General features: G+C 67.0%; 42 protein-coding genes and 1 tRNA gene (1 of these 43 only partly in view). 24 read left to right on the top strand and 19 right to left on the bottom strand.

Translation table 11 applies throughout. The features are described from left to right. The coding region (locus FOZ70_RS18490; protein ID WP_258025657.1) for an FtsK/SpoIIIE domain-containing protein at window positions 1–1,214 on the top strand (1,214 nt) is incomplete at its 5' end. A 97-nt stretch (window positions 1,215–1,311) separates the two neighbouring features. On the opposite strand, the gene FOZ70_RS18485 is transcribed toward FOZ70_RS18490, so the two are convergent. Continuing rightward, the gene (locus FOZ70_RS18485) at window positions 1,312–2,556 is read right to left on the bottom strand and encodes a lactonase family protein (protein WP_219706403.1); all 1,245 of its coding nucleotides are present in this window, start codon (window positions 2,554–2,556) and stop codon (window positions 1,312–1,314) included. 166 nt (window positions 2,557–2,722) lie between these two features. Here FOZ70_RS18485 and FOZ70_RS18480 point away from each other — a divergent pair, with 166 nt between their 5' ends. Together FOZ70_RS18480 and phaZ are read left to right on the top strand one after the other, a co-directional pair. Next, window positions 2,723–4,552 (top strand): glycoside hydrolase family 15 protein, encoded by a 1,830-nt coding sequence (locus FOZ70_RS18480; protein WP_048026570.1) that lies wholly within the window; start codon window positions 2,723–2,725, stop codon window positions 4,550–4,552. A gap of 211 nt (window positions 4,553–4,763) precedes the next feature. Then, window positions 4,764–6,242: a polyhydroxyalkanoate depolymerase gene (gene phaZ, locus FOZ70_RS18475; protein ID WP_219706402.1), complete on the top strand. Its 1,479-nt coding sequence runs from the start codon at window positions 4,764–4,766 to the stop codon at window positions 6,240–6,242. Between the two features lie 88 nt (window positions 6,243–6,330). Here phaZ and FOZ70_RS18470 read toward each other — a convergent pair whose 3' ends face one another. Then, the gene (locus FOZ70_RS18470; protein WP_021161256.1) at window positions 6,331–6,963 is read right to left on the bottom strand and encodes a TetR family transcriptional regulator; all 633 of its coding nucleotides are present in this window, start codon (window positions 6,961–6,963) and stop codon (window positions 6,331–6,333) included. Window positions 6,964–7,119: 156 nt separating this feature from the next. On the opposite strand from FOZ70_RS18470, the gene rsxB reads away from it, so the two are divergent. Continuing rightward, entirely contained in the window at window positions 7,120–8,112 is a 993-nt protein-coding gene (rsxB, locus tag FOZ70_RS18465) for an electron transport complex subunit RsxB (RefSeq protein ID WP_059486358.1), read from the top strand. Next, entirely contained in the window at window positions 8,109–8,753 is a 645-nt protein-coding gene (nth, locus tag FOZ70_RS18460; protein WP_042976184.1) for an endonuclease III, read from the top strand. Before rsxB ends, nth begins: the two co-directional genes overlap by 4 nt. A gap of 153 nt (window positions 8,754–8,906) precedes the next feature. Here the strand turns inward: nth and FOZ70_RS18455 are convergent, their stop codons facing one another. Beyond that, window positions 8,907–9,842 (bottom strand): DMT family transporter, encoded by a 936-nt coding sequence (locus FOZ70_RS18455; RefSeq protein WP_219706401.1) that lies wholly within the window; start codon window positions 9,840–9,842, stop codon window positions 8,907–8,909. A gap of 281 nt (window positions 9,843–10,123) precedes the next feature. Here FOZ70_RS18455 and FOZ70_RS18450 point away from each other — a divergent pair, with 281 nt between their 5' ends. After that, window positions 10,124–10,558 carry a DUF1841 family protein gene (locus FOZ70_RS18450; protein ID WP_059497744.1) on the top strand — a complete coding sequence of 145 codons (435 nt, stop codon included), beginning with the start codon at window positions 10,124–10,126 and terminating at the stop codon, window positions 10,556–10,558. A 98-nt stretch (window positions 10,559–10,656) separates the two neighbouring features. On the opposite strand, the gene FOZ70_RS18445 is transcribed toward FOZ70_RS18450, so the two are convergent. Both FOZ70_RS18445 and FOZ70_RS18440 read right to left on the bottom strand, forming a co-directional pair. Beyond that, window positions 10,657–11,016: a cytochrome c gene (locus FOZ70_RS18445; protein ID WP_021158558.1), complete on the bottom strand. Its 360-nt coding sequence runs from the start codon at window positions 11,014–11,016 to the stop codon at window positions 10,657–10,659. Between the two features lie 39 nt (window positions 11,017–11,055). Next, window positions 11,056–11,415 (bottom strand): c-type cytochrome, encoded by a 360-nt coding sequence (locus tag FOZ70_RS18440; protein WP_021158557.1) that lies wholly within the window; start codon window positions 11,413–11,415, stop codon window positions 11,056–11,058. A 235-nt stretch (window positions 11,416–11,650) separates the two neighbouring features. Here FOZ70_RS18440 and FOZ70_RS18435 point away from each other — a divergent pair, with 235 nt between their 5' ends. The 5 genes from FOZ70_RS18435 to FOZ70_RS18415 all read left to right on the top strand — a co-directional run bounded on the left by FOZ70_RS18435 (window position 11,651) and on the right by FOZ70_RS18415 (window position 16,770). Continuing rightward, entirely contained in the window at window positions 11,651–12,493 is an 843-nt protein-coding gene (locus FOZ70_RS18435) for a MoxR family ATPase (RefSeq protein ID WP_021158556.1), read from the top strand. Window positions 12,494–12,520: 27 nt separating this feature from the next. Next, complete coding sequence (locus FOZ70_RS18430; RefSeq protein WP_059816098.1) at window positions 12,521–13,696, top strand: VWA domain-containing protein; 1,176 nt, start codon at window positions 12,521–12,523, stop codon at window positions 13,694–13,696. A gap of 55 nt (window positions 13,697–13,751) precedes the next feature. Continuing rightward, entirely contained in the window at window positions 13,752–14,963 is a 1,212-nt protein-coding gene (locus FOZ70_RS18425; protein ID WP_059710047.1) for a benzoate/H(+) symporter BenE family transporter, read from the top strand. A gap of 156 nt (window positions 14,964–15,119) precedes the next feature. Next, the gene (tal, locus tag FOZ70_RS18420; RefSeq protein WP_219706400.1) at window positions 15,120–16,073 is read left to right on the top strand and encodes a transaldolase; all 954 of its coding nucleotides are present in this window, start codon (window positions 15,120–15,122) and stop codon (window positions 16,071–16,073) included. Window positions 16,074–16,314: 241 nt separating this feature from the next. Beyond that, window positions 16,315–16,770 carry a VOC family protein gene (locus tag FOZ70_RS18415; protein ID WP_059486351.1) on the top strand — a complete coding sequence of 152 codons (456 nt, stop codon included), beginning with the start codon at window positions 16,315–16,317 and terminating at the stop codon, window positions 16,768–16,770. Window positions 16,771–16,830: 60 nt separating this feature from the next. Here the strand turns inward: FOZ70_RS18415 and FOZ70_RS18410 are convergent, their stop codons facing one another. From FOZ70_RS18410 to FOZ70_RS18400, 3 genes are all read right to left on the bottom strand, one after another. Then, a complete protein-coding gene (locus FOZ70_RS18410; RefSeq protein ID WP_059590638.1) occupies window positions 16,831–18,381 on the bottom strand; it encodes a sodium:solute symporter family protein in 1,551 nt (516 codons plus the stop codon). Further along, window positions 18,378–18,620, bottom strand: a complete 243-nt coding sequence (locus FOZ70_RS18405) for a DUF3311 domain-containing protein (RefSeq protein ID WP_021158552.1) — start codon at window positions 18,618–18,620, stop codon at window positions 18,378–18,380. Before FOZ70_RS18405 ends, FOZ70_RS18410 begins: the two co-directional genes overlap by 4 nt. Before the next feature lie 198 nt (window positions 18,621–18,818). Continuing rightward, window positions 18,819–19,736, bottom strand: a complete 918-nt coding sequence (locus FOZ70_RS18400) for a spermidine synthase-like protein (protein ID WP_021158551.1) — start codon at window positions 19,734–19,736, stop codon at window positions 18,819–18,821. A 376-nt stretch (window positions 19,737–20,112) separates the two neighbouring features. Here FOZ70_RS18400 and FOZ70_RS18395 point away from each other — a divergent pair, with 376 nt between their 5' ends. Together FOZ70_RS18395 and FOZ70_RS18390 are read left to right on the top strand one after the other, a co-directional pair. Then, entirely contained in the window at window positions 20,113–21,159 is a 1,047-nt protein-coding gene (locus FOZ70_RS18395) for a hypothetical protein (protein WP_219706399.1), read from the top strand. A gap of 163 nt (window positions 21,160–21,322) precedes the next feature. Then, a complete protein-coding gene (locus FOZ70_RS18390; RefSeq protein WP_219706398.1) occupies window positions 21,323–21,577 on the top strand; it encodes a hypothetical protein in 255 nt (84 codons plus the stop codon). A 19-nt stretch (window positions 21,578–21,596) separates the two neighbouring features. Here FOZ70_RS18390 and FOZ70_RS18385 read toward each other — a convergent pair whose 3' ends face one another. From FOZ70_RS18385 to FOZ70_RS18370, 4 genes are all read right to left on the bottom strand, one after another. Next, window positions 21,597–22,073: a DNA-deoxyinosine glycosylase gene (locus FOZ70_RS18385; RefSeq protein WP_059486344.1), complete on the bottom strand. Its 477-nt coding sequence runs from the start codon at window positions 22,071–22,073 to the stop codon at window positions 21,597–21,599. Then, window positions 22,073–22,672: a chorismate lyase gene (locus tag FOZ70_RS18380; RefSeq protein ID WP_042974122.1), complete on the bottom strand. Its 600-nt coding sequence runs from the start codon at window positions 22,670–22,672 to the stop codon at window positions 22,073–22,075. Before FOZ70_RS18380 ends, FOZ70_RS18385 begins: the two co-directional genes overlap by 1 nt. An 8-nt stretch (window positions 22,673–22,680) precedes the next feature. Beyond that, window positions 22,681–24,579: a molecular chaperone HtpG gene (gene htpG, locus FOZ70_RS18375; RefSeq protein ID WP_059590634.1), complete on the bottom strand. Its 1,899-nt coding sequence runs from the start codon at window positions 24,577–24,579 to the stop codon at window positions 22,681–22,683. A gap of 154 nt (window positions 24,580–24,733) precedes the next feature. Beyond that, a complete protein-coding gene (locus FOZ70_RS18370; protein WP_021158544.1) occupies window positions 24,734–26,194 on the bottom strand; it encodes a PLP-dependent aminotransferase family protein in 1,461 nt (486 codons plus the stop codon). Between the two features lie 230 nt (window positions 26,195–26,424). Here FOZ70_RS18370 and FOZ70_RS18365 point away from each other — a divergent pair, with 230 nt between their 5' ends. From FOZ70_RS18365 to FOZ70_RS18335, 7 genes are all read left to right on the top strand, one after another. After that, window positions 26,425–27,117, top strand: a complete 693-nt coding sequence (locus FOZ70_RS18365; protein ID WP_060221355.1) for a VOC family protein — start codon at window positions 26,425–26,427, stop codon at window positions 27,115–27,117. A 55-nt stretch (window positions 27,118–27,172) separates the two neighbouring features. Further along, window positions 27,173–28,081, top strand: coding sequence for a DMT family transporter (locus FOZ70_RS18360; RefSeq protein WP_021158543.1), 909 nt, complete (start codon window positions 27,173–27,175; stop codon window positions 28,079–28,081). A gap of 152 nt (window positions 28,082–28,233) precedes the next feature. Then, window positions 28,234–29,415, top strand: a complete 1,182-nt coding sequence (locus tag FOZ70_RS18355) for a PLP-dependent aminotransferase family protein (protein ID WP_021158541.1) — start codon at window positions 28,234–28,236, stop codon at window positions 29,413–29,415. Window positions 29,416–29,457: 42 nt separating this feature from the next. Continuing rightward, entirely contained in the window at window positions 29,458–29,916 is a 459-nt protein-coding gene (locus tag FOZ70_RS18350; protein WP_006478174.1) for a RidA family protein, read from the top strand. Window positions 29,917–29,929: 13 nt separating this feature from the next. Then, a complete protein-coding gene (locus FOZ70_RS18345) occupies window positions 29,930–30,811 on the top strand; it encodes a PhzF family phenazine biosynthesis protein (protein ID WP_021158540.1) in 882 nt (293 codons plus the stop codon). Between the two features lie 218 nt (window positions 30,812–31,029). Continuing rightward, on the top strand, window positions 31,030–33,369 hold the full coding sequence (locus FOZ70_RS18340; protein WP_021158538.1) for an EAL domain-containing protein: 2,340 nt from the start codon (window positions 31,030–31,032) through the stop codon (window positions 33,367–33,369). 196 nt (window positions 33,370–33,565) lie between these two features. After that, window positions 33,566–34,774: a chromate transporter gene (locus FOZ70_RS18335; protein ID WP_059497731.1), complete on the top strand. Its 1,209-nt coding sequence runs from the start codon at window positions 33,566–33,568 to the stop codon at window positions 34,772–34,774. 48 nt (window positions 34,775–34,822) lie between these two features. Here the strand turns inward: FOZ70_RS18335 and FOZ70_RS18330 are convergent, their stop codons facing one another. Continuing rightward, the gene (locus FOZ70_RS18330) at window positions 34,823–35,269 is read right to left on the bottom strand and encodes a multidrug/biocide efflux PACE transporter (RefSeq protein WP_042974119.1); all 447 of its coding nucleotides are present in this window, start codon (window positions 35,267–35,269) and stop codon (window positions 34,823–34,825) included. 113 nt (window positions 35,270–35,382) lie between these two features. Here FOZ70_RS18330 and FOZ70_RS18325 point away from each other — a divergent pair, with 113 nt between their 5' ends. Then, window positions 35,383–36,267: a LysR family transcriptional regulator gene (locus FOZ70_RS18325; protein ID WP_059486338.1), complete on the top strand. Its 885-nt coding sequence runs from the start codon at window positions 35,383–35,385 to the stop codon at window positions 36,265–36,267. Between the two features lie 49 nt (window positions 36,268–36,316). Here FOZ70_RS18325 and FOZ70_RS18320 read toward each other — a convergent pair whose 3' ends face one another. From FOZ70_RS18320 to FOZ70_RS18300, 5 genes are all read right to left on the bottom strand, one after another. Beyond that, window positions 36,317–36,775, bottom strand: coding sequence for a CopD family protein (locus tag FOZ70_RS18320; protein WP_021158534.1), 459 nt, complete (start codon window positions 36,773–36,775; stop codon window positions 36,317–36,319). A gap of 250 nt (window positions 36,776–37,025) precedes the next feature. Next, window positions 37,026–39,347: a DNA topoisomerase IV subunit A gene (parC, locus tag FOZ70_RS18315; protein WP_021158533.1), complete on the bottom strand. Its 2,322-nt coding sequence runs from the start codon at window positions 39,345–39,347 to the stop codon at window positions 37,026–37,028. Window positions 39,348–39,416: 69 nt separating this feature from the next. Next, window positions 39,417–41,399 carry a DNA topoisomerase IV subunit B gene (gene parE, locus FOZ70_RS18310; protein WP_021158532.1) on the bottom strand — a complete coding sequence of 661 codons (1,983 nt, stop codon included), beginning with the start codon at window positions 41,397–41,399 and terminating at the stop codon, window positions 39,417–39,419. 242 nt (window positions 41,400–41,641) lie between these two features. Continuing rightward, window positions 41,642–43,627, bottom strand: a complete 1,986-nt coding sequence (locus tag FOZ70_RS18305) for an ATP-binding cassette domain-containing protein (protein WP_174393158.1) — start codon at window positions 43,625–43,627, stop codon at window positions 41,642–41,644. Window positions 43,628–43,800: 173 nt separating this feature from the next. Then, window positions 43,801–44,205, bottom strand: a complete 405-nt coding sequence (locus FOZ70_RS18300) for a DUF4399 domain-containing protein (protein WP_021158530.1) — start codon at window positions 44,203–44,205, stop codon at window positions 43,801–43,803. A 200-nt stretch (window positions 44,206–44,405) separates the two neighbouring features. On the opposite strand from FOZ70_RS18300, the gene FOZ70_RS18295 reads away from it, so the two are divergent. The 3 genes from FOZ70_RS18295 (at window position 44,406) to FOZ70_RS18285 (ending at window position 46,192) form a co-directional block, all read left to right on the top strand. Next, a complete protein-coding gene (locus FOZ70_RS18295) occupies window positions 44,406–44,588 on the top strand; it encodes a rubredoxin (protein ID WP_006398668.1) in 183 nt (60 codons plus the stop codon). A 151-nt stretch (window positions 44,589–44,739) separates the two neighbouring features. Next, window positions 44,740–44,814: transfer RNA gene (locus tag FOZ70_RS18290), tRNA-Arg, on the top strand. A gap of 163 nt (window positions 44,815–44,977) precedes the next feature. Then, window positions 44,978–46,192, top strand: coding sequence for an integrase arm-type DNA-binding domain-containing protein (locus FOZ70_RS18285; RefSeq protein WP_219706397.1), 1,215 nt, complete (start codon window positions 44,978–44,980; stop codon window positions 46,190–46,192). A gap of 203 nt (window positions 46,193–46,395) precedes the next feature. Here FOZ70_RS18285 and FOZ70_RS18280 read toward each other — a convergent pair whose 3' ends face one another. Further along, window positions 46,396–46,446 carry the 3' portion of a hypothetical protein gene (locus tag FOZ70_RS18280; protein WP_219706396.1) on the bottom strand. Its footprint extends 717 nt past the window's final position, so only the last 51 of its 768 coding nucleotides appear in the window; the start codon falls outside the window, past its right edge; it ends in the stop codon at window positions 46,396–46,398.

Raw genomic sequence — 46,446 nt, 5'->3', positions numbered from 1 at the left:
TCGAGACGATTCCCGGCAAGACCTGCATGGGCCTCGAACTGCCGAACGCGAAGCGCCAGATGATCCGCCTGTCGGAAATCCTCGAGTCGCGCCAGTACCAGCACTCGGCCTCGCAACTGACGATCGCGATGGGCAAGGACATCACCGGCCATCCGGTCGTCACCGATCTCGCGAAGGCGCCGCACATGCTCGTCGCGGGCACGACGGGCTCGGGCAAGTCGGTCGCGATCAACGCGATGATCCTGTCGCTGCTGTACAAGGCGACACCCGAGGACGTGCGGCTCATCATGATCGACCCGAAGATGCTGGAGCTGTCGGTCTACGAAGGCATCCCGCACCTGCTCGCGCCGGTCGTCACCGACATGAAGCTCGCGGCCAACGCGCTGAACTGGTGCGTCGGCGAGATGGAGAAGCGCTACCGGCTGATGTCGGCCGTCGGCGTGCGCAACCTCGCGGGCTTCAACCAGAAGATCCGCGATGCCGAAGCGAAGGAAAAGAAGATCGGCAACCCGTTCTCGCTGACGCCCGAGGACCCCGAACCGCTGTCGACGCTGCCGCTGATCGTCGTCGTGATCGACGAGCTGGCCGACCTGATGATGGTGGCCGGCAAGAAGATCGAGGAACTGATCGCCCGCCTCGCGCAGAAGGCGCGCGCGGCCGGCATCCACCTGATCCTCGCGACGCAGCGCCCGTCCGTCGACGTGATCACGGGCCTGATCAAGGCGAACATCCCGACGCGCGTTGCGTTCCAGGTGTCGTCGAAGATCGACTCGCGCACGATTCTCGACCAGATGGGCGCCGAATCGCTGCTCGGGATGGGCGACATGCTGTTCCTGCCGCCGGGCACCGGTTATCCGCAGCGCGTGCACGGCGCATTCGTCGCCGACGAGGAAGTGCACCGGATCGTCGAGTACCTGAAACAGTTCGGCGAACCGCAGTACGAGGAAGGGATCCTCGACGGCCCGGCTGCCGACGGCGCGACGCAGGACCTGTTCGGCGATGCGCCGGACGCGGAAGCCGATCCGCTGTACGACGAAGCCGTCGCGTTCGTCGTGCGCACGCGGCGCGCGTCGATCTCGTCGGTGCAGCGGCAGTTGCGCATCGGCTACAACCGCGCCGCACGCCTCGTCGAGCAGATGGAGGCGGCCGGGCTGGTGTCGCCGATGGGCATCAACGGCAGCCGCGAGGTGCTCGTGCCGGCCGCGGCCGATTGAGCGCGGCGGCCGGCCGCCGTCCACCGATACGGGCGCACCGGCAAACCGGCCGCCCCGTAAAGCAAAAGGGCGCTGCATCGGCAGCGCCCTTTGTCATTTACTGCACCGGCACCAGCTTGAAGTCGACCGGCTTGCCGACTGCCACCTTCTGCGGATTCGGGCCCAGTTGCCCCGTTTCCACATTGCGGCTGAACACGTAGAACGTATCGCTGTCCTGGTTGCCGACGATCAGCCACTTGCCGGTCGGGTCGATCAGGAACTCGCGCGGTGTCTTGCCGAGGCTCGACTGGCGGCCGACGGGCTTCAACCGGCCGTCGGCCTGGTTCACCGCGTAGATCACCAGGTCGTTCGCATCACCGCGGTTGCTCACGTACAGGAAGCGGCCGTCAGGCGACAGGTGGATCGCGCCGCCGCCGACCTTGCCCTTGAAGCCCGGCGCGGTCATCGATACGGTCTCGACCGGCGTCAGCTTGCCGTCGTGGTAGCCGAACACCTCGACCGCCGCGTTGAGCTCGCTCGTCACGTACGCGTACCGGCCGTCGGCGCTGAACACCATGTGACGCGGGCCCGAACCCGCCTTGACTGGCGTGTAGCGCGTGTCGGTCGGGCTGATCAGCCCGCGGCTGCCGTCCACCGTGTAACGGTAGCCGTAGATCTTGTCCGCGCCGAGATCCTGCACGAACAGGTAATGGCCATCCGGCGAAAACACCGTCGAATGCACGTGCGCGCCGTCCTGGCGGCCCTTCACGGGCCCCGTGCCCTCGTGGTGCACCGTCAGCACGGCCTGGCCGACCGCGCCGTCGTCGCGCAGCGGAAACACCGCGAAGCTGCCGCCCGGATCCTTCGCGACCGAGTAATTGGCCGTCACGAGGTACTTGCCGTCCGGCGACAGCGCGAGATAGCAAGGATCGTTCCCTTCCGACGACACGCGGTCGATGAAGCTCAGCGCGCCCGTCTTCGCGTCGAAGCGGAAGGCGCTGACGCCGCCGCGCTGCGACGCCGGGCCGTCGTCGCCGGGCAGTTCGTTGACCGCGTAGACGGTACGACCGTCGCGGCTCGGCAACAGGTACGACGGATTCACCGTCTTCGCCGACGACACCGGCGCGACGCTGCCGGTTTTCGTATCGAAGTGGTAAACATAGATCCCGTCGCTGCCGCCGCCCGTGTAGGTGCCGACGAGCAGGTTGTACACGCCGTCGGCCGGGGCGGGCGATTGCTGCGCAAATGCGTGGGTCGCGGAAAGGGAGAGCACGATCGCGAAACCTTTCATCCAGTGAGCGAGCCTAAGCGGGAACCCTCGTGTCGAAGCGCGTGCGTCACGCTCGCGTAAACGGTTGGGCATTGAATCCTCCTTGCATCGAGTCGCTTCAAGTGTTGAGATAGGACGAAACGCCGGCCGTTCATGCGCTCCGCCGCCCGGCCGAGTATACGGGGCGCGGCGCCAGTGCGTGAAGCCTTGGCCGCCGCCGTCCGCATTGTGAACTCGAATACCCAAGGATCGCCTGCCCATGCCTGCCCTGATCGAAGACTACGCCCTCGTCGGCGACGGCCACACCGCCGCGCTGGTCGCCAAAGACGGCTCCGTCGACTGGCTGTGCTGGCCCCGCTTCGATTCGGGCGCCTGCTTCGCGGCGCTTCTCGGCACCCCCGAGCACGGCCGCTGGCTGCTCGCGCCGGCCGCCGACGCCGCGATCACGCACACGTCGCGCCGCTACCGCGGCGACACGCTGATTCTCGAAACCGACTACGAAAGCGCCGACGGTGCCGTCACCGTGGTCGACTTCATGCCGCCCGGCAACGGCTGGTCCGAGCTGGTGCGGATCGTCATCGGCCGCCACGGCAAGATGAAGATGCGCATGGAGCTCGTGCTGCGCTTCGACTACGGTTTCTCGATTCCGTGGGTCACGCAGCTGACCCGCGAGGACGGCATGAAGGCGATCGCGGGCCCTGACACCGTCGTGCTGCGCACGCCGGTGCCGCTCACCGGCAAGAACCTCCATACGCTCGCGGAATTCACCGTGAACGCCGATGAACGTGTGCCGTTCTCGCTCAGTTATGCGGCGTCGCACATGCGGCTGCCGCCCGCCCGCGATCCGCTGTCGATGCTCGCGCGCACCGAGAACTACTGGCTCGAATGGTCGGGCCGCTGCCAGGTACAGGGCCGCTACGCGGCCGCCGTGCGCCGTTCTCTGATCACGCTGAAGGCGCTGGCCTACGAGCCGACCGGCGGGATCGTCGCGGCGCCGACCACGTCGCTGCCCGAGAAGATCGGCGGCAACCGCAATTGGGACTACCGCTACTGCTGGCTGCGCGACGCGACGATCACGCTGCTCGCGCTAATGCGCGGCGGCTACTACGACGAGGCGCGCGCGTGGCGCACGTGGCTCGGCCGCGTGATGGCCGGCTCGCCCGAACAGATCCAGATCATGTACGGGATCGCCGGCGAACGCCGGCTGCCGGAAATGGAACTCGACTGGCTGCCCGGCTACCAGGACTCGAAGCCGGTGCGCGTGGGCAACGGCGCCGCGAACCAGCTCCAGCTCGACGTGTTCGGCGAGGTGATGGCCGCGCTGCACCTCGCGCGCGTGGGCGGCCTGCAGGCCGACGACACGGTGTGGTCGGTGCAGTGCGCGCTGCTCGACCATCTCGAGAAGATCTGGCAGGAGCCCGACGAAGGCATCTGGGAAACGCGCGGCGGCCGCCGCCATTTCACGTTCTCGAAGGTGATGGCGTGGGTCGCGTTCGACCGCGCGATCAAGTCGGCGGAGATGTTCCGGCTGCCCGGCTCGCTCGACCGCTGGCGTGCGCTGCGCGAGCAGATCCATGCCGACGTGTGCAACAACGCATGGCACGAAAGCAAACGGGCGTTTGCACAGAGCTACGGCAGCGACGAACTCGACGCGAGCGTGCTGCTGATGCCGCTGCTCGGCTTCCTGCCGCCGGAGGATCCGCGCATCGTCGGCACGGTCGAAGCGATCGAGCGGGAGTTGCTGCACGACGGGCTCGTGATGCGCTATCGCACGACCGAATACGACGACGGCCTGCCGCCCGGCGAAGGCACGTTTCTCGCGTGCAGTTTCTGGCTGGTCGACAACTATGCGCTGCTGGGCCGGATCGACGACGCGCACCGCCTGTTCAGCCGGCTGCTCGCGCTGTCGAACGACCTCGGGCTGCTCGCCGAGGAGTACGACCCGGTGGCCGGGCGGCTCGTCGGCAATTTCCCGCAGGCGTTCTCCCATGTGGCGCTCGTGCATACCGCGATGAACCTGATGCACCACGAGGACGCGATGGCGCGCGCGGCCGGCCAGCCGGCACCGGCCGTCGCCACGGGGCGCTGAACGGGGCGCGAGCGGCTTGTTCAGAGAACGTCAAATCGCAAAACTTTGATGAAAAATCGGGGAAATGTTGCATTGCACCACCCATCGTTGTCCGATATGATCGACGCGATTGTCCGGCTGCAGTGCAACATGGCCGGCCGCTGACCCACACGGCACGCCGCGACGCCCTACGCCGCCCTTGCGCACCGTCCCCCACGCGGGAGTAGTCTGCATGCTTTACCAACTGCACGAATTCCAGCGAGCCATGCTGAGCCCGCTGACGGCCTGGGCCCAGGCCGCGTCCAAATCGTTCGCCAATCCGTCCAGCCCGTTCTCGCTGATGCCGGGTGCGCCGCGGATGGCCGCCGCGTACGAGCTGATGTACCGGCTCGGCAAGGATTACGAGAAGCCCGAGTTCAACATTCACCAGATCGTCAAGGACGGCCACAACATCCCGATCGTCGAGCAGACGATCGTCGAGAAGCCGTTCTGCCGGCTGCTGCGCTTCAAGCGTTATTCGGACGACGCCGACGCCGTCACGCAGTTGAAGGACGAGCCGGTCGTGCTGGTCTGCGCGCCGCTGTCGGGCCACCACTCGACGCTGCTGCGCGACACCGTGCGCACGCTGCTGCAGGATCACAAGGTGTACATCACCGACTGGATCGACGCGCGGATGGTGCCGGTCGAGGTCGGCCCGTTCCACCTGCACGACTACATCGCGTACATCCAGGAATTCATCCGTCACATCGGCGCGCGCAACCTGCACGTGATCTCGGTGTGCCAGCCGACGGTGCCGGTGCTCGCGGCGATCTCGCTGATGGCGAGCCGCGGCGAGGACACGCCGCTCACGATGACGATGATGGGCGGCCCGATCGATGCGCGCCGCAGCCCGACGTCGGTGAATTCACTCGCCACGCAGCACTCGACCGCGTGGTTCGAGAACAACGTGATCCACACGGTGCCCGCGAATTACCCGGGCGAAGGCCGCCAGGTGTATCCGGGCTTCCTGCAGCACACGGGTTTTGTCGCGATGAACCCGGAGCGGCACGCACAGTCGCACTGGGATTTCTACCAGAGCCTGCTGCGCGGCGACGAGGAAGACGCCGAAGCGCACCGCCAGTTCTATGACGAATACAACGCGGTGCTCGACATGGCCGCCGAGTATTATCTCGAGACGATCCGCGTCGTGTTCCAGGAATTCCTGCTGGCCGAGGGCACGTGGGATGTCGAAGGCGAGCGCGTGCGTCCGCAGGACATCAAGCGTACCGCGCTGATGACGATCGAAGGCGAACTCGACGACATCTCCGGCAGCGGCCAGACGCACGTCGCGCACGAGCTGTGCACGGGCATTCCGCAGGACCAGCGCCGCAGCCTGACCGCCGAGAAGTGCGGTCACTACGGGATTTTCTCGGGCCGCCGCTGGCGCACGATCATCTATCCGCAACTGCGCGACTTCATCCGCGAGCATGCGCCGGAGCCGAAGCACGGTGCGACGAAGGATGCCGCGGATGCGCCGGCACCCCAGACGCTCTCCGCCGTGCCGGCCAGCAATGCGCCGCTCGAAACGACGCGCGCCACCGCGGCGAAGCGCACGCGCGCGAAGGCCCCCGCCAAGGCAGTCGCAGCAGCGCCGGCCAAGGCCGCACCGGCCGCGAAACGCACCGCCAGCGGCCCGCGCGTCAAGGCCGTGCGCACGCGCAAGGCCGCCTGACGCACAGCGTTCCGACGAAAAAACGCCGCCGTTGCCTGCGCACGGCGGCGTTTTTGCATCCTTCGACCGCTTCAGCCCGGCCGGTGCGTCAGCGACGCAGCAGATACGCGAGCAGCAACTCGGTGTTCATGCGGACCATCTCGGCGCGTTCGTCGGTGTCGGTGAAATCGCGGCCGAGCGTCGCGGCGAGCGTGAAGCGGTTCGACACGATGTAGTAGCCGAGCCCCGACAGCGTCACGTAGAAGCGCAGCGGATCGACGTCGGTGCGGAACAGCCCGGCCTTCTGGCCGCGCGTCAGCACGTTGCCGAGCTTCGCGACGATCGGCGACATCATCTCGCGGATCCGCGTCGACTTGTGCAGGTAGCGCGCTTCGTGCAGGTTCTCGTTGTTGATGAGCCTGAGCAGTTCAGGATGGTCGCGGTAGTAGTCCCAGACGAAATGCGCGAGCCGCGTGACGGCTTCCACCGGCGCGACGCCATCGAGGTCGAGCACGCGCTCGGCCTCGGTCAGCGCGGAGAACGCGTGTTCGAGCACGGCCGTGAACAGCTGCTCCTTGCTGCCGAAGTAGTAATAGAGCATGCGCTCGTTGGTTTCGGCCCGGCGCGCGATCTGGTCGACGCGCGCGCCGAACAGCCCTCCACTCGCGAACTCTTCGGCTGCCGCCATCAGGATGCGGCGGCGCGTACCTTCAGGATCTCTTTTGATTTTTGGCTGATTCATGGTGGCGTTTTGCTATGTGAGCCGCTTGATCCGGACCGGCACCCCCACCGCCTCGGCGCCGGCCGCCCTGGAACGGGCGCGCCGCGGGCGGCCGCCCTCCTGCTGAGCCCCTGCAAAAAAGCGGTTCGATTATGCGCACAGACGGCGTCCAGCGCAATGCGGGAAATCGGCGATAATCGAGCTTTGGCAAACCTTTCCGGCCGCGCCCGAAGCGGCCGAGAGCCATTCGGCGCCGCTGCGCCCGTTGTCACCGTGACCGACTCCAAAACACTCGCGGATCGCATCGAAGATCTGCTTCCCCAGACGCAATGCACGAAGTGCGGCTATAACGGCTGCCGGCCGTACGCCGAGGCGATCGCCGCCGGCGACGCGAACTACAACCAGTGCCCGCCCGGCGGCGCCGAAGGCATCGCGCGCCTCGCGGGCCTGCTCGGCAAGCCCGTGATTCCGCTGAACCCCGTGAACGGCAGCGAACATCCGCGCGCCGTCGCCTTCATCGACGAAAGCCTGTGCATCGGCTGCACGCTGTGCATGCAGGCGTGCCCGGTCGACGCGATCGTCGGGGCACCGAAGCAGATGCACACGATCGTCGAGTCGCTGTGCACGGGTTGCGACCTGTGCGTGCCGCCCTGCCCGGTCGACTGCATCGCGATGCTGCCGGTGACCGGTGAACGCACCGGCTGGGACGCGTGGTCGCAGGAACAGGCCGATGCCGCGCGCGAACGCCACGACCTGCGGCTCGCGCGCCAGCGCCGCGAACGCGAAGCCGCCGAAGCGCGTGCGGCCGCACGCCGCGCGGCCAGCGCCGCGAAGCCGGCCGCGGCCCCCGCGGGAACGCCATCCGCCGCACCGGCCCCGGACGACGCCGAAGCGAAGAAGCGCGCGATCATCGCCGCCGCGCTCGAGCGTGCGCGCAAGAAGAAGGAAGAACTGTCCGGGCAAGGTGCCGGGCCGAAGAACACCGAGGGTGTGAGCGCGGCCGTCCAGGCACAGATCGACGCCGCCGAGGCGCGCCGCAAGCGGCTCGCGGAACAGCAGGCCCAACGCGACGCCGAAGCGGCGGCCGCGAGCGGCAACGACGAAGAGAACGACGCAGGCAACGACGGCCCGGGCGGCCCGTCCGCACCGCCCGACCAGAACGCTCCATGAACGCCAGCAAACGACGCGCGATCTACGAAACGCTGCAGAGCCTCAATCCGCATCCGACCACCGAGCTCGAATACTCGACGCCGTTCGAGCTGCTGATCGCCGTGATGCTGTCCGCTCAGGCGACCGACGTATCGGTCAACAAGGCGATGCGGAAGATGTTTCCGGTCGCGAACACCCCGCGACAAATCGTCGCACTCGGCGAAGAAGGCGTCACCGAGTACATCAAGACGATCGGCCTGTACCGGACCAAGGCGAAGAACGTGGTCGCGACGTGCCGGATCCTGCTCGACCGCTACGACGGCGAGGTACCGGCCGATCGCGAAGCGCTGGAAGGCCTGCCGGGCGTCGGCCGCAAGACCGCGAACGTCGTGTTGAACACCGCGTTCGGCCAGCCGACGATCGCGGTGGACACACACATCTTCCGCGTCGCGAACCGCACGGGGCTCGCGCCGGGCAAGGACGTGCGCGCCGTCGAGGCCGCGCTCGAGAAGTTCACGCCGAAGGAGTTCCTGCAGGACGCGCATCACTGGCTGATCCTGCACGGTCGCTATGTGTGCAAGGCCCGCAAGCCCGAATGCTGGCATTGCGCGATCGAGCCGCTGTGCGAATTCAGGCCGAAGACCCCGCCGCCCAACGAGTGACGCGCAACCGCGGCCGGCCTGCCGCAAACCGCCGGACGCCATGCGGCCCGGCGCCCGACGCTTGACGCACACCCCACCAGCCGCCCTCCGCCGGCCACTCGCGGCCGCGACAGCGCGTAGCCATCCGCGCCGCCGCCGCTTCCCCCTTCCCGACTAGGCGTTGGAGGTCGCTGTCGCGTCGTCGGCCGCCGCGCCGCCCGCGCGCACCAGCGCCAGCACGGCGGCCAGGATCGCGACGCCGCCCGCCCACTGCAGCAGCGACAGCGCCTCGCCGAACAGCAGCGCCGCCAGCGCGACCGTCACGACCGGTTCGAGCGTCGACAGCATCGACGTGCGCGCGGCCCCAAGCCGTTCGAGCCCGGCAAAGAACGCGATCATCGCCGCGACCGTCGACACGAGCGCGATCGCGATCGCGAGCATCGACGCCCAGCCGCCGGCCGTCGCGGGCCAGCGCGGCGGCGCGCCGAACGCCGCGGTCCGCACGACGGCGATCGCCACGAGCATCGCGGTCGCCGACAGGCAGATGATCGCGGTGGTCGCGAGCGGATCGACGCCGCGCGTCGCCTTCGTGCCGCCGACGATGTACAGCGAATAGATCACCGCGGCAGCCAGCGCGAGCGCGATCCCGAGCGGCTCGCCATGCCCGCCGCCGACCATCAGCGCCGAACCCGCGACGCACAGCACCAGTGCGACGGCCTTCGCGCGCGTGAGGTGCTCGCCGAGCCACCACGCGGCCAGCAGCGTGACGAAGGCCGGATACAGGTACAGCAGCAGCGCGACAAGGCTCGCCTGCGCGTGTTGCAGCGCGCTGAAGTAGCAGAACGACTGCCCGACGTAGCCGAGCGCGCCCATCGCCACGAGCGGCGCGAGCGCGCGCCCGCGCGGCCACGTGACGCGGCGATGCCGTGCGATCGCGGCGAGCACCGCACCGCCGATCGCGAAACGCACGATCAGCAGCCCGAGCACGTCGACACCGGCCGCATACGCGTAGCGGCCGAAGATCGCCATCGCGCCGAACGCGGCGGCGGACAACGCGACGTAGAGCGTGCCCTGCAGGGCTGCGGACGATGGGCGGGCGGTGGCGGTCATGACGGAACGGATGAGAACGGTGCGGTGACGGGAAACGGTGGAGTGTAGCGGCGCGGCGGCCACGAGCCTAGCCCGCGCTTACCCCGCGCTTACCCCGCACTTACCCGTTACCCGGCACCGGCGGCGCACCTCACCGGCCCGTGCCGCGCATCCGCAAGGCCCGCGGGCCACCGCCGCTGCGGCCACGCGATTGCGCCAGCCCGCCGCCAGCGCCGCCCGCCGACCCGGCGTACAATGCGCGACGCGGCATCCAGCCGTCCGAATCACGACGTTTCCCCACCATGTTCAATCCAAGCCGCGACGAAGTGCGTCGTTTTTTCACCGAGACCTGGCGCAAGCAGCGCGCCGGCGAGATCCTGACGCCGCTGGAAGCGATGGCAGCCGACTGGATCGTCGAGCATCCCGAATACCACGACGAACTCGCCGACGCCGATGGCGCCTCCGCGCGCGAGTACACGCCCGAGGAAGGCCGCACGAACCCGTTCCTGCACCTGTCGATGCATCTCGCGATCAGCGAGCAGCTGTCGATCGACCAGCCGCCCGGCATCCGCGCCGCGCACGACAAGCTCGCGGCGAAGCTCGACTCGACCCACGACGCGCAGCACGTGATCATGGAATGCCTCGGCGAGACGATCTGGGAAGCCCAGCGCACGAACACGCCACCCGATACCGACGCGTACCTGCAGCGCATCCTGCGCCGCGCATCGCGCGACTGAGCGCCGCCGCGGCGGCCTGCAGGCGCCGGCGCACGGACAAAAAAATACCCCGCCGGGCGGGGTATCCTTGCTGCGCGGGCCCGCGGGGCCCATCGCGCTTACTTCTTGAACACGAGATCGGTCTCTTTCAGCGACTCGATGTAGGCCGCGATGTCCTTCATGTCGCTGACCGACAGGCTCTGCACCTGTGCCTGCATGATCGCGTTGTTGCGGCCGATCAGCGGGTTCGTCAGCCCCATCTGGTACTGGCGCATCGCCCACACGAGGTAGTCGGCATGCTGGCCGGCGAGGCGCGGGTATTCTGCGTTGATCGGCTTGTTCATCTGCGCGCCGTGGCAGGCCGCGCAGTTGTGCGATTCGACCAGTTCCTTGCCCTTCGTGATGTCCGCCGCGTGCGCGGTACCGATCGCGAGGCCGGCCGCCAGTGCAACCGCCGCCGTCTTGAATGCGTTGTTCATGAATGCTCCTGTCCCGCCGGAGAGATCGGCGGCGCGCGCTTACTTGTAGGGGTTGTCCTTCGAGTCGGCCTTCTGGGCGGCGTAGTACGCCGACAGATCCGCGATGTCCTGGTCCGTCAGCGAACCGGCGATCGCATTCATCGACGGGAAGTGACGATCCTTCTTGCGGTAGGCCTTCAGCGCGTTCTCGAGATATTGCTGGTTCTGGCCGCCGAGGACAGGCACCCGGTAGACCTCCGGGTACGCCGCGCGGTAGTCCTGGATGCCGTGGCAACCGATGCACATGGCGACCTTGCTCGCCCCGTCCTTCGGGTTGCCGACCACACCGGCCGCCTGCGCGCTGCCCGCGAGCGCCACGAGCGCTGCGACAACGACGTGTTTGCCGACGAATTTGTTCATAGCTCTTGTAACCTAGCTTGAGGGGAAACTGGCGCCGAAGCGGCAACGGCCCGCGCCGTTTTGCTTGTCGGTCGCCACGCAGGCCAAAAAAAACGGCCAGATTGTACCGCGTCGGCGGGGAACGCGTCCACAAGGCGCCCCGCCACAGTCCCGCAACGATACGCGGGCGCCGCCCAACCGGACAGCCCTTCTGACTTATACTGGGTTTTTTTCCCCGATTGAGAAGAGCGCCGCCATGCGTTTCGAAGGGTCCTCGCACTACGTCGCCACCGACGATCTGAAGCTCGCGGTCAATGCCGCGCTGACGCTGCAACGCCCGCTGCTGATCAAGGGCGAGCCCGGCACCGGCAAGACCATGCTCGCCGAGGAAGTGGCCGCCGCGCTCGACATGCCGCTGCTGCAGTGGCACATCAAGTCGACCACCAAGGCGCAGCAGGGCCTGTACGAATACGACGCCGTGTCGCGGCTGCGCGATTCGCAGCTCGGCGACGAGCGCGTGAAGGACATCTCGAACTACATCGTCAAGGGCGTGCTGTGGCAGGCGTTCGATGCCGAGCACCCGAGCGTGCTGCTGATCGACGAGATCGACAAGGCCGACATCGAATTCCCGAACGACCTGCTGCGCGAGCTCGACCGGATGGAATTCCACGTGTACGAGACGCGCGAGACGGTTCGCGCGAAGCACCGCCCGCTCGTCATCATCACGTCGAACAACGAGAAGGAGCTGCCCGACGCGTTCCTGCGCCGCTGCTTCTTCCACTACATCCAGTTCCCCGACCCGTCGACGATGCAGAAGATCGTCGCGGTCCATTTCCCGGACATCCGCGAGGAGCTGCTGCGCGCGGCGCTCGAGAGTTTCTTCGAATTGCGCGGCGTGTCGGGCCTGAAGAAGAAGCCGTCGACGTCCGAGCTGCTCGACTGGCTGAAACTGCTGCTCGCCGAGAACATCCCGGCCGACGCGCTGCGCGGCGCGGACGCGAAGCAGATCGTGCCGCCGCTCGCGGGCGCGCTGCTGAAGAACGAGCAGGACCTGAGCCTGCTCGAGCGGCTTGTCTACATGAACCGGCACAACCGGTAATCCCCCCTCACCCGCGAAGGCCCGGCCATGCTGCTCAATTTCTTCTACGCGCTGCGCGCAGCCAAGCTGCCCGTCTCGGTGAAGGAATACCTGACGCTGCTCGAAGCGCTGAAGGCCGGGCTGATCTCGCCGTCGATCGACGCGTTCTACTTCCTCGCACGGATGACGCTCGTCAAGGACGAGCAGTACTTCGACAAGTTCGACCAGGCGTTCGGCGCGTATTTCCACGGCGTGTCCACGCTGCCGTCGGATGCATTCGACATTCCGCTCGACTGGCTCGAAAAGCGCCTCGAGCGCGAGCTGTCGCCGGAGGAGAAGGCGCAGATCGAGGCGATGGGCGGGCTCGACAAGCTGATGGAGCGCCTGAAGGCGCTGCTCGACGAGCAGAAGGAGCGCCACGAAGGCGGCAACAAGTGGATCGGCACCGGCGGCACGTCGCCGTTCGGGCACGGCGGCTACAACCCGGAAGGCGTGCGCATCGGCGGCCCGTCGAACGGCAACCGCACCGCAGTGAAGGTGTGGGAGGCGCGCGCGTACCGCGACTACGACGATTCCGTCGAGATCGGCACGCGCAACATCAAGGTCGCGCTGCGGCGGCTGCGCCGCTTCGCGCGCGAAGGCGCGGCCGAGGAGCTCGACCTGCCCGGCACGATCCGCAGCACCGCCGCGAACGCGGGCTGGCTCGACCTGCGGATGGTGCCCGAGCGCCACAACAACGTGAAGGTGCTGATGCTGCTCGACGTCGGCGGCTCGATGGACGATCACATCAAGCGCACCGAAGAGCTGTTCTCGGCCGCGAAGGCCGAATTCAAGCACCTGGAGTTCTTCTACTTCCACAACTGCGTGTACGACCACCTGTGGAAGAACAACCGCCGCCGCCACTCGGAACGCACCGCGACGTGGGACGTGCTGCACAAGTTCACGCCCGACTACAAGCTGATCTTCGTCGGCGACGCGACGATGAGCCCGTACGAAGTGCTGCAGCCCGGCGGTTCGGTCGAATACAACAACCCGGAAGCCGGCGCCGTGTGGCTGCGCCGCCTCGCCGACCAGTTCCCCCATCATGCATGGCTGAACCCGGAGCCCGAGCGGCTATGGGAATACCGGCAATCGGTCGCGGTGATCCGCGACCTGCTCGGCCATCGCATGTATCCGCTCACGCTCGCGGGCCTCGAAACCGCGATGCGCGCACTCAGCAAGTAACGACACCCACCAAGACACGAAGGTCGCCTCCGGGCGGCCTCCCCCCGGAGAGAGCATGAACCCCTCGCCCACCGCGAGCGCCAGCCGCGCCGGCGGCCGCCGCTTTTTCGCCGATACATCCGTGTCCGCGCTCGTCGCCGGCTTCGTCGCGATGATGACCGGCTACACGAGCTCGCTCGTGCTGATGTTCCAGGCCGGCCGCGCCGCCCACCTCACCGATGCGCAGATCTCGTCGTGGATCTGGGCGCTGTCGATCGGCATGGCGCTGACGACGATCGGCCTGTCGCTGCGCTTTCGCGCGCCGGTGGTCGTCGCGTGGTCGACGCCCGGCGCCGCGCTGCTGATCGCGTCGCTGCCCGGCGTGCCCTACCCCGAGGCGATCGGCGCGTTCGTCGTGTGCGCGGTGCTGCTGACGGCCGTCGGCGTGAGCGGGCTGTTCGACACGCTGATGCGCAAGATTCCGGCCGGCATCGCCGCCGCCCTGCTCGCGGGCATCCTGTTCGAGATCGGCATCGAGATCTTCCGCGCCGCGCAGTTCCAGACCGCGCTCGTGCTCGCGATGTTCTTCACGTACCTGATCGTCAAGCGGCTCGCGCCGCGCTATGCGATCGTGACGACGCTGATCGTCGGCACGGCGGTGGCCGGCGGCCTCGGCCTGCTCGACTTCAGCGGCTTTCACATCGCGTTCGCGAAACCCGTGTTCACGATGCCGGCGTTCTCGATCGCGTCGATCGTCAGCATCGGCATTCCGCTGTTCGTCGTCGCGATGGCGTCGCAGAACGTGCCGGGCATCGCGGTGCTGCGCGCGGACGGTTATCGGACCCCGTCGTCGCCGCTGATCGCGACCACCGGCCTCGCATCGCTGCTGCTCGCGCCGTTCGGCTCGCACGGCGTGAACCTCGCGGCGATCACGGCCGCGATCTGCACGGGCCCGGAAGCGCACGAGGATCACGCGAAGCGTTACACGGCCGCCGTGTGGTGCGGCATGTTCTACCTGGTCGCCGGGGTCTTCGGCGCGACGATCGCCGCGCTGTTCGCGGCGCTGCCGAAGGCGCTCGTCGTGTCGGTCGCCGCGCTCGCGTTGTTCGGCTCGATCATGAGCGGCCTCGCGAACGCGATGCAGGACGTGAAGCAGCGCGAAGCCGCGCTCGTCACGTTCATGGTCACCGCGTCGGGCCTCACGCTGCTGTCGATCGGCTCGGCCTTCTGGGGGCTCGTCGCGGGCATCGTCACGCAGGTGATCCTGAACGCGCGCCGCCCCGCGTAATGCGGCACGGCGCTCGCCGGACATGCCAAAACGTGCTCGACGCGAATCGGGCCTAGAATGATGGCTTGGAAGCGGCGCCCGGCGCCGCTTCGCTTCGCCGCCGCGCTCGCGCGGCCCGTGAGAACCCGGCGCCCTGCGCCCTTCTTCCGAATCGCCATGACTACCGCACTCGACCAGCTGAAGCAGTACACGACCGTCGTCGCCGACACGGGCGATTTCCAGCAGCTTGCGCAATACCAGCCGCAGGACGCGACCACGAACCCTTCGCTGATCCTGAAGGCCGTCCAGAAGGACGCATACAAGCCGATCCTCGAGAAAACCGTCCGCGATCATCGCAACGAAAGCACCGACTTCATCATCGACCGCCTGCTGATCGCATTCGGCACCGAGATCCTGAAGCTGATCCCGGGCCGCGTGTCGACCGAGGTCGACGCGCGCCTGTCGTTCGACACCCAGCGCTCGATCGACAAGGGCCGCGAACTCATCAAGCGGTACGAAGCAGCCGGCATCGGCCGCGAGCGCATCCTGATCAAGCTCGCGTCGACGTGGGAAGGCATCCGCGCGGCCGAAGTGCTGCAGAAGGACGGGATCAAGTGCAACATGACCCTGCTTTTCTCGCTCGTGCAGGCCGCCGCCTGCGCGGAAGCCGGCGCGCAGCTGATCTCGCCGTTCGTCGGCCGCATCTACGACTGGTTCAAGAAGCAGGCCGGCGCGGAGTGGAATGAAGAGAAGGACGGTGGCGCGAACGATCCGGGCGTGCAGTCGGTGCGCCGCATCTACACGTACTACAAGACGTTCGGCTACAAGACCGAAGTGATGGGCGCGAGCTTCCGCACGACCAGCCAGATCACCGAACTCGCCGGCTGCGACCTGCTGACGATCAGTCCCGATTTGCTGCAGAAGCTGCAGGACAGCAACGAGACGGTCACGCGCAAGCTGTCGCCGGAAGCGCTGCACGACAAGCCCGCCGCGCGCGTCGCGATCGACGAGGCAGCGTTCCGCTTCCAGCTGAACGACGACGCGATGGCAACCGAAAAGCTCGCCGAAGGCATCCGCGTATTCGCCGCCGATGCGGTGAAGCTCGAGAAGCTGATCGACTCGCTGCGCTGAGCCGCGATACGCGTCAGCGGGGGTCAGTAACACTGACAACAGCCGTCAGCAGGCACGACGCACACGGCCGCGAACGTCATGTTCGCGGCCGTTTTTATTTTTCATTCCATCGTCAGGCACGCGCACTACAATCCACGTCACGGGTGCGGCGGCCGCCTCCCGATGCCCCCTTTTCCCGGTCAATCTTGTACGACGCCGAACCCGCGCAGATGCGCAGGCCGGCCCATCACAGGAGACAACGATGCAAGTTCAACCGTACCTGACGTTCTACGGTCGCGCCGACGAAGCCCTTCAGTTCTACGAAAAGGCGCTCGGTGCGAAGACGATGTTCAAGATGCACTTCAAGGACGCGCCGCCGAATCCCGACTACCCGATGGCGCCGGAGATGGCCGACAAGGTGATGCATGCGAGCTTCACGATCGGCGACTCGATGATCATGTGCTCGGACGGCGACTGCAGCCAGCCGGCAGGCGCCGCGCACGCCGGCTATTCGCTGTCGCTGAACCCGGAGACGGTCGAGGAAGGCCAGAAGCTGTTCAATGCGCTCGCCGACGGCGGCGAAGTGACGATGCCGTTCGGCAAGACGTTCTGGGCGCTCGGCTTCGGGATGGCCAAGGATCGCTTCGGCGTGCACTGGATGGTCAACGTCGAAGACCTGTCGCAGCGCGAGGATCTCGCGAAACGCGCGCAGGGCTGATGAAAAAAACGCCCGCCACCGAAAGGGGGCGGGCGTTTTCGTTACCGCGCGTCGTCCGTCTCAGCCTTCGACGACGTCGAGATAATCTTCCGGCCGCGTGCGATCCTCCGCATGCGCGATGCCCATCACGCGCACCAGCACGCTCACCGCCACCGCCACCACCAGGTTCACGATCAGCGACCACACGGCCGCGTAGCCGGGAATCGCGAGACCGAACAGGTGGATCGTGAAGATCGAACTCGCCAGCTTCAGCGAAACCGCCATCCACGTGCCGCAGATGATGCCGGCCGCCCAGCCGGCCAGCAGGCCGCGATGGTCGAGCACGCGCGTGTACAGGCCGAGCACGATCGCGGGCAGCGTCTGGATGATCCAGATCCCGCCGAGCAGCTGCAGCTGGATCGCGTAGGTCAGCGGCAGCCCGAGAATGAACGCCACCGCGCCGACCTTCACGATCAGCGACACGAGCTTCGCGACGTGCGTTTCCTGGTCGTGCGACATGTTGCGGTTCACGAACTCGCGGTGGATGTTGCGCGTATACAGGTTCGCGGCCGCGATCGACATGATGGCCGCCGGCACCAGCGCGCCGATGCCGATCGCCGCGAACGCGACGCCGACGAACCACGACGGGAAATACTCGAGGAACAGCGCGGGCACCGCGAAGTTCGGGCCGAACGCCTTGAAGTACGGCGCGTACTGCGGCATGTCCTTCACGCCCGCCGCAAGCGCCATGTAGCCGAGCAGCGCGAGCAGGCCGAGCACGAACGAGTACGCGGGCAGCATCGCCATGTTGCGGCGGATCGAGTTGCCGGACGACGACGACAGGATCGCCGTGACCGAGTGCGGATACAGGAACAACGCGAGCGCCGAGCCGATCGCGAGCGTCGCGTACGCGCTGTAGCCGTTCAGGCTCATCGCGTCGGGCGCCTTCAGCAGCAGCTTGGCCGGCGGCACGCTCGCGAAGATGTGTCCGAAGCCGCCGAGCTTGGCCGGGATCACGATGACCGCCGCGGCGATCGTGATGTAGATCAGGATGTCCTTGACGATCGCGATCATCGCGGGCGCGCGCAGGCCCGACGTGTACGTGTACGCGGCGAGGATCGCGAACGCGATGATCAGCGGCAGGTCGCCGACGAAGCCGGTCGTGTCGAAGCCGAGCGCGCCGATCACCACCTCGATGCCGACGAGCTGCAGCGCGATGTACGGCATCGTCGCGACGATGCCCGTCACCGCGATCGCGAGCGCGAGCATCCGGCTGCCGTAGCGCGCGTTGACGAAGTCGGCGGCCGTCACGTAGCCGTGCCGCTTCGCGATGCTCCACAGCTTCGGGAACACGACGAACGCGAAGGGATAGATCAGGATCGTATAGGGCAGTGCGAAGAAACCCATCGCGCCGGCGCCGAACACGAGCGCGGGCACCGCGACGAAGGTGTACGCCGTATAGAGGTCGCCGCCGAGCAGGAACCACGTGACGATCGTGCCGAAGCGGCGTCCGCCGAGGCCCCATTCGTCGAGATGGGCGAGATCGCCGCGCCGCCAGTTCGCGGCCAGGAAACCGATGATCGTGACGCCGATGAACAGCAGGACGAAGACGAAGGTTGCGCCGAGATTCATCGCGCACCTCCCTGCGGGCCGCTCGCCTTCCACGCGTTCTTGGTCTTGAAGTACACGAACGCGGTGATCACCGCGCTGATGAAGACCCAAAGCAGCTGGTACCAGTAGAAAAACGGAAAACCGAACATCTGCGGTTCGATCTTGCTGTACGACGGTACCCAGACCATCGCGATCAGCGGCAGTACCAGCAGCCAGAGCCAGCGCTTGGCGGCCCGGTTGGCGTCGGCATCGTGAGCCATGACGTCTCCTCTTCTTTCCCGGTTATCGATCTTGTTGAGCGGGTACGGCGCCGAGAGGAGCGCAAAACGGGTAGGCTGCGGCTCCCCTGGCTTCGCGCCAGTATAGGAGCCGCGAGCACGCGGTCAAGCGGGGGCGAACCCGATGTGATCCGCCCCTTGTCGCGTGGTTGCACCGGCCTGCCGCCGGTGCCTGAAGCATCAGATCGCGAACGAGGTATCGCGCGCGCCGGTCGTTTCTTTCAAAGCTTTCACCCACTTGCGTGCGGGCAGCTTCAGCGTGTCCTCGATCAGCTTCGCACGCGCGTCGAGCTGCGCGAACGACACGTCGAGCGCGGGGCCCGAGAACGCAATCGCGATCCGGTTGCCGTCATGCACTTCCGGCAGCGCGATGACGCGATGATCGAACGCCGCGTTCAGGTGCTTCATGTTGCGCACGAAGCTCGGATGGTCGCCGAACAGGTTGATCGTCGCGATGCCCGCGTCGGCAAGACAGCCGCGCACCGCACGGTAGAACGCGACGCTGTCGAGCACCGGGCCGCGCGCGGTCGCGTCGTACAGGTCGATCTGGATCGCGCCCGTCGTGCCGCGGTTGGCCGGGTCGTTGACGAAGTCCCATGCGTCGGCTTCATGCACCGCGAGACGTGCATCGTCGGGCGGCAGCGCGAACATCGTGCGCGCGGCGACGATCACGGCCGGGTTCAGCTCGACGGCCTCGACCTTCGCTTGCGGGAGGAAGCGGTGCGAGAACTTGGTCAGCGCGCCGGTGCCGAGCCCGAGCTGGACGATCCGCCCGGGCGTTTCGAGGAACAACAGCCACGCCATCATCTGCTGCGCGTATTCGAGCTCGATGTGCAACGGCTTCGAAATCCGCATCGCGCCCTGTACCCACTCGGTGCCGAAGTGCAGGAAGCGCACGCCGCCCTCTTCCGAGAACGTGACGGGCGCGAAGCGCGGCTTGCGCGGCGCTTCGAGCACGGGCACGTCGTCGTGTTCGTCGATGTCCGGGCGGCGCTTCACTCGCGGCGGCTGGAGTTTTTCGGAGCCGTTGTAGGCGGACGGCTTGCGATTCTTGAACGCGCGCGCCTCGGCGGACGCACGCTTGATCAGTCGGGTCATGATTGAATCTCGCTGGGTGACGCTGGTTTTAGCGGACGAGAGGATAGCATTGGCGGAGATTCTGCCGCCGGACGGACAGGTCTCCGGCGCTTTGGTGCCATTGCCTTCGTGTCACTTCATCGGCATCGCGCCGCTCGTTGGTGCGAAAGCAAGGCCTCGCCACCTGGCCGATTCCTTCGCATGCACCGTCCGTCACCCCAACGCACGAGCACGCTCGCACCGCTGCGGAAATTTTCCGTAATCCACGCATGCCGACGGCCGCATCAAACGGCCTGCCTGTCGCTCGTCACGGCGCCCGCGACACGCTATGCTTCGGCGTCGGCCACGCGCCGCGATGCCTTGAATCTTACGGATTACAAACAAAACGAGAGACCTCATGACACAAAAGGCACATCTGGCACACGCCAGCTACGCAGCCGCATTGACCGCTACCCTGCTGCTCGCAGCATGCGGTGGCGGCGGCGGTGGCGACAGCGGCACATCGAGTACGCCCGCCAGCAACCTCAGCACCGCCCAGCAGAACTACGAAAGCTTCGCGCTCGCCGGCAACGGCGGGCTGCACTACCTGCATGCGCAGCTGTCGATCTCCACATCGAGCAGCGGATCGGTAAGCGTCGGTCAGGGCAGCTATTTCTATACGGAAGATCAAAGCCTCGCGCAGAGTCCTTCCGGCGGACCGCAACTGTTGACGAAAGGCCTGTCGTCGGTCTCCGCATCGCTGCCCGTACCGACGGTTGCCGACCAGCGTTATGTCGTCAACGGTGCGATCGTGACGAGCACGCAGGAACAGGTGAGCTACAGTGGCGCGAACGTGCAACTGACGGATCTCGCCGCCGACGGCCACACGGCCGCGATGACGGTGCTCGGAACGAATTACACGGTCGTGCCGCTGTCCGGCGCGATCGCCAGCTCGCCAGCCGAACTGTTCAGCGACAGCGCGCTCGGCATCATCACGAATACGATCAACGGCACGTCGCTGTATAACAAGCAGGCGACATGGCAATCAGGCGCTGCTTACATGAAGGTCACGCGTCAGGTGGTCGGCGACACGGTGCTGACCGGTGACTGTGCCGCGCCGCAGACGACCGGCCCGACCCCGACGCCGTGCAGCGCGACGGCATCGACGCTGGAAGCGTTCTTTCCGTACACGAACGCGGCGGACAACAAGACCTACAACCTGAGTGACGGACAGATCGTCACGCTCGCGGGTGCCCGCGCGTGGGTCGCGAACGCGGCGCTCAATACGCCGATGGCCGAATATCGGGTCTTCTATCAGAACAACGGGCAGATCGACGTGGGCGCCGTGATCCGTGACGGCACGACGCTCGCGATCGCGCCGGCCGGCAGCACGACGCCGCAGAACTTCTACATCCTGCTGAACAGCGCGGCCATCCAGTCGGTGAAGACGGCGATCGCTTTCTGACGCGTCGTCATGTTCCGGGGGCGCGCCCGGCGATGCGAACGGTGCCGGACGATTCGTCGCCGTTCGCATGGAGGGACATGGATGTCGCCGTCGGCGCGCCGTGCGCAGATCGGAAATCGGCGCACAATACGACCAGGTGCCAGCCCGGCGTTGAGGAGGTCCCATGGCGTCGACCGACAAGAAGATCTGGTTTCCGGCGAAACGCTACGGCTGGGGATGGGGGTTGCCGGTCGCATGGCAAGGCTGGGTTGTCTTGCTGCTCTTCGTGATCGGGATCGTGGTGGTCGCGACGCACGTCTCGCCCGCCCAGTCACCGCTGGCATTCGCGGCTTGCATCGTGGTGTTGATCGCCGCGTTCACGGTCGTGTGCTGGCTGAAGGGCGAGAAGCCGAAATGGCGCTGGGGCAAGGGCGAGTAAGCGACGAGCCGTCGAATCGTCAGGCGCGAATCCCCCGCCACTGCGCGAGCTTCTGCTCGAACGACAACATCGCATTCGCCGGGCTCGACGAAGGTAGCACGAGCGTCTCGTACCCGGCCTGGCCGATCACGTCGGCGAACCGCCCTGCCGTCTTGCCGTTGAAGCACACGCGCTTCAGCAACGGCGCATGGTCCCGCAACGATTCGAAGTCGTTCGGCTTCGCATTCCGGATGGCCGAGTCGAGACTGCCTTTCCGATGGCACGCATCGAGGACGTCCCAGATGCCGATGCCATGCGAAAGCACGCACGCGAGCCGCGCATCGTACGGCAGTTCATGAAGCGTCGGCTCGCCGAGCACCGCCCCCAGCAACCGCCAGAACTGGTTGCGCGGATGCGCGTAATACTGCGCAGCATCGAGCGACGCCTCGCCCGGAAAGCTGCCGAGGATCATCGTGTGCGTATGCGGCCCGACGACCGGCGCAAACCCCTGCAGCATCACGCGTCTCCACGCGGCCCGACGGACCGGGGCCCGTCGCCGTGCGCATCGAGATGACGCCACAGCGCCGGCAGCATGCATTCGGTGACCATCAGCGGCTTGCCGTGACGCTGGAACACCGAACGCCGCGCGGCGAACGCATGCGGCGCGCGCGCGCCCGCGCCGAGCGCATGGCTCGCGAGCGCATACAGCGGATGGCCGGCGATCACGCGCCGGCTGACGAGCGCAGAACGTTCGACCTGCGGATCGCTGTACAGCAACTCGGCCAGCGGCCGCGTGCGCAGCCGCCGCATTGCCTGCCACACGCCCTTGCTGGCCGCGAGCGGCGCGATGCTGTGCGCGGCAACAAAAGGCGTGCCGTCGACCGACAGGATCACCTCGCGCACCCACATCGGCGCGCGCGGCGAACTGGCGAGCGCGTCCGGCTCGTCGAACCACGGGCAGTCGACGGCCTCGCGCGTCACGCGCACGCTCACGCGGCCGAGCCGCGCGAGGTGCGCGGTCAGCGAGCCGCCGCGCGTCAGCCAGTCGCGCTGGTCGAGCGTGCAGCCAGGCCGCGGCGTCTCGCGCCAGCCGGCCTGGCCGCCGTCGAATCGCAAGCGCGCGTTCACGCGGCGCGCGACAGCAGCAGCGCGTTGGTCCGCTTCACGAAGCTCGCCGGATCGTCCAGCATGCCGCCTTCGGCCAGCAGCGCCTGATCGAACAACAGATGGGCCCAGTCGCCGAAATCGGCGCTGTCGGCCTTCAGTTGCTTGACGAGCGCGTGCTCCGGGTTGATCTCGAGGATCGGCTGCATCGCCGGCGCATTCTGGCCGGCCGCCTTCAGCATCCGCTGCAGGTAGCCGCTCATGTCGTTGTCGTCGGCGACGAGGCACGACGGCGAATCGGTCAGGCGGAACGTGACGCGCACTTCCTTCACCTTGTCGCCGAGCGCTTCCTTCATCTTCTCGACGACGGGCTTGATCGCCTCGCCCGCTTCTTCCTGCGCCTTCTTCTCTTCGTCGTTCAGCTCGCCGAGATCGAGGTCGCCGCGCGCCACGCTCGCGAGCGGCTTGCCGTCGAATTCATGCAGGAACGACAGCATCCATTCGTCGACGCGGTCGGTCAGCAGCAGCACCTCGACACCCTTCTTGCGGAACACTTCGAGGTGCGGGCTGTTCTTCGCGGCCTGCCACGTATCGGCCGTCACGTAGTAGATCTTGCTCTGCTCGGGCTTCATGCGCGACACGTAGTCGGCGAGCGACACGTCCTGCGCGTCGGTGTCGCCGTGCGTCGACGCGAAGCGCAGCAGCTTCGCGATGCGCTCGCGGTTCGCGTGATCCTCGCCGAGGCCTTCCTTCAGCACCTGGCCGAACGCGCCCCAGAACGTCTTGTACTTCTCCTTGCCGGCATCCTCTTCCGCGTTCGCGAGTTCCTCGAGCATCGACAGCGCGCGCTTGGTCACGCCTTCGCGGATCGCCTTCACGTCGCGGCTTTCCTGCAGGATTTCACGCGACACGTTCAGCGGCAGGTCGGCCGAATCGACGACGCCCTTCACGAAGCGCAGGTATTGCGGCAGCAGCTGCTCGGCGTCGTCCATGATGAACACGCGCTTCACGTACAGCTTCAGGCCGCCGCGGTAGTCGCGGTTCCACAGGTCGAACGGCGCGTGCGCCGGCACGAACAGCAGCTGCGTGTATTCGCTGCGGCCCTCGACGCGGTTGTGGGTCCACGTGAGCGGATCCTGGTGGTCGTGCGCGATGTGCTGGTAGAACTGCGTGTACTGCTCGTCGGTGACGTCGCCCTTCGAACGCGTCCACAGCGCGCTCGCCTGGTTGACGGTCTCGTCCTCGTCCTTCAGGACCATCTCGCCCTTTTCCTGATCCCACTCTTCCTTCTGCATCAGGATCGGCAGCGCGATGTGATCGGAATACTTCTGGATGATCGACTTCAGGCGGTGCGACGACAGCAGCTCGTCCTCGCCTTCGCGCAGGTGCAGCGTGATCGTCGTGCCGCGCTGCGCGCGCTCGATCGCATCGATCGTGAAGTCGCCCTCGCCCGCGCTTTCCCAGCGCACGGCTTCGTTCGCCGGCACGCCCGCGCGGCGCGTCTCGACGGTGATCTTGTCCGCGACGATGAAGCCCGAGTAGAAACCGACGCCGAACTGGCCGATCAGCGCCGCGTCCTTCTGCTGGTCGCCGGACAGCTTCGTGAAGAATTCCTTGGTGCCCGAACGCGCGATCGTGCCGAGGTTTGCGATCGCCTCGTCGCGGCTCATGCCGATGCCGTTGTCCTCGATCGTGATCGTGCGTGCGGCCTTGTCGAAGCCGATGCGGATGCGCAGGTTCGGATCGTTCTCGTACAGCGCGTTGTCCGCGAGCGCCTCGAAACGCAGCTTGTCGGCCGCGTCGGACGCGTTCGACACCAGTTCGCGCAGGAAGATTTCCTTGTTGCTGTAGAGCGAATGGATCATCAGGTGGAGAAGTTGCTTGACCTCTGCCTGGAAGCTCATCGTTTCATGTGCCATGGATGCTGTTTCCTCTTACTTGAACTTGAATGGTGTAGCGCAGCCCGGCGCGCGATGCCGGACGACCCTGGAGGGCCACCGCCTGGCGCAAGCGGTTTGCGCGCGTATCTGGGGATCGCACGCCCGATTTCAAGGGCCGGCGTGCGGCGCCCGGTTACGACGCGCGGCGTACGGCCGAATCGATATAGCGCGACAGCAGCCCCGGCAGCGCCGGATCGCCGCAGTTCGCGACGTTGAAGCGCATCCACGTCGACGGCGATTGCTGCGGCGAGAACAGGCTGCCCGGCGTCAGCAGAAAGCCGGCCTCGTGCGCGACCGCCGCGAGCGCGTCGGAGTCGACACCCGTGTCGGCCCACAGGAACATCCCGGCCGCCGGCATCGTGAAGAGGCCGAGCCCGGTGCGCTCGAGCATCCGCGCGGTCTTGTCGCGCACGCCGTCGAGCCGCGCGCGCAGCCGCTCGACGTGGCGCCGGTAATGCCCTTCGGTCAGGATCTTGTAGAGCACGCGCTCGTTGAGCTCGGGCGTCGTCATCCCGACCAGCATCTTCTGGTCGGTGACCGCCTTCGCGATCTCCGGCGCGCACGCGACATAGCCGACCCGCAGGTTCGCCGCGAGCGTCTTCGAATAGCTGCCGAGGTAGATCACGCGCTTCAGCTGGTCGAGGCTCGCGAGGCGCGTGGCCGGATAGCTCGGCGGGCACAGGTCGCCGTACACGTCGTCCTCGACGACGAGGAAGTCGTACGCCTCCGCGAGCTTCAGGATCCGGAACGCCTGCGCGGCCGACAGCGACGTGCCGGTCGGGTTCTGCAGCACCGAGTTGATCACGAGCATCTTCGGCCGCCACATCTGCACCAGCGTCTCGAGCGCGTCGAGATCGGGGCCGTCCGGCGTGTAAGGCATCCCGACGAGTTGCGCGCCCTGCGCCGCGAAACGCCCGAACATCTGGAACCAGGCCGGATCGCCGACGATCACCGCGTCGCCGGGCCGCATGTAGATCCGCGAAATCAGGTCGATCGCCTGCGTGATCCCCGAGACGAGCACGATCTGCTCGGGTTTCGCGCCGATCTCGACTTCGGCGAGGCGCGTCTGCAGTTGTTGGCGCAGCGGCAGGAAGCCCTGCGCGGTGCCGAAGCCGAGCATCTGCGCGCCGGACTGGCGCCCGAGCGCGCGCAGCGCACCGGTAATCAGTTCGCCGTCGAGCCAGCGGCCCGGCAGATAACCGAGACCCGGCCCCTTTTCCGGGCTGACGGTGTGCAGCATGTTGCGCAGCAGCCAGACGACGTCGATCGTGTTGTGCACCGGCGCGGCCTCGGCCACGCGCGCAACGCTGTCGGCCGGCTGCGGGCCGGCGGCCGTGCGCTCGCGCACGTAGAAACCCGAGCCGCGCCGCGAGTCGAGATAACCCTGCGCGACGAGCCGCTCATAGGCCTCGACGACGGTGAAGCGCGATACGCTCTTGTCGAGCGCGAGCTTGCGGATCGACGGCATCCGCATGCCGGGCCGGAACACGCGTTCGTCGATACGCCGCCGCGCCCACTGGACCAGCTGGTCGACGAGTGTGAGCGTGGCCGTATCGTGCGGCACGGGAATCTGGGCGAGTGGAACGGTGGACATGGGCGGCAGCTCCAACTGTACCGAAGGGTATCGCGCCGATTGTACCGTTACTGTGCCGGTAGCGACGATTACAGTTGACCGAATCGGCGACCATGCGGCCGCCGTTCCGGCACCGCCGCACCCGGCACCGCGTCCACCGGCCCGCATCGCGGCCGGTACGCCGGCCGGGCCGGCCACCGCCCGGCGCCTCGCCTGCCCACCATGACACTTTCGCTTCCCGACCGACGTTCATGCCAGCCCGCTCCCTGACACTCGACCATCTCGTGATCGCCGCGCGCACGCTCGACGAAGGCGTACGCCATGTCGCCGACGCGCTCGGCATCGAACCGGCCGGCGGCGGCCGCCACCCGCTGATGCGAACCCACAATGCGCTGTTCGGCGCGTGGGGCGGGCTGTACCTCGAGGTGATCGCGATCGACCCCGACGCGCCGGCGCCGAACGACGGCGCCGAGCCGCCGCGCGCGCGGCTGTTCGCGCTGGACGAACCGGCCATGCACGCGCGGCTCGCGCAAGGCCCGTTTCTCGCGCACTGGGTCGCGCGCGTCGACCGGCCGCGCCAGCTCGCGCTGTGGCAGCGCCAGTACCCGGCACGCATCGCGCCGGTCGTCGCGATGCGGCGCGGCGACCTGAGCTGGGGCCTCACCGTGCCCGACGACGGCGCGTTCCCCGCGTGGCAAGGCGCGGGCGACGGCCTCGTGCCGTCGCTGATCCAGTGGGACAGCACGCGCCACCCGTCCGAATCGCTGCCGGGCGACGGCGTCGCGCTGAAGGCGCTCAAGGGCGTCCACCCGCGCGCGGACGCGATCCGCGAGCAGCTCGACTGGCTCGGCGCCGCCCACCTGCTCGACCTCGAAGCCGCCGACGGCCCGCCCGCGCTCGTCGCCGAGTTCGACACGCCGCAGGGCCCGCGCACGCTGCGCTGAGCCCCCCCGCCGCCCCGCCCCTACCCAATACCGGCAACACGGAGACACCCATCCCATGAATTCGCGCGAAACCCGAGGCATGCTGCTCGGCCTCATCGGCGTCATGATCTTCAGCCTGACGCTGCCGATGACGCGGATCGTCGTCTCCGAACTCCATCCGCTGCTCAACGGGCTCGGCCGCGCGCTCGCCGCCGCGGTACCGGCCGGCCTGCTGCTGTGGTGGCGCCGCGAGCCGCTGCCGACCCGCGCGCAACTGAAAAGCCTCGCGATCACGTCGGCGGGCGTGATCATCGCGTATCCGGTGTTCTCCGCATGGGCGATGAAATCGGTACCGGCGTCGCACGGCGCGGTGGTCAACGGCCTCCAGCCGCTGTTCGTTGCGCTGTACGCGGCATGGCTGTCGCACGAGCGGCCGTCGAAGGCGTTCTGGGCCAGCGCGGTGGCCGGCAGCGCACTCGTGATCGCGTTCGCGCTGCGCGACGGCGGCGGCACCGTGCAGGCCGGCGACGCGCTGATGCTCGTCGCGGTCGGCATCGGCGCGCTCGGCTATGCGGAAGGCGCGCGCCTCGCGCGCCAGATCGGCGGCTGGCAGGTGATCTGCTGGGCGCTCGTCGTGTCCGCGCCGTTCCTCGTGCTGCCGGTCGGCTGGCTCGCATGGATGCAGCATGCCGCGCATCCGGGCCCGCTCGCCCTGCGCACGTGGCTCGCCTTCGGCTACGTGACCCTCTTTTCGCAGTTCATCGGCTTTTTCGCGTGGTACGCGGGGCTCGCGATGGGCGGCATCGCGCGCGTGGGCCAAGTGCAACTGCTGCAGATTTTCTTCACGATCGCCTTTTCCGCGCTGCTGTTCGGCGAAACGGTCACGTCGTCCACGTGGCTGTTCGCGGCCGCGGTGATCGCCACCGTGGTGCTCGGGCGCCGCTCGGCGGTCGCCACCGCCGCGCAACCGGCTCGCGCCGGCTGAACAGGTGCGCCATAATGGACGTTTTGCCTGATCGGTTTTGCCCACCCGGCCGCGAAGGCTCGATCGCGCTCGCGCATGCCCACACGGCAGCGTCGAAGCGATTTGCCCGAACGACCTTTCTTGACTGACCACGATATCCGAACGAGGAGACTATGAATCCGAGCGACCTGCATCCGCCGCACTGGCAGCTTTCCGAACGCGCCCGCAAGCTGACGAGCTCTGCGATCCGCGAAATCCTGAAGGTCACGGAACGCCCCGAGGTCATCTCGTTCGCCGGCGGCCTGCCCGCCCCCGCGACGTTCCCGGCCGAACGCATGCGCGCCGCCGCCGATCGCGTGCTGCGCGACGCGCCGGCCGCCGCGCTCCAGTACAGCGCGACCGAAGGCTACCTGCCGCTGCGCGAATGGATCGCCGAGCGCTACAGCGTGCGCGTGTCGCAGGTGCTAATCACGACCGGCTCGCAGCAGGCGCTCGACCTGCTCGGCAAGGCGCTCGTCGATCCGGGCAGCCCGATCCTCGTCGAAACCCCGACCTACCTCGGCGCACTGCAGTCGTTCTCGCTGTACGAGCCGCGCTACGTGCAGGTGCCGACCGACGAACAGGGCCTGCTGCCGGAAGGCCTGACGCCGGAACTCACGCAAGGCGCGCGCCTGCTGTACGCGCAGCCGAACTTCCAGAACCCGACCGGCCGCCGCCTGCCCGTCGAGCGCCGCCGCGCGCTCGCCGCGTTCGCGCAGTCGAGCCCGTTCCCGGTGCTGGAAGACGATCCGTACGGCGCGCTGAACTACCGTGGCGAGCCGCTGCCGACGATGCTGTCGATGGCGCCCGACCATATCGTGCACCTCGGCACGTTCTCGAAGGTGCTCGCGCCGGGCCTGCGGATCGGCTACATCATTGCGCCCGAGGAACTCCACTTCAAGCTCGTGCAGGCCAAGCAGGCCACCGACCTGCACACGCCGACGCTCACGCAGCGCATCGCGCACGAAGTGATCAAGGACGGTTTCCTCGACGAGCACATCCCGACGATCCGCGAGCTGTACAGCGCGCAGTGCGACGCGATGCTCGGCTCGCTCGAGCGCCACATGCCGGAAGGCGTCACGTGGAACCGGCCGGAAGGCGGGATGTTCATCTGGGTGAACCTGCCCGCGCAGATCGACAGCATGAAGCTGCTCGCGGCGGCCGTCGACAACCACGTCGCCTTCGTGCCGGGCGCGCCGTTCTTCGCGGACAACGCGCAGCAGAACACGCTGCGCCTGTCGTTCGTGACGGTGCCGCCCGAGAAGATCGAGGAAGGCGTCGCTCGCCTCGGCAAGCTGCTGCGCGAGCGCCTCTGATCCCCTTTTTCCTGTCACGACTCTCTACGAGGAATCGAATCCATGGCTAACGTCTACGACAAGCTGAAGTCGCTCGGCATCGAGCTCCCGACCGCCGGCGCACCGGCCGCCGCCTACGTGATGAGCGCGCAAAGCGGCAATACGGTCTACCTGTCGGGCCACATCGCGAAGAAGGACGGCAAGGTCTGGGCCGGCAAGCTCGGCGCGGATCTTCAGACGGAAGACGGCAAGGCGGCCGCGCGCTCGATCGCGATCGACCTGCTCGCGACGCTGCACGCGCACACCGGCGACCTGAACAAGGTCACGCGCATCGTCAAGCTGATGAGCCTCGTCAACTCGACGCTCGACTTCACCGAACAGCACGTCGTGACGAACGGCGCGTCGGAACTGATCGCCGAAGTGTTCGGCGACGCGGGCAAGCACGCACGCTCGGCTTTCGGCGTCGCGCAGATCCCGCTCGGCGCGTGCGTCGAGATCGAGCTGATCGCCGAAGTTGCGTAACGGGCGCAACACAGTGCCCGGCCGTCTCGTCCGCTTCAAGCAGGTCGACGTGTTCACGTCGGTGCCGTTCAAGGGCAACGCGCTCGCCGTGGTGTTCGACGCCGATTCGCTCGGCGACGACGCCATGCTCGAGATCGCCCGCTGGACGAACCTGTCGGAAACCACGTTCGTCTGCACGCCGACCGATCCGGAAGCCGACTACCGCGTCCGGATCTTCACGACGGCCGGTGAACTGCCGTTCGCCGGCCACCCGACGCTCGGCACCGCGCATGCGTTCCTCGAAAGCGGCGCGCGGCCGCGTACGCCGGGCCGGCTGATCCAGCAATGCGGGGTCGGCCTGGTTGCGCTGCGCGAGCAGGCCGACGGCTGGGCGTTCGCCGCGCCGCCGGCCCGCGTCACGCCGCTCGACCGTTCGGACTACGCGGCGCTGGCGGCCGCGCTGCGCAGCGACGCGATCGACCTGGAAGCCGAGCCGTGCGCGGTCGACAACGGCGCGCCGTGGCTGGTCGTGCGGCTGAAGTCGGCCGACGCATGCATCGGCCTGTCGCCCGATCCGGCCGCGCTGGAGGCGCTCACGCACCGTTACGGCATGGACGGCCTCGCCGTCTACGCCCCGCACGCCGAAGGCGGCCCCGCGACGTTCGAAATCCGCTGCCTGATGACGGGCGGCAACTTCGGCTTCGGCGAGGACCCCGTCACCGGCAGCGCAAACGCCGCGCTGGCCGGGCTGCTGACACGGCAGGAGCGCCGCCCCGGCCCGTCGTATACGGCCCGCCAGGGTACGGCGATAGGCCGCGACGGCCGCATCTTCGTCAGCTATGCCGAAGACGGCACCACCTGGATCGGCGGCGACGTCGTCACGGTCGTCGACGGCACCTTCCTGTCACCCGTGTGACATTTCGCGATGTGCGATGGCGCCGGCCCGCCCGGCGCCCCCTACGCTTCGCCCAACTATCGCAAAAACGTTCCAGCCAGTAATATCGGGCCTAATCCGTTGTTTCGGAGGTCTGTCCATGGTTGCGTGTCCCGCGAACGAACAGACGTCGGGACAACCCGAACCATAGCCAGCCATCCTGACGGATGGCGCACGCGCGCAGGACGCCACCCTCTTCGATGAGCTCCGCCCGGCCCAACCACACGCCGCCGACCCGGCCGCTTCGCGCGCCGCGCAAATCGCGCCGGCGGGCGCTATTTGCGATCCCGCTGCTCGGGATGCTGGCGCTTGCGCTGCTGTGGGCCGTGATCATCGCGCGTCTCTCGGTGGAAAAGGACAGCGCATACAAGGAGGCGGCGGCTTCCGCGGCGATACTGTCCTCCGCGCTCGAGCAGCATACGGTCAAGGCGATCCACCAGGTCGACCAGATCACCCGCTTCGTCAAGTTCGAATTCGAGAAGTCCCCCGCGCGCTTCAACCTCGCGAGCGCCGTCGAGAAAGGCGTCGTGCCGAGCGACACGCTGATCCAGGTATCGCTCGTCAACGCGAAGGGCATCCTGTTCGCGAACACGGCCGAGCTGCATCCGCAGCCGATCAACCTGTCCGACCGCGAGCACTTCAAGGTCCACCTCGCGCACAACGACGACCGCCTCTTCATCAGCAAGCCCGTGCTCGGCCGCGTGTCGAGCCACTGGACGCTGCAGATGACACGCCGCCTGAACAACCCGGACGGCAGCTTCGCGGGCATCGTCGTCGTGTCGGAAGACCCGAGCTACTTCACGAACGACTTCTACAACAACGCGGCGATCGGCAAGGAAGGCGTGATCGCGGTCGTGTCCGATACGGGCGGCGTGCTCGCGCGGCGCACGGGCTCGGTCAGCAATGCGCCGGGCGCGTTTTCGGCGTCGGGCGTCTACCCGATCGCCGAGCGCGTGACGGGCACGATCATCGACCCGATCGACGGCGTGACGCGCATCGTGTCGTACCGCCACCTCGACGGCTACCCGCTCGCGGTGATGGTCGGGCTGTCGCAGACCGAGGAGTACGCGGACTACTACCACACGCGCAACGTCTACCTGCTGATGACGAGCTTCATCACGCTCGCGATGCTCGCGTTCTTCGGCGTCGCGACGGGGCTGATCGGCAAGCTGCTCGGCCGCGAGCGGGAAATGACGCAGCTCGCCGAATACGACCTACTCACCGGCCTCGCGAACCGCTATGCGACGCTGCGCGGGCTGCGCAACGACGTGTCGATGCCGACGAGCCTGTCGCGGCTCGGGCTCTTGTTCATCGACCTCGACAACTTCAAGACCGTCAACGACACGCTCGGCCACAACGCCGGCGACATCGTGCTGCAGATGACCGCGTCGCGCCTGGCCGATGCGGTCGGCGACGAAGGCTCGCTCGCGCGGATCGGCGGCGACGAGTTCGTCGTCGTGATGAAGGGCGACGACGTCGAGCGGCGCGCGGTGCGGCTCGCGGAAGCGATCATCCGGATGTTCAGCGAACCGTTCGACGTGCGCGGCAGCTCGTTCGTGCTGCACGCGAGCATCGGCATCGCGCTGCACACGGTCGCGAACGAAAGCGAGATCGACCTGCTGAAGAAGGCCGATCTCGCGATGTACAGCGCGAAGGACGCCGGCAAGAACTGCTACCAGTTCTACGCGCCGCACCTGTCGCACCGCGCCGACCACCTGATGCGCTGGGAACAGCAACTCCGCGTCGCGCTCGCCGAGGGGCAGCTGTTCCTCGCGTACCAGCCGAAGATCGACCTCACGCACCGCCACATCACCGGCTTCGAGGCGCTCGCGCGCTGGGATCACCCCGAGCACGGGATCATCTCCGCGAACGAATTCATTTCGATTGCCGAATCGACCGGCCTGATCGTGCCGATCGGCGACTTCGTGATCCGCACCGCGTGCGAGCAGATCGCGCGCTGGCGCGACGAGGGCCACGATACGCTGACGCTCGCGGTCAACATCTCGCCGGTGCAGTTCTGGCGCGGCGACCTGATCGAGACGATCTCGAGCACGCTGCAGGAAACCGGCATCGACGCGAACCGGCTCGAAATCGAGATCACCGAAACCGCGATGATGGAATATCCGGAGCTCGTGTCCGAGAAGATCGTCGCACTGAAGAAACTCGGCATCCGGATCGCACTCGACGATTTCGGCACCGGCTATTCGTCGCTGTCGTACCTGCACCGCTTCTCCGTCGACACGCTGAAGGTCGACCGCTCGTTCGTGCAGGCGATCCCGAACGATCGCAGCGTGTGCGTGATGGTGTCGTCGATCGTGCATCTCGCGCGCTCGCTCGGGCTGACCGTCGTCGTCGAGGGCACGGAAACCGAGGAGCAGATCACGTGGCTGTCCGCACTCGGCGAAATCGAGGCGCAGGGCTTCCTGTTCTCGCGGCCGGTGCCGGCCGACGCGATTCCCGCGCTGATCGCACGCTTCGGCGTGCGCAGCGATTCACCGAACGTGATCGCACACCGCGCGACGGGCAGCACGGGCGCGTAAGCGCACCGTAGCCGTGGCGGGCGTTGCGTGCACCGTCATCGTTTCGTTTTCCGATCCAATTGTTTAGTTCATGAACTAGCGTTTTCGCTCATGGCCGTGTCACGATACGCGGCGGACAATCGGGAGGGGCAACGTGTCGGCGGGCCGCCGGCATGGCCATACGCGAGAGATCGGGCCCCGAGCCCATACCACCAAGATGACAACCGTCGAAATCGAAGCGACCGCTGATGTCGAACAGGCACAGGCTTCCCTGTGGGACCTGTTCAAGGTCGTTGCCAGCATTTCGGCGGTCTCGTGGGGCGGGCTTTCCATGATGGCGCAGCTCGAACGCCACTACGTGGAGCGGCTGCGGCGCATCGAGCCTCACGTATTCGGCGATCTCGTCGCGCTGGCCTGGCTCGTGCCGGGCCCCGTAGGCTGCAACGTGGCGATACAGGTCGGCCAGATACTGCACGGCCGCGTCGGCGCATGGGTTGCCGGCATCGCGAGCGTGCTGCCCTTCTCCATCCTGATGACGCTGTTCGCGATCTTCTATCGCACGCCGTTCGTGCGCTCGCTGGCGGCGCCGATGCTGATCAATCACTTCGGGATGGTGCTCGCCGCGCTGATCGGCGTCACCTGGGTCAAGCAGCTGCGCTCGCTCGCGCGCACACGGCGCGAACAGCTGATCGCCGCGCTGTCGACGATTCTGCTTGCTTTCGCGCATAATCCGGCCGCTTTCGTCGGGATTCTTTTCGCCGCGTTCGCGGCGGGCTGGCTGACCGGGCCGCCCCAGCGCGACGCGGTCGATTTCACGCTATCGGCCCGCGACCGCAACCTGCTCGTGCTGCTCGGCGTGCTCGTCACGCTGTTCGCGGTGCCGCTGCCCGGCGATTACCAGGCGACGCTGCTGTGGCCGCGCCTCGCCGGCGCCGGCATGACGCTGTTCGGCGGCGGCTTTTCCGCGCTGCCCGTGCTCAAGACGCTGTTCGTCACGCCGGCAACGGGCATCTCCGATCACGACTTCACGCTTGCGTTCGCGCTGTCGCCCGTCGCGCCCGGGCCGCTGCTGAACGTCGTGCCGTTTCTCGGCTACCTGACCGACGGCTGGGTGGGCGCGCTGCTCGCAACGGCCGCGCTGTTCATTCCGTCGGGCTGCCTCGTCGTGTTTGCGCAGAACCATCTGTCCCGGCTCAAGCGCCATTCGCGTTTCGAGCACGGGATGCGCCTGCTGCGCGCGGCGACCACCGGTTTTCTCGTCGTCGCGGTCGTGAGGATCCTGCACCGCGAACCGGCCGACCCCGTTTACTGGCTGACGGGCGCCTTCGCGATACTTTGCTTCGCGCGCTTCAAGGTGCCCGTCTATGCCGTGTACGGCACGGTCGCGGTTGCGTGCGGCGTGTGGCTGTGGGCCGCCGCGCGCTGACGGGCGGCAGCGGCCGCCCCGTCGGCCTTGACCGGCATTCGCCCGTCCTCAACCCGCCTGCACCGCGACCCGGCGTGCCATCCAGCGGGCGCGCAGCGCGTCGTACGCAAGGTTGAAGCCGAACGTGTAGGGCAGGAAGAACAGCACGATACCGAGGTCGAGCAGCAGCGCCTCGACGAGGCTCACGTTCAGCCACCACGCGGCAACCGGCACCACCAGCACGACGAGGCCGAGCTCGAACAAGGCCGCATGCGCGATCCGCATGCCGAGCGTGCGCGACAGCCCCGCGCGTCGCTCGACGCGGTCGAACAGCGTATTGAACGCCATGTTCCACGCCATCGCGATCAGCGACACCATCACCGTCAGCACACCGACGTGCGACACCGGCATGTCGAGCAGCCACGCGCCGAGCGGCGCGCACAGCGCGATCGCGACCAGCTCGAACGTCAGTGCATGCAGCAACCGTTCCGTCACCGTTTTGTTGACCTGTTTCATGATTCCCTCCGATTCGTCTGCTTCGTTGATGGCCGCCATTTTGATCGGCACAACCGTATGAATCCAGTTTGATATCATCGGTTTTACCGATATAACGCCATCAGGAGCGCCGCATGCGCCACGCCCCCGAAGCCCTGCTCGCATTCGCCGAAGCCGCGCTGCTCGGCTCGTTCACGGCCGCCGCGCGCAAGCTCGGCAAGCGCCAGTCGACCGTGTCGGAGGCGATCGCGAACCTCGAGATCGATCTCGGCGTGCAGTTGTTCGACCGCTCGACGCGCGCGCCGACGCTGACCGACGCCGGGCGGACACTGCTGCCGCAGGTGCAGCGCGCACTCGAGGCCGGCGCGGCAATCGACCGCACGGCCGCGCGGCTCGCGCGCGGCGAGGAAGCGCGGCTGACGCTCGTCGTGTCCGATACGTACCAGTCGAAGCGCTACGAGGAAACGTTGACGGCGCTCGAGCGGCGCTTTCCCGCACTCGAGTTCGAATGCCAGATCGCCGAGCACGACGACGTGCTCGACCTGATCCAGCAGGGACGCGCGCAGCTCGGGCTGATGGCCGCGCGCGCGGCCTACCCGGCCGACATCGGCGCGGCGACGATCGCGGAGGAATCGGAGATCGGGCTGTTCGTCGGCCGCATGCACGCGCTCGCCGAATACGGCGACGCCGACGTGCCGCACGCCGCGCTGCGCGACGTGCGCGAACTGCGCCTCAATACCTATGTGAAAACGGAAGGCCGCGGCACCGGCGACCGGATCGTCGTCGGCACGCACCACTGGCTGGCACCGAGCTACCTGATGCTGCTGGAGATGGCCGTGCAGGGGTTCGGCTGGGCCGAACTGCCGCGCTGGATGGTCGACCACTTCGCGCGCGATCGCCTGTGCGAACTGCGTGCGCGCGGCTGGCCGCGCCGCGTGCGGGTCGATGCGGTCTGGTCGCGCAACCGGCCGCTCGGCCCGGTCGGCTCGTGGCTGCTCGATGCGATGCTGGCCGCGTAGCGACGCAGGCCGATGCGCCGGCGGCCGCGCGCCGGCCGGCACCGGCAGGTCAGAAGCCGCGCGACAACACCGCCGCGCCGATCGTCACGACGCCGAGCACGAGGTTCACGAGGACGAGCAGGCGCACCGTATTCACCGCGCGCGCGCCATCCGGCCACTTCTGCGCCTGCACCGCACGACGGATGCGCGGGAACAGTGCGAACCGGATATGCCCGAAGATCAGCATCATCACGACGCCGAGCCCGGCCATTGCATGCAGCGACCACGTTGCGTGCGCGCCGCCGAATTCCACGAGCAGGAAGCCGCCGGACAGCAGGATCACGATCACGGCACCCGACACCCAGTTGAAGAAGCGGCCGAACACGCCTTCGATCAGCGGCAACCGAAGCTGCGGCGACAGGTCGGACAGCGCCGGACGCAGGCAGAAGTTGGCGAAGACCATCCCGCCCACCCACACGGCGACGGCCAGCAGATGAAGAAACAGCGCGACGGAGACAGCATGGGACATGACGGCAATCCTGTGAGGAGTGGGGTACGGCGAACGGCCGCGTCGCACGCGGCATCGAGCGACGTTCGACCGGATTGTCGCCGCCCGGTTCAGACCCCAGGCGCAATTTCACACTATTTTGCAAGTTCCGCGTGACAGCGCCACGCTTGCTTACCCGAATCCCCGCTCAAAAAGAACAGGCCGCACGCCCGCCGATGCGGAGGTGCGGCCTTCGATCACGGCCGAACCGGCCGATCGATCGTGCGTCGCGTCAGCCGAGCAGCGGACGCAGCTCGTTGACGACCTTGAGCTTCGTCTCCGGTGCGCGGCCCTTGCGTGCGCGCTTGCCGACGTGCGGCGCCAGCCCCGCATACGACAGCGTCTCGTCCTGCGCCTTGCCGCCGCGGCCGGTACCGATCAGCACGACGCCGGCCGGATCGATCGCGAGCGCCTGAACGAGCGTTTCCTTGTCGTCGAGCGCCATCAGGATCACGCCGCGACCGCCGCCCGACAGCGTCTTCATCTCGTCCATCCCGAACACCAGCAGGCGGCCGCCGCTCGACAGGCACGCGACCTGCGTCGCGTTCGGCAGCACCGGCATCGGCGCGAGCGGCACCGCGCCCGCATCGATGGTCATGAACGACTTGCCGGCCTTCACGCGGCTCACCATGTCGCCGACCTTCGCGAGGAAGCCGAAACCGTTGCTCGACGCGAGCAGCAGTTGCTGGTCAGCCGGCGCCGCGTAGTAGTGCATCAGGTGCGAGCCCGACTCGAGCTCGATCAGCGACGTGACCGGCACGCCGTCACCGCGCCCGCCCGGCAGCACCGACACGTCGACCGAGTACACGCGGCCGCTGCTGCCCCACGCGATCAGGCGGTCCGGCGTGCGGCACTGGAACGCCGCGTACAGATGGTCGCCGGCCTTGAACGTGAAACCTGCCGGGTCGAGCCCGTGGCCCTTCAGCGCACGCACCCAGCCCTTCTGCGACACGACCACCGTCACCGGTTCGTCGACCACCTTCGCCTCGAACGTCGCGCGCTTTTCCTGCTGGATCAGCGTGCGGCGATCGTCGCCGTACTGCTTCGCGTCGGCCTCGATCTCCTTGATCATCAGCCGCTTCATCGCGTTTTCGTTCGCGAGCAGCTCCTCGAGCTTCGCCTTCTCGTCGCGCAGCGCTTCGAGTTCCTTCTCGATCTTGATCTTCTCGAGCCGCGCGAGCTGGCGCAGCCGGATTTCGAGAATGTCTTCCGCCTGCCGTTCGCTGAGGCCGAACGCGCTCATCAGCGCGGCCTTCGGCTCGTCCGACTCGCGGATGATGCGGATCACCTCGTCGATGTTCAGGAAGACGATCATCCGCCCTTCGAGGATGTGGATGCGGTCGTCGACCTTCGCGAGACGATGGCGGCAACGGCGCGTCATCGTCAGCTGGCGGAACTTCACCCATTCGTCGAGGATCGTCAGCAGCCCCTTCTGGCCCGGCCGGCCATCGGCGCCGATCATCACCAGGTTCAGCGTCGCATTCGACTCGAGGCTCGTGTACGCGAGCAGCGTGTTCACGAATTCCGTCTGGTCGATCGTGCGCGACTTCGGCTCGAACACGAGCCGCACCGCCGCTTCCTTGCCCGACTCGTCGCGCACCGCGTCGAGCAGGTCGAGCATCGCTTTCTTCGTGTTGAGCTGCTCGGGCGTGAGCGTCTTCTTGCCGAGCTTGAGCTTCGGGTTCGTCAGCTCCTCGATTTCCTCGAGCACCTTCTGGCCCGACGTGTTCGGCGGCAGCTCGGTGACGACCAGTTGCCACTGGCCGCGCGCGAGATCCTCGATCTTCCAGCGCGCGCGCACCTTCAGGCTGCCACGGCCGGTTTCATAGGCCGCCGCGATTTCCGTGTCGCTCGAGATGATCTGGCCGCCGCCCGGGAAATCCGGGCCGGGGATCAGGTTCATCAGCTCCGCGTGCGAGAGCTTCGGATTGCGGATCAACGCGACCGCCGCCGCCGCGACCTCGCGCAGGTTGTGCGACGGGATTTCGGTGGCGAGGCCGACCGCGATACCCGACGCGCCGTTCAGCAGCACGAACGGCATGCGGCTCGGCAGCGTCTTCGGCTCCTCGAACGAGCCGTCGTAGTTCGGCATGAAGTCGACCGTGCCCTGGTCGATCTCGTCGAGCAGCAGCTTCGAGATCGGCGTGAGCCGCGCTTCGGTGTATCGCATCGCCGCCGCGCCGTCGCCGTCGCGCGAGCCGAAGTTGCCCTGCCCGTCGATCAGCGGATAGCGCAGCGAGAAATCCTGCGCGAGACGCACGAGCGCGTCGTACGCCGACTGGTCGCCGTGCGGGTGGTATTTACCGAGCACGTCGCCCACGACGCGCGCCGACTTCACCGGCTTCGCGTCCGGGCCGAGGCCCATTTCGTTCATCGCGAACAGGATCCGGCGCTGCACCGGCTTCTGGCCGTCGCACACGTCGGGCAGCGCGCGGCTCTTCACGACGCTGACCGCGTAGCTGAGATACGCCTGCTCCGCGTAGTTGCCGAGCGTCAGCGCATCGCTCTCCGGCGCGCCGGAGTCGGCAAAGAGATCGGAGGTGTTGTCGTCCATCTGAATTCCGTATTCGTAAGTGGCGTGAGGCCGGGCCGGGCGTCATGCCCGGCCGCGCGGATTCCCGGCTTAAATGTCCGCTTCGACGTCGTTGCCCTTTTCCTCGAGCCAGCCGCGCCGCGCGGCTGCCTCGCCCTTGCCCATCAGCATCGTCATGCGCGCGACGGTCGCCTCGTAGTCGAGTTCGCCGAGCTTCACCGGCATCAGGCGGCGCGTGTCGGGGTTCATCGTGGTATCCCACAGCTGCTCGGCACTCATTTCGCCGAGCCCCTTGAAGCGGCTGATGCTCCATTGCGTCTCGCGCACGCCGTCCTTGCGGAGCTTGTCGAGAATCGCTTCCAGTTCACCCTCGTCGAGCGCATAGAGCTTCTGCGCCGCCTTCTTGCCGCGCGCCGGCGCATCGACGCGGAACAGCGGCGGCCGCGCGACGCACACGTGGCCGCGCTCGATCAGTTGCGGGAAATGCTTGAAGAACAGCGTGAGCAGCAGCACCTGGATGTGCGAGCCGTCGACGTCCGCGTCCGACAGGATGCAGATCTTGCCGTAGCGCAGGTTCGACAGGTCGACGCTTTCATCAGGGCTGTGCGGATCGACGCCGATCGCCACCGAGATGTCGTGCACCTCGTTGTTCGCGAACAGGCGGTCGCGCTCGGTTTCCCAGGTATTCAGCACCTTGCCGCGCAGCGGCAGGATCGCCTGGTATTCCTTGTCGCGGCCCATCTTCGCGGAACCGCCCGCCGAGTCGCCCTCGACGAGGAACAGCTCGTTGCGCGTAATGTCCTCGGTCTCGCAGTCGGTCAGCTTGCCGGGCAGCACCGCGACGCCCGAGCTCTTGCGCTTCTCGACCTTCTGGCCCGCGCGCGTGCGCGCCTGGGCCTGCTTGATCACGAGTTCGGCGAGCTTCTTGCCGTGCTCGACGTGCTGGTTCAGCCACAGCTCCAGCGCCGGACGCGAGAACGACGACACGAGCTTCACCGCGTCGCGGCTGTTCAGGCGTTCCTTGATCTGCCCCTGGAACTGCGGATCGAGCACCTTCGCCGACAGCACGAACGACACGCGCGCGAAGACGTCTTCCGCGAGCAGCTTCACGCCCTTCGGCTGCAGGTTGTGCAGTTCGACGAAGCTTTTCACCGCCTGGTAGAGACCGTCGCGCAGGCCGGATTCATGCGTGCCGCCGGCCGGCGTCGGGATCAGGTTCACGTACGACTCGCGCACGAGCGAACCTTCCTCGCTCCAGGCGACGACCCACGACGCGCCCTCGCCTTCGGCGAAGGTATCGTCGCCCGAACGCGAATCGGCGAAACGCTCGCCTTCGAACAACGGGATCAGCAACTCGCTGCCGTTCATTTCGTCGAGCAGGTAGCCGCGCAGGCCGTCTTCATATTTCCACGTCTGGCGCTCGCCGCTCTTTTCGTTGACGAGCACGACCTCGACGCCCGGCAGCAGCACGGCCTTCGAGCGCAGCAGGCGCTGCAGCTCGCCGAGCGGCAGGTTCGGCGAATCGAAGTACTTCGGATTCGGCCACACCTGCACGCGCGTGCCGGATTTCTTTTCGCCGCGGCCCGCGCCCTGCGTCGTGAGCGGCTTCACCACATCGCCTTCGGCGAAGCCGAGTTCCGCGATCTTGCCGTCGCGCCAGACGGTGACGTCGAGGCGCGTCGCGAGCGCGTTCGTCACCGACACGCCGACGCCGTGCAGGCCGCCCGAGAACGTATAGGCGCCGCCTGCGGCCTTGTCGAACTTGCCGCCTGCGTGCAGGCGCGTGAATACGATCTCGACGACCGGCACCCCCTCTTCCGGGTGCATGCCGAACGGGATGCCGCGGCCGTCGTCCTCGACCGAGACCGACTGGTCGGCGTGCAGCGTGACCGTGATCTGCTTGCCGTAGCCGCCGAGCGCCTCGTCGGACGCGTTGTCGATGACTTCCTGGATGATGTGCAGCGGATTCTCGGTACGGGTGTACATGCCGGGGCGCTGCTTGACCGGCTCGAGACCCTTGAGCACCTTGATCGATGCTTCGCTATAGGCCGCGCTGGGTTTCTTCGTTGACATAGGCGCTGAATTTCGTCATTCATCGGGACGTTGTCCACACCTCGTGTGGATAACGTCGTGGACAAAACGTTGAGTTCCGTAAAAAAGCGAATCGAAACAACGGTGTGCTTGGACTGCTCCGAAAGCGGGCGCGCGGCGTTGGCTGCGCTGCCCGGGACGCGCGGTATTTTACTGGTTCCGCGTGGCACGCCAATCGCGCAATCGCGCGCGGCGGCCGCCGGCCGCGCGACGCGTCATGCGGATTACGCCGGCTTGCGCTTCGCCTCGAGCGTTTCCCACCGTTCGAGCGCCGCGAGCAATTCGTCGTCGATCGCCGCGAACCGCTCGGTCAGGCGCGTGCCTTCCTGCGGATCCTTCGCGAAGATCGAACCGTCTTCGAGCCGGGCATTGATCGTCCTCTGCTCCTCCTCGAGCGCGGCGATCTTCTCCGGCAGCGAATCGAGCTCGCGCTGCTCGTTGAACGACAGCTTCACCGTGCGCTGCGCATTGCGGCCCGCGGCGCTTTTTGCCGGCTCGTCCTTGACGGGCGCCGCTTCCTTCACCGCACGCTTCGCGGCTTCCTGCTGCGCGAGCTGATCCGCGCGCGCGCTCTGGATCTGCCAGTCGGTGAAGCCGCCGACATATTCACGCCACTTGCCGTCGCCCTCGGACGCGATCACCGACGTCACGACGTTGTCGAGGAACGCGCGATCGTGGCTGACGAGCAGCACCGTGCCGTCGTAGTCGGCCAGCAGCTCCTCGAGCAGTTCGAGCGTCGGGATGTCGAGGTCGTTGGTCGGTTCGTCAAGCACCAGCACGTTGGCCGGACGCGCGAACAGGCGCGCAAGCAGCAGCCGGTTGCGCTCACCGCCCGACAGCGACTTCACCGGCGAACGCGCGCGCTCCGGCGCGAACAGGAAATCGCCGAGATAGCTCATCACGTGCTTGCGCACGCCGCCGATCTCGACCCATTCGCTGCCGGGGCTGATGGTATCCGCGAGGCTCTTTTCCTGGTCGAGCTGCGCACGCATCTGGTCGAAATACGCGACCTGCAGGTTCGTGCCGGTGCGCACCGTGCCTTCGTCGGGCTTCAGTTCGCCGAGAATCAGCTTGAGCAGCGTCGTCTTGCCGGCGCCGTTCGGACCGATGAAGCCGATCTTGTCACCGCGCATCACCGTCGTCGAGAAACGATCGACGACCGTGCGGCCGCCGTAGCGCTTCGTCACGTCGGTCAGCTCCGCGACGATCTTGCCGGACTTCTCGCCCTGCGCGACGTCGAGCTTCACGTTGCCCTGCGAATTGCGGCGCTCCGCGCGCTCGTTGCGCATCTGCACGAGCCGCGCGATGCGGCCGACGCTGCGCGTGCGGCGCGCTTCGACCCCCTTGCGGATCCACACTTCCTCCTGCGCGAGCAGCTTGTCGAACTTCTCGTTTTCCACGCGCTCGACTTCGAGCTGCTGCGCCTTGCGCGTCTGGTACGCCGAGAAATTGCCCGGGTACGACAACAGCCGGCCGCGGTCGAGATCGACGATGCGCGTCGCGACGCGGTCGAGGAACGCGCGATCGTGCGTGATGAACAGCAGGCCCGCGCGCTGCGCAACGAGCAGCTCTTCCAGCCAGCGGATGCCGTCGAAGTCGAGGTGGTTGGTCGGTTCGTCGAGCAGCAGCACGTCGGGCTGCAGCACCAGCGCGCGCGCCAGCGCGACCCGCTTCTGCATCCCGCCCGACAGCGCGTCGACGCGCGCGTCGACGTCCGCCAGGCCGATCTGCGCGAGCGTCATCGACACGCGCGTGCGCCAGTTCCACGCGTCGTGCGCGTCGAGCGACGACTGCAGCGCGTTCATCCGTGCGAGCAACGCATCGTGTTCGGCGCCTTCGGGCGTATCCGCGAGGCGGTGCGCGATCGAATCGTATTCTTCGAGCACTTCGCGCGTATGCGCGAGCCCCGACGCGACCGCATCGAACACCGTCGCGCCCGGCTCGAACTCTGGCTCCTGCGGCACATAGACGGTCACGAGCTCCTGCTGGCGCGTGACCAGCCCGTCATCGGGCTTCGCGAGCCCGGCGACGATCTTCAGCAGCGACGACTTGCCCGCGCCGTTGCGGCCGATCAGGCCGACGCGCTCGCCGGCTTCCAGCGAGAAATCCGCGTGATCGAGCAACGCGACGTGACCGAACGCGAGCTGCGCGCCGGTAATGGAATAGAGCGACATGGGGAGACGGCGAAGAGAGAAATCGGAAGCGCCCATTGTACCGGTCGCGGGCGCCGGCACCGGTATGGCCGGACGGATAGGGTGCAAGACCGGTCGCGCGGGCCGGTTGCGGAAGGTCGAGTGCCGCGCGCGCGGCGGGCACCCGCGCCCCCAGGCGCGGGCTCACTTCGTCACGAGGACGGCCCGGCCGCCCTCGCGGACAGGCGTGCTTACTTGACGTTCACGGAGATCGTCGAGCTCATTTCGGGGCCGTACGAGCGGTGCGCGCCGTCGCCGAACTGCAGTGTCAGCGTGTGCTGGCCAGGCGGCAGCCTGAGCTCGGTTTCGGTCTGCGCCTTGCCGAAGTGCAGCGAACGCTCGCCTGCCGGAATCACGTCGCCCTTCGGAATCGGCCGGCCGTCGATCAGCAGGTGATGATGGCCGGTATCCGGCGTCATGTCGCCGGCGGGCCGAAGCACCATCCCTTCGAGCCCGAACTTCACGAGCACCGGATTCGACACCGTCGCGCCGTCACGCGGCGCTTCGAAAAACACGCGCGCCTCGGCCCGCGCGACCGTCGACACGGCCATCGCCGCCACGCATACCGCACTCGCGATCCACTTTTTGTTCAGCATCGCATTCTCCTGATGGTTGGACAGCCCGGGAAGCATACACCGCACGTACGGCACGTGTGTTCCGGTTGCGTTGTTCGCGATGCGTACGTTTAAAACGACGTTGCGGAGCCGTTCGGCGAAATTCCGGTACCATTGCGCCTTTCGTCCGCCGGCCAGGCCGCGAACGGCATCACCGGATTTCCATTTTCACCGAGCGCCACATGAGCGAAGTAACCGAATACCAGAGCTGGGTCTGCCTGATTTGCGGGTGGGTCTACAACGAAGCGGAAGGGCTGCCCGACGAAGGCATCGCACCCGGCACCCGTTTCGCCGACATTCCCGCCGACTGGCGCTGCCCGCTGTGCGACGTGGGCAAGGAAGATTTTGTTGTCGTCGATTTCTGATTCCACGATGTTCTGATCGCGGCTGATTGCGCGATCGCGCGCGTCGGCGTGCATTCCGCCCCGCCGACGCGCCGCGCGTTTGCTATACTCTGCGCGCTGTCCACACTGCCGTCCGGTTCGCGTTTTTTCGCGTGATCACTCGGACATGGCGCTCCCCGTAGTTCAATGGATAGAACAAGCGCCTCCTAAGCGCTAGATACAGGTTCGATTCCTGTCGGGGGGACCAGCCAAGCCTCAAACCTTCCCCAAGATTCACAAGAAACTCCCCGCTCAAGCCCGTCTGGCGGCCTTCTAACTCCCGTCGTTACCCAAGGTTGCTCAGTGACAGCCGGAGAAAGTGTTGGTATTTTTGTTGGTATCAGCAGATACCAACAACACAGATACCAACAATGCCTCTCACTGACGTGCAGGTACGGAACGCGAAGGCCAGCGCGGCCCCGTACAAACTCACGGACGGCAACGGAATGTTCTTGCTCGTCCAACCGAACGGCGCGAAGTACTGGCGCTTCTCATACCGCTTCCTTGGCAAGCAGAAGACGCTCGCCCTCGGCGTCTATCCGGCCGTCACGCTCGCGACGGCACGGAAGAAGCGCGACGAGGCACGCGAGCAGATCGCGGCCGGCGTAGATCCGGGCGAGGCGAAGAAGGACGCGAAACGGGCCGCAGAGATCGCGGCGGCAAACTCGTTCGAAGCGGTAGCTCGCGAGTGGTTCGACTCTCAGCGTCCGGGCTGGAGCGACGGCTACGCGGAGAAGGTGCTGAATTCGCTTGAGGTCGACGTGTTTCCGAAGATCGGCCCTCGCCCGATCGCGGAGATCGATTCGCCGCAGATGCTCAGCATCGTGCGTGAGATCGAAGCGCGCGGCGTGCGCGAGACGGCGAAGCGAATCCTGCAACGCTCACGTGCGGTCTTCCAGTACGGAATCATGACCGGGCGATGCTCTAGGAATCCGGCAGCCGATATCGACGCGCAGACGGTCTTGAAGAAGGGGCCGGGCGTGCAGCATATGGCCCGGGTCAAGGCGACGGAGATTCCGCAGCTCATGCGCGACATCGACGCTTACCAAGGCGACCTAGTCACGCGGCTCGCGCTCCGCCTGATGGCACTGACCTTCGTGCGGACAACGGAAATGATTCGTGCAGAGTGGTCGGAGTTTGACGAGGCCGCCGCAGAATGGCGCGTTCCGCCTGAACGCATGAAGATGCGCGACCCGCACATCGTGCCGCTATCGCGGCAGGCACTCGACGTACTCGCCCAGCTCCGCGCGCTCAACGGCCAGCATCGATTCGTGTTCTACAGCGTGCAAGGCAGGAGCCATATTTCGAACAACACCATGCTCTATGCGCTCTATCGCATGGGCTACAAGTCGCGAATGACCGGGCACGGCTTTCGTGGGCTGGCCGCTACGGCTCTACGTGAACTTGGCTTCGGCCGGGACGTTGTAGAACGCCAGATGGCGCACGCCGAACGAAATCAGGTAACGGCCGCCTACGTCCACGCCGAGTATTTGCCGGAGCGCAGACGAATGATGCAGGCGTGGGGCGATCATCTCGACCGCCTTAAGGCAGGAGCAGAGATCGTCTATTTCGCGTCTGCCCGATAGCGGGTCAACGTCTCCTCGCGACCTCCCACTTCGGTCAATGATGGGAGCGGGCAAGTTTGCGGTTGCCCGTAGATTGCCGCGAACGGCTGCCGCTTACCGTCCCTCAACTGTCGTTAGGTTCGCAGCGCTGCCAAGGCCACTTCTGACGCCCAAACAGCAATTGATACCTCAGGACGGGCTGGCGCGTAGAAACGGCCGGACTGCTAGATTGAAGACCGCCCTGCACGCTCCTTGGCTGCTCGGAAAAGCTCTAA

The organism is Burkholderia sp. COPS, assembly GCF_019425585.1.
Lineage (GTDB): Bacteria > Pseudomonadota > Gammaproteobacteria > Burkholderiales > Burkholderiaceae > Burkholderia > Burkholderia cepacia.
This window is presented reverse-complemented; position numbering and strand designations above follow the sequence as displayed.

Bases quoted from the DNA above. Each gene is read 5' to 3' on its own strand.
- FOZ70_RS18485 (WP_219706403.1), bottom strand. From the start codon at position 2,556: ATGCCCAACCGTTTACGCGAGCGTGACGCACGCGCTTCGACACGAGGG.
- FOZ70_RS18480 (WP_048026570.1), top strand. From the start codon at position 2,723: ATGCCTGCCCTGATCGAAGACTACGCCCTCGTCGGCGACGGCCACACC.
- phaZ (WP_219706402.1), top strand. From the start codon at position 4,764: ATGCTTTACCAACTGCACGAATTCCAGCGAGCCATGCTGAGCCCGCTG.
- FOZ70_RS18470 (WP_021161256.1), bottom strand. From the start codon at position 6,963: ATGAATCAGCCAAAAATCAAAAGAGATCCTGAAGGTACGCGCCGCCGC.
- rsxB (WP_059486358.1), top strand. From the start codon at position 7,120: ATGCGGGAAATCGGCGATAATCGAGCTTTGGCAAACCTTTCCGGCCGC.
- nth (WP_042976184.1), top strand. From the start codon at position 8,109: ATGAACGCCAGCAAACGACGCGCGATCTACGAAACGCTGCAGAGCCTC.
- FOZ70_RS18455 (WP_219706401.1), bottom strand. From the start codon at position 9,842: ATGACCGCCACCGCCCGCCCATCGTCCGCAGCCCTGCAGGGCACGCTC.
- FOZ70_RS18450 (WP_059497744.1), top strand. From the start codon at position 10,124: ATGTTCAATCCAAGCCGCGACGAAGTGCGTCGTTTTTTCACCGAGACC.
- FOZ70_RS18445 (WP_021158558.1), bottom strand. From the start codon at position 11,016: ATGAACAACGCATTCAAGACGGCGGCGGTTGCACTGGCGGCCGGCCTC.
- FOZ70_RS18440 (WP_021158557.1), bottom strand. From the start codon at position 11,415: ATGAACAAATTCGTCGGCAAACACGTCGTTGTCGCAGCGCTCGTGGCG.
- FOZ70_RS18435 (WP_021158556.1), top strand. From the start codon at position 11,651: ATGCGTTTCGAAGGGTCCTCGCACTACGTCGCCACCGACGATCTGAAG.
- FOZ70_RS18430 (WP_059816098.1), top strand. From the start codon at position 12,521: ATGCTGCTCAATTTCTTCTACGCGCTGCGCGCAGCCAAGCTGCCCGTC.
- FOZ70_RS18425 (WP_059710047.1), top strand. From the start codon at position 13,752: ATGAACCCCTCGCCCACCGCGAGCGCCAGCCGCGCCGGCGGCCGCCGC.
- tal (WP_219706400.1), top strand. From the start codon at position 15,120: ATGACTACCGCACTCGACCAGCTGAAGCAGTACACGACCGTCGTCGCC.
- FOZ70_RS18415 (WP_059486351.1), top strand. From the start codon at position 16,315: ATGCAAGTTCAACCGTACCTGACGTTCTACGGTCGCGCCGACGAAGCC.
- FOZ70_RS18410 (WP_059590638.1), bottom strand. From the start codon at position 18,381: ATGAATCTCGGCGCAACCTTCGTCTTCGTCCTGCTGTTCATCGGCGTC.
- FOZ70_RS18405 (WP_021158552.1), bottom strand. From the start codon at position 18,620: ATGGCTCACGATGCCGACGCCAACCGGGCCGCCAAGCGCTGGCTCTGG.
- FOZ70_RS18400 (WP_021158551.1), bottom strand. From the start codon at position 19,736: ATGACCCGACTGATCAAGCGTGCGTCCGCCGAGGCGCGCGCGTTCAAG.
- FOZ70_RS18395 (WP_219706399.1), top strand. From the start codon at position 20,113: ATGACACAAAAGGCACATCTGGCACACGCCAGCTACGCAGCCGCATTG.
- FOZ70_RS18390 (WP_219706398.1), top strand. From the start codon at position 21,323: ATGGCGTCGACCGACAAGAAGATCTGGTTTCCGGCGAAACGCTACGGC.
- FOZ70_RS18385 (WP_059486344.1), bottom strand. From the start codon at position 22,073: ATGCTGCAGGGGTTTGCGCCGGTCGTCGGGCCGCATACGCACACGATG.
- htpG (WP_059590634.1), bottom strand. From the start codon at position 24,579: ATGGCACATGAAACGATGAGCTTCCAGGCAGAGGTCAAGCAACTTCTC.
- FOZ70_RS18370 (WP_021158544.1), bottom strand. From the start codon at position 26,194: ATGTCCACCGTTCCACTCGCCCAGATTCCCGTGCCGCACGATACGGCC.
- FOZ70_RS18365 (WP_060221355.1), top strand. From the start codon at position 26,425: ATGCCAGCCCGCTCCCTGACACTCGACCATCTCGTGATCGCCGCGCGC.
- FOZ70_RS18360 (WP_021158543.1), top strand. From the start codon at position 27,173: ATGAATTCGCGCGAAACCCGAGGCATGCTGCTCGGCCTCATCGGCGTC.
- FOZ70_RS18355 (WP_021158541.1), top strand. From the start codon at position 28,234: ATGAATCCGAGCGACCTGCATCCGCCGCACTGGCAGCTTTCCGAACGC.
- FOZ70_RS18350 (WP_006478174.1), top strand. From the start codon at position 29,458: ATGGCTAACGTCTACGACAAGCTGAAGTCGCTCGGCATCGAGCTCCCG.
- FOZ70_RS18340 (WP_021158538.1), top strand. From the start codon at position 31,030: ATGAGCTCCGCCCGGCCCAACCACACGCCGCCGACCCGGCCGCTTCGC.
- FOZ70_RS18335 (WP_059497731.1), top strand. From the start codon at position 33,566: ATGACAACCGTCGAAATCGAAGCGACCGCTGATGTCGAACAGGCACAG.
- FOZ70_RS18330 (WP_042974119.1), bottom strand. From the start codon at position 35,269: ATGAAACAGGTCAACAAAACGGTGACGGAACGGTTGCTGCATGCACTG.
- FOZ70_RS18325 (WP_059486338.1), top strand. From the start codon at position 35,383: ATGCGCCACGCCCCCGAAGCCCTGCTCGCATTCGCCGAAGCCGCGCTG.
- FOZ70_RS18320 (WP_021158534.1), bottom strand. From the start codon at position 36,775: ATGTCCCATGCTGTCTCCGTCGCGCTGTTTCTTCATCTGCTGGCCGTC.
- parC (WP_021158533.1), bottom strand. From the start codon at position 39,347: ATGGACGACAACACCTCCGATCTCTTTGCCGACTCCGGCGCGCCGGAG.
- parE (WP_021158532.1), bottom strand. From the start codon at position 41,399: ATGTCAACGAAGAAACCCAGCGCGGCCTATAGCGAAGCATCGATCAAG.
- FOZ70_RS18305 (WP_174393158.1), bottom strand. From the start codon at position 43,627: ATGGGCGCTTCCGATTTCTCTCTTCGCCGTCTCCCCATGTCGCTCTAT.
- FOZ70_RS18300 (WP_021158530.1), bottom strand. From the start codon at position 44,205: ATGCTGAACAAAAAGTGGATCGCGAGTGCGGTATGCGTGGCGGCGATG.
- FOZ70_RS18295 (WP_006398668.1), top strand. From the start codon at position 44,406: ATGAGCGAAGTAACCGAATACCAGAGCTGGGTCTGCCTGATTTGCGGG.
- FOZ70_RS18285 (WP_219706397.1), top strand. From the start codon at position 44,978: ATGCCTCTCACTGACGTGCAGGTACGGAACGCGAAGGCCAGCGCGGCC.